Origin of the sequence: Pseudomonas sp. EggHat1 (assembly GCF_014892995.1) — a bacterium.
Lineage (GTDB): Bacteria > Pseudomonadota > Gammaproteobacteria > Pseudomonadales > Pseudomonadaceae > Aquipseudomonas > Aquipseudomonas chaetocerotis.
The window spans coordinates 1-56,836 of record NZ_JACKQK010000008.1 but is presented as its reverse complement, the minus strand read 5'-3'; the positions used below and the strand labels follow the sequence as shown (position 1 = coordinate 56,836).

Below are 56,836 nucleotides of genomic sequence, written 5' to 3'. Positions count from 1 at the left end.
AACCAGCTCCCCCTGGATACTCGCTACCAGGTCGAAACGCCGGAAGGTATCGATCTGCATTTGCGACCGGCCGGGCTGGTGCCGCGCGCCCTGGCATTCGCCATCGACCTGGCCATTCGTGGCCTGATCCTGATGGTGATGTTCATCGTTCTCGGCCTGCTCGGTCAGTTCGGCATGGGCCTGGGTACGATCCTGCTGTTTCTCGTGACCTGGTGGTACATGGTGCTGTTCGAGGTGTTCAACCAGGGCCGCTCTCCCGGTAAGCAGATGCTCGGCCTGCGCGTGGTTCACGATGACGGCACGCCAATCGGCTGGGCCGCTTCACTGACGCGCAACCTGCTGCGTTTCGTCGATATCCTGCCATTTGGCTACACCCTGGGCATCATCAGCTGCCTGAACCACCCGGCATTCAAACGTCTTGGCGATATCGCCGCCGGCACCCTGGTGGTCTATCGCGATGCGCCGTTGAGCAAACCGCTGCTCGCCGACGCCGAACCTCTGCCAGCACCCTTCCCGCTCAGCCTTGACGAGCAACGCGCCATCCTCGGCTTTGCCGAACGTGGCGGCCAGCTCTCCGCAGCACGCCGAGCCGAGCTGGCGGCGCTGCTGGCCGATCCGCTACAAGTGCCTGCCGAACAGGCCGAACCGCGCCTCAACGGCATCGCGCGCGGCCTGCTGGGGAGCGCACCGTGAAACAGAGCCTGTTCGAAAGTCGCCATCAGCCGGACTGGGATGCCTTCAACAGCCAGCTCGAAGCTCTTGAGCGCGGCAAGTCCAAAACGCAGACCTATCAAGGCTTCGCCGCCAGCTACCGACAGCTTTGCCAGCATCTGGCCCTGGCTCAGGCACGCGGCTACAGCAGCCACCTGATCGACCAGCTTCAACAGTTGGCCATGCGTGGCCATCAGCAGTTCTACCGCCATCGCAGCCACCTTGGCGCGCAGATGGTCCGCTTTCTGTTCGGCGGTTTCCCGCGCCTGGTGCGCAGCGAGTGGCGCAGCGTATGCGTGGCCAGCCTGCTGTTCTTCGGCAGTCTGGCAGTGATGGGACTGCTGACCTATCTCTATCCCGAGCTGATTTTCAGCCTGGTCAGCCCCGACCAGGTCAGCGAAATGGAAGGCATGTACGATCCCGACGCGCGCCGTCTCGGCCGTTTCAGTGAACGCGGTTCGGGCGACGACTGGGTGATGTTCGGCTTCTACATCATGAACAACATCGGCATCGCCTTTCAGACCTTCGCCAGTGGCCTGCTGCTCGGCCTCGGCAGCCTGTTCTTCCTGCTGTTCAACGGCCTGATGATCGGCGCCGTGGCGGGCCACCTGACGCGCATCGGTTATGGCGAGCCCTTCTGGTCCTTCGTCATCGGCCATGGTGCCTTCGAGCTGACCGCCATTGCCCTGGCTGGCGCGGCTGGCTTCAAGCTCGGCTGGGCACTGCTCGCCCCCGGCCGCCTGCCCCGTGGCGAGGCCTTGCGCCTGGCCGCAGGCAAGGCGATACAGCTGGTGGCCGGGGTGATCCTGTTCCTGCTGCTGGCCGCCTTCATCGAGGCCTTCTGGTCCTCTACCACCTTCGCCAGCCCGAACATCAAGTACGTCGTCGGTGCCGGGCTCTGGGCGCTGGTGCTGGGTTATCTGCTACTGGCCGGTCGGAGGCAGCATGCGCCTGACTGAAGCCAGCGTTGCCATCCGCCCGCGCAGCGCCTGGGAAGCCATCGATCTCGGCGTGCTGCTCGCCCGTCGTCACGCCGGCCTGCTGATGGCCAGTTGGGCGCTGGTCACACTGCCGCTGTTCGCCTTGCTCTGCGCCTTGCTCTGGCAGTATCCGGGCTGGGCCATCTTCGTCTTCTGGTGGCTCAAACCGGCCTATGAACGCCTGCCGCTGTACATCCTTTCGCAAGCGCTGTTCGGCAACACACCCTCGCTGAAACAGGCCCTGCGCGCCCTGCCGAAACTGCTATGGCCGCAATTGTTGGCCAGCCTGACCTGGCGCCGCCTGAGCCCGACGCGCAGCTTCGATCTGCCCGTGCTGCAACTTGAGGGTCTGGCCGGTCAGGCACGCAGTCAGCGCCTGGTGGTCCTCGGTCAGCGCGACAGCGCCGCTGCCACCTGGCTGACGCTGGTGGGCATGCATCTGGAGGTTGCCCTGTGGATGGGCCTGGTCGCCCTGTTCTATCTGATGCTGCCACAACAGGTGGAGCTGGACTGGACCTGGGAAAGCCTGATCGCCGCCAGCAGTGGCCAGTGGATGTGGCTGGAGCACCTGTCCAATCTGCTTTATGTGCTGCTGCTGATCATCTGGGAGCCGGTCTATGTCGCCTGCGGCTTCACCCTCTATCTCAACCGCCGCACGGCCCTGGAAGCTTGGGATATCGAGCTGACCTTCCGCCGCCTGCGCCAGCGCCTGACCGGCAGCGCCTATGCCTTATTGCTCGGTTGCGCCGTGCTGTTGACGCAGCAGCCAAGCAACGCATGGGCCGACACGCCGCCAATCGTCAGCGAAGAAGTTGAGCAGGCCGACCCGCAAGGCCCGGACGCACCACGCCTGCTCCAGCAGCCGCTGACCAGCCAAGCCGCCCATGCAAGCATCGAAGCGCTGCTCGACGAGCCGCCCTTCCAGCACCGCGAAACCGTCACGCGCTGGCGCCTGGGAGAAGAAAAGCCCGCAGAGGAGCCCAAGCCGGAAGACGTCGAAGCCTTCCTGGACATGCTCAAGAACCTGCTCAAACTCGGCGAATGGTGGAAGAGCCTGGATGTCGTCGCGCAAGTTTTCGAAGTGCTGCTTTGGGCAGCGCTGGCCGCGCTGCTGGTCTTCGTTCTGTGGCGCTACCGCGAGTGGCTGCAGGCCTTTGGCGACCGCATCGGCCTGCCGACACGACGCCGACAGGTCGCGCCGCAACAGCTGTTCGGTCTCGAACTCGCGCCAGAGACGCTGCCCGACGATGTCGCCAGCGAAGCCGAGCGACTCTGGGCCGACCAACCGCGCGCAGCCCTCGGTTTGCTCTACCGCGCACTGCTCAGTCGCCTGCTGCATGAACACCGCCTGCCCCTGAAGCAGTCGCACACCGAAGGCGAGGTGCTGCACCTGGTCGCCGGCCTCGAGCAAGAGAACCTGGAAGACTACAGTCGCCAGCTCACCCTGCATTGGCAGGCCCTGGCCTATGGGCATCGCCTTCCCGCCGAATCGCTGCGTCAGGGCCTGTGTCAGGGCTGGCGCAGCCTGTTCGGCCAGGAGCGTGCAGCATGAGTCGGCGCGCCGGTTTCATCCTGGCCATGGCCCTGTTGCTGGTATTGGGACTGCTCGCCAGCTACCTGATGGGCAAACTCGAACCCTATGAAGAGGTGATCGAGCACGGCCCTGCCCCCGAGGTTGCCAGCAGCTCTTACCTGGCTGCCGAGCACTTCCTGCACAAACAAGGCATCGCCGCACGCCGCGCCGAAGGCCTGGATGTGCTCGATGGCCTGCCCAGCGAAGGTCAGACCCTGATGTTGCTGGCTGACCGCAGCAACATGACGCCGCGCCAAGTCGAGCGCGTGCTGCAGTGGACGGCGAGTGGCGGCCATCTGCTGTTCATCGCCGAACGCCTGTGGGACGAAGAGGAGGGCAAGAGCGGCGACCTGCTGCTCGATCTGCTCGGTGTCCAGCAATACATGACTGACGAGCTGGACGACGAAGAAGCCAGTGAGCCCGAGCCAGACAGCGAAGCGAGCGAGGCCTACCCGCAACTCACCAAGCTCTACCTGGAGAACGAGCAGGCCCCGGCCTACATCGCCTTCGACACCGACTTCCACCTGTACGATGCGCAGAACCGCGCGCACGCCTGGGCCAACAGCGACGCTGCCACGCACCTGCTGCAGCTTTACCACGGCGACGGACTGATCACCGTACTGAGCGATCCGTGGATCTGGCAAAACCGCAACATCGACGACTACGACCACGCCTGGCTGCTCTGGTACCTGGGCCAGGACAGCGCGGTGACCCTGCTCTACCATGCCGACAGCGACGGCCTGGCCCGCCTGCTGCTGCGCCACTTCCCACTGGCACTGCTGGTGCTGGCGCTGCTGATCATCGCCACCCTGTGGCACGTCGGCATGCGTCATGGCCCGCTGCAGGCACCGGCCAGCCGAGCACGGCGCCAGCTCGAGGAACACCTGCGTGGCAGCGCCGACTTCCTGCTCCGCCGCAGCGGCCAGCACAGCCTGCTCAAAGGCCTGCAGCAGGACATCAATCGCCGCGCCCGCCGCCGTCATCCCGGTTTCGAGAAGCTCGCCGTCGCCGAGCAGTGGCAGGTTCTTGGTCGCCTGACCCGCCTGCCCGCCAAGGACATCAGCCAGGCCATGCGCCCATTGCCGCCGCAGCGCCTATCCGCCAGTGACTTCACCCGCCAGGTCGCCCACCTGCAAACCCTCAGGAATGCCCTATGAGCGAGACCCCCGAGAACGACAACCTGCCGGTGCAGGAAATCCCGGCCGCCGCGCCGAGCAACCCGCAAGCGCAGCAGCGCCAGCGTGCCAGCCAGTTGGCCCAGGCCCTGCGCGCCGAGTTGCGCAAGGCGGTGATCGGCCAGAGCGCGGTGATCGACGACGTGCTCACCGCACTGATCGCCGGTGGCCACGTGTTGGTCGAAGGTGTACCGGGGCTGGGCAAGACCCTGCTGGTGCGCGCCCTGGCGCGTTGCTTCGGTGGTGAGTTCGCGCGCATCCAGTTCACCCCGGATCTGATGCCCAGCGATGTCACTGGCCATGCCGTGTACGACATGCAGAGCGAGCAGTTCAAACTGCGCAAGGGCCCGGTGTTCACCAACCTGCTGCTGGCCGATGAAATCAACCGCGCACCGGCCAAGACCCAGGCCGCTCTGCTGGAAGTGATGCAGGAGCGCCAGGTGACCCTGGAAGGCCGTGCACTGCCGGTGCAGCTGCCGTTCATGGTGCTGGCAACCATGAATCCGATCGAGCAGGAAGGCACCTACCCGCTGCCGGAAGCCGAGCTGGACCGCTTCATGCTCAAGCTGCGCATGGATTATCCGCAGCAGGATGAAGAGCTGAACATGGTGCGCCAGGTGACCCGTTCGGCCAAGGCCGACATGCTCGAAGTCAGCCCGCTGCGTACCCTGCTGCAGGCCAAGGACGTACTGGCCTTGCAGAAGATCGCCAGCGATCTGCCACTGGATGAGCAGGTGCTCGATTACGCCGTACGCCTGGCCCGCGCCACGCGCAGTTGGCCAGGGCTGGCCATGGGCGCCGGACCACGTGCGTCGATCGCCCTGGTGCGTGGCGCCCGTGCTCGCGCGCTGCTGCGCGGCGGTGATTTCGTCCTGCCGGATGACATCAAGAGCTGCGCCCTGGCCGTGCTGCGCCATCGCGTACGCCTGGCGCCGGAACTGGATATCGAAGGCCTGTCGGTGGATCAGGTGCTGCAACAGTTGCTCGATCAGGTGCCGGCACCGCGTCTATGAAACCTTCGCGCCTGCTCCTCGGGCTGCTCGGCGGCCTGTTCGCCGCTGCCGTGCTGCTCGGCGCCCTGCCCCTGCTCGGCATGCGCCTGGCAGACAGCCTGATGCCAGTGGCCTGGGGACTGTTGCTGGCGTTGCTGCTGATCGCCACTGTCGATGCCCTGTGGCTGCGGCGCCAGCGCTCGCCGCGCCTGGAACGCGTACTGCCGGGCAACCTGCCGCTCGGGCGCTGGAGCGAGGTACAGCTGATCGCCCATCACGATTTCGCCCAGCCCCTGGAAATCGAGGTCTTCGACCATGTGCCAGAAGGCATGGCCTTCGACTTCCTGCCGCAACGCATCACCCTGCAGCCTGGCCAGCAGACGCGGGTCAGCTATCGTCTGAAGCCGCTGATCCGTGGGCACTTCCACTTCGCCCTGTGCGAGCTGAAACTGCCCAGCCCGCTGCGCCTGTGGCAGGCCAAACGCCTGCTGCCGCTGGAAGGTGAAAGTCGCGTCTACCCCGATTTCGCGCGTCTCTACGGCGCGCAGCTCAAGGCGGTAGACGACTGGCTGAGCCAGCTGGGCGTGCGTCAGCGCCCGCGTCGCGGCCTGGGCCTGGAGTTTCATCAGCTGCGCGAATTTCGTGATGGCGACACCCTGCGCCAGATCGACTGGAAGGCCACTGCGCGCAAGCGCACACCCATCGCCCGCGAGTACCAGGACGAACGCGACCAGCAGATCGTCTTCTTGCTCGACTGCGGCCGCCGTATGCGCAGCCAGGACGACGAGCTGTCGCACTTCGATCACGCCCTCAACGCCTGCCTGCTGCTCAGCTACGTAGCCCTGCGCCAGGGCGATGCCGTCGGCCTTGCGACCTTCGCCGGCAACCAGTCGCGTTACCTGGCGCCGGTCAAGGGGCCTGCGCAGTTGAACGTGCTGCTCAACGCCGTTTACGACCTAGACACCAGCCAGCAACCGGCCGACTTCAGCGCCGCCGCCGATCTGCTGCTGGCGCGCCAGCGGCGTCGCTCGCTGGTGGTGCTGGTGACCAACCTGCGTGACGAAGACGATCAGGACCTGCTCGCCGCCGTGCGTCGCCTGTCGCGCCAGCATCGCGTGCTGATCGCCAGCCTGCGCGAGGAAGCACTGGATCGTCTGCGTCAAACGCCCGTGGAGCAATTCGATCAGGCCCTGGCCTACTGCGGCACGCTGGACTACCTCAATGCCCGCGCCGACCTGCACGAACGTCTGGCTGCCCATGAAGTACCGGTGCTCGACGCCCGCCCGGGCGAACTGGGCCCGGAGCTGGTAAGCAGTTATCTGGCCTGGAAGAAAGCCGGCGCACTTTAAAGCCTGTTGGCGTTTCGGCGCGACCGCGCCGAAAGAGGCAACTGCTGGCGCCTGAGGCTGTCGAACTCAATGCTGCAAAGGCCCTGGCACCGGCTTTCCCACACAGATGTTGCGTGGTTATGGCCGTGGTCGGGTGCTATGATCCCGAGTCTGCGGCGCAAAGAGTACAAACTCGACGCCGCCTGTAGGCCGCCCGTGATCGGCCTTGCGCATACCGCACACGACCTGAGTAGGAGATAGACCATGGCTTTTGAATTGCCGCCGCTGCCTTACGAAAAGAATGCCCTCGAGCCGCACATTTCCGCCGAGACCCTCGAATTCCACCACGACAAGCACCACAACACCTACGTCGTGAACCTGAACAACCTGGTGCCGGGCACCGAGTTCGAAGGCAAGAGCCTGGAAGAAATCGTCAAGACTTCCTCGGGCGGCATCTTCAACAACGCCGCTCAGGTGTGGAACCACACCTTCTACTGGAACTGCCTGTCGCCGAACGGTGGTGGCCAGCCGACTGGCGCTCTGGCTGACGCCATCAACGCTGCCTTCGGTTCCTTCGACAAGTTCAAGGAAGAGTTCAGCAAGGTTTCCATCGGTACCTTCGGTTCCGGCTGGGGCTGGCTGGTAAAGAAAGCTGACGGCTCCCTGGCCCTGGCCAGCACCATCGGCGCCGGCTGCCCGCTGACTTCCGGCGACACGCCGCTGCTGACCTGCGACGTCTGGGAACACGCCTACTACATCGACTACCGCAACCTGCGTCCGAAGTATGTCGAGGCGTTCTGGAACCTGGTGAACTGGGACTTCGTCGCCCAGAACTACGCGGCCTGAATCTCAGCCCCGTAATGCGAAAACCCGGCCTTGATGGCCGGGTTTTTCGTTTCTGACACTGGCTATCTAGAGCAGTCGACGTGGTGAGAACTCCACCCCCTGCTGCTCCACACGATTGACCGCCTGACTCAGTACGCGGTCAGCGCGGACCGGCCCGAGAAACTCGCAGAGCCCGATATAGAGCAGGTTCAGCAGCTTACGCAGTTGCTCCAGTCCCAGGTTGGCGATACCGTCGCCCCCGCCCTGCTCCAACCAGATACGTAAACGCGTCGACAGCTCGGAGCTCACCCCCATACCGGACAGGTTGCCGGCGGCGAAGCGCCTCAGTGCTGCCTGCTGCGCGCTATCGAGTTGCTCCAGCAAGACCTGGTTCAGGGCCAGGAAAGTGGTTTGCGCGGCACTATCCGGGGTCGCCACCTGCCGCACGGCCTCGTTGCGTCCCTGGCGCCAGGCAGCCAGTTGCTCCTCTGGGTCAGGCAGCAGCTGCGAGGGCGGTCCCGTCAGGGCGCCAACCAACTCTCGGTAAAGACGTGCGCGTTCGAGCTTGCGCTCGGTACGCAGCACCACCTCGGCAAGAAATTCATTGAGGGCGAACGGCGGTTGCTCGGCGTATTTGTTCTCCCACAGCGCCAGCAACGGCCAGACCTCTTCATCCGAAAAGTGTCCAGCCAGGCCGGTGTAGATCGCGCGACGACGCAGGCTCAATCTCATCCTCAGCCCCTCCTCGACCATTGCTCGCTGTCGAAGGTCTGCGTCAGGTTGAACTCCGGATAACCGACCTCGGCATGCTCGGCAAAATCCAGCCCGCGCTGCTCATGCTGGGTCGAAACCCGCAGCCCCATGGTCTTGGCCAGCAGGAAGTAGAACACCAGGGCAACCGGAAAGGCCCAGAGAAAAGCTGCCGCAGCACCCAATGCCTGCACCGCGACACGCTCCCAGTTGAACAGGTCGCCCTGATAGAACAGGCCTGCAGCCAAGGTGCCCCAGATACCGGCGAACCCGTGGACCGGTATCGCACCGACGACATCGTCGAGCTGCAGGCGATCGAGCAGACGCATGCCATAGACCACGACGAAACCGGCGACAAGACCACTGAGCAGAGCGAAACCCGGCGCCATGCTGGCGCAACCGGCTGTGATGCCGACCAGCCCGCCAATCGAGCCATTCACCGTCGTGGTCAGTAATACCGGGCTGGCCGTGCTGCGTTGTGCCAGCAGAGCGCCGAGCGCACCAGCGACCGCAGCCAGATGCGTATTCAAGGCGATCAACCCAAGACTGCTGCTGACTTCCAGGTTGCTGCCGGCGTTGAAACCGAACCAACCCACCCAGAGGATGAAGCCGCCCAATGCCACCAGGCCAAGATTGTGCCCCGGGATCAAGCGTGCCTTGCCATCAGGAGCGAAACGCCCGAGACGCGGGCCCAGCACCAGAATCCCTGCCAGCGCGCACCAGGCACCGATGCTGTGCACCACGGTCGAGCCGGCGAAATCGATAAAGCCCAGCTTGGCCAACCAACCCTGACCGCCGTAAAGACCGCCCCACACCCAACTGCCGAATATCGGATAGATCACACCGCTGATCAGTACCGCGCCAATCAGATAGGCGCCATAGCGCGTGCGTTCGGCCATGGCACCACTGGCGATGGTCGCAGCGGTGGCGGCGAACATCATCTGAAACAACAGGAAGGTGTAGTCCCAGGGCTCGCCGTCATTCAGCGCGAAGTGACTCATGCCGAACCAGCCCGTGACATTGGCACCGAACATCAGGCCGAAGCCGAACAACCAGAACACGATGCCGCCCACGCAGCAGTCCATGTAGTTCTTCATCATCACGTTGACGGCGTTCTTGGCCCGTGACATGCCGCTCTCCAGCAAGGCGAAACCCGCCTGCATGAAGAACACCAGCACGCTGGCCAACACCAGCCAGGCTGTATTGGCGGCCTCTTCGCTGGCGGCATGGGCCTGTGGGGCAAAGCTGACAGCGACGAGCAACAGCATGAGCGTTTTCATCACGAGTCCCCTCCTGGTCGATGCCCGGCCTTCGCAACTCTTGTGCCAGCGGCGAAGCAGGCGGCAGTTGGCGCGTCACAGGACGTAACAACAACGGACGGTCAATATGACAAAAGGTGTTCAAGTACGGCGCAATCGCACCGACACAGAGCAGTGAGTCGGCCTCCAGGCGGCGATTCGCACCAGGAGCGTTCCTTGTGGGATAAATAGTGCCACCAGGCATGATGGCCCTTTGACGGCCAGGCCTAGATTGCCAATACTCTCGTCTGACTGACGCTGTAAGCATCGACATAAGGAATTGCCTTTGAAGCTGGAATTGAAGAACAGCTTGTCACTCAAGTTGCTCCGCGTGGTGCTGTTGTCAGCACTCGTAGTAGGGGTGGTATTGAGTTGTGCGCAGATTGTCTTCGACGCCTACAAGACACGTCAGGCGGTGGCCAACGATGCCCATCGCATCCTCGGCATGTTCCGCGATCCTTCGACCCAGGCGGTATACAGCCTGGACCGCGAGATGGGCATGCAAGTGATCGAGGGGTTGTTCCAGCACGAATCGGTGCGTCACGCCTCCATTGGCCACCCCAACGAACCCATGCTGGCCGAACGGACTCGCGATCTGGCGCAGATGCCGACTCGCTGGCTGACAGACCCGATCCTCGGTCAGGAACAGCTGTTCGCCACCAAACTGGTCGGCCGTGGCCCTTACAGCGAGTATTACGGTGACCTCAACATCACCCTCGATACGGCGCCTTACGGCGAAAGCTTCGTCACCAACTCGGTAATCATCTTCATCTCAGGGGTGCTGCGCGCCTTGGCCATGGGCCTGGTGCTCTATCTGGTCTATCACTGGCTGCTGACCAAACCACTGTCGAAGATCATCGAGCACCTCACCAACATCAATCCCGACCGCCCCAGCGAACACAAGCTGCCCATGCTCAAGGGCAACGAGAAGAACGAGCTGGGTTTGTGGATCAACACCGCCAACCAGTTGCTGGCCTCCATCGAGCGCAACMCCCACCTGCGCCGTGAAGCCGAGAACAGCCTGCTGCGCATGGCTCAGTATGACTTCCTCACCGGCCTGCCCAATCGCCAGCAGCTGCAACAGCAGCTCGATCAGATTCTCGAAGATGCCGGCCGCCTGCAGCGTCGCGTCGCCGTGCTCTGCGTCGGCCTGGATGACTTCAAGGGCATCAACGAACAATTCAGTTACCAGAGCGGCGACCAGTTGCTACTCGCACTGTCCGACCGCCTGCGCAGCCACAGCGGTCGTCTCGGGGCGCTGCCCCGCCTGGGCGGTGACCAGTTCGCTCTGGTTCAAGCCGACATCGAACAACCCTACGAAGCAGCCGAACTGGCGCAGAGCGTACTCGACGATCTGGAGCTGCCCTTCATGCTCGATCAGCACGAGGTGCGCCTGCGCGCCACCATCGGCATCACCCTGTTCCCGGAAGATGGCGACAGCACCGAGAAGCTGCTGCAGAAAGCCGAACAGACCATGACCCTGGCCAAGAGTCGTTCGCGCAATCGCTACCAGTTCTACATCGCCAGCGTCGACAGCGAGATGCGTCGCCGTCGTGAGCTGGRAAAGGATCTGCGTGATGCCCTGGCGCAGAACCAGTTGCACCTGGTCTACCAGCCCCAGATCGACTACCGCGACCATCGCGTAGTCGGCGTCGAAGCGCTGCTGCGCTGGCAGCACCCACAGCATGGCTTCGTCGCGCCGGACCTGTTCATTCCGCTGGCCGAGCAGAACGGCACCATCATCCCCATCGGTGAATGGATTCTCGACCAGACCTGCCGCCAGCTGCGCGAATGGCATGACCAGGGCTTCAGCGATCTGCGCATGGCCATCAACCTGTCCACCGTGCAGTTACACCACGCCGAGCTGCCACGCGTGGTCAACAACCTGATGCAGGTCTACCGCCTGCCGCCCAAAAGCCTGGAGCTGGAAGTCACCGAGACCGGCCTGATGGAAGACATCAGCACCGCGGCCCAGCATCTGCTCAGCCTGCGCCGCTCCGGCGCGCTGATCGCCATCGACGACTTCGGTACCGGCTATTCCTCGCTGAGCTATCTGAAAAGCCTGCCGCTGGACAAGATCAAGATCGACAAGAGCTTCGTGCAGGATCTGCTCGAAGACGAAGACGACGCCACCATCGTTCGCGCCATCATCCAGCTGGGCAAGAGCCTGGGCATGCAAGTCATCGCCGAAGGTGTGGAAACCGCCGAGCAGGAGGCCTACATCATCGCCCAGGGCTGCCATGAGGGTCAGGGCTATCTCTACAGCAAACCGCTGCCAGCGCGCGAGTTGACGCTGTTCCTCAAGCAGTCGCGACGCCTGAGCTCAGCCGCAACGCTCTGACACGACCACCAACGAAAACGCCGCGATCAATCGCGGCGTTTTCGTTCGCGCCCGGCAAAACAGCTCACCAGTGCTGCACACCCAGCAGCCAGGCCGTGGCCAGTGCGCCGACCACGCACAGTACAGCGCCACCAGCGGCTCGCCAGTAGAAGCTGCGGGCCAGCTCGTCCTCTCCGCTGTTGGAGAGAATGAACGGCTGGCGCTCATCGGGCTTGGCCATCTGGTGCCGCGCCGGCTCGGACGCCTTTTGCCGGTGCCGGTCTTCGGCCTCCAGTTGCGCCGCCAGACGCACGCGATTCCACTCCTGCTCGTCGAGCTCGCCGTTGCCGTCACTGTCGAAACGCCGCAACAGGCCGACGTAATCGCCCTTCCATTCGCGGATCACTTCGCCCTGAGCGGCATGCCTGTCGAAACCCTGCTGCGCAGCGCCGCGGGTGCGAAAATCACCGATGGCATACAGCGGCTGACCGACATGAAAGCGTTCTTCGCTGTAGCGATAGCGCTGGCCGCTGGTGAGAAAGCCGAACAATCCGGTCTTGGCCGGGCCCAGCGGATGCCGCAGGTTGCCCTCCCAGACTTCACGCACCGCCGCACGAATCTCGGCGCCACGCGGGTCGATCAGGCATTCGCCGGTACCATCGACCAGGCGCAACCAGGCGTCACTGGCGCCACTCTCGATCACCCGCCAACTGCGCTTCTTGCCGCTGGAGCGATACTCCTCGATACGAAAGCGCCACCACAGGCAGGGTTTGCCGGTCAGCGGCCCACGCAACTGCGTGTCCGGCAAGGCTTCGAGCACACCATAGAGTTCGACGTAGCCCTGCGCCGCCGAGCGTATCTTCGAGGTGGGCGTGTCGAGCAGATGACGCGCCTGCGACCAACCCCGCAGGCACCACCAGGCTCCGCCCAGGCAGGCGCCAAGGGTGAAGGTCAGCGTGAAGAAGAAGCCGAAGGGGTCGACCTGCATCATCGGCAGGTTCTCAGTTGAACAGTGATTTCATGTCCACATCGGCTTTCTCCGCCTCGCTGAACACCAGCAGCTCGGCAGCCTGGAAGTTGAACATGCGCGCAATGAGGACATCGGGGAACTGCTCGATGCGCACGTTGTTGAGGTTGACCGCCTCGTTGTACAGCTCGCGGCGGTCGGCGATGCCGTTTTCCAGGCCGCTGATACGCTGCTGCAGGTGCTGGAAACTGTCGTTGGCCTTCAGCTCCGGGTAGTTCTCGGCCAGGGCAAAGAGCTGACCGAGGCCCGCGCGCAGACCACTTTCGGCCTTGCCCAGGGCGCCGACATCATGTTGTTCGCGAGCACTGGCAACGGCGCTACGCGCTGCAATCACCCGCTCCAGCGTCGAGCCTTCGTACTGCATGTACTGCTTGCAGGTTTCCACCAGTTTGGGCAATTCGTCATGCCGTTGCTTGAGCAGCACGTCGATGTTCGACCAGGCCTTGCTCACGCCATGCTTGAGGCGTACCAGTCCGTTGTACAGCGACACCGCGTAGGCGCCGAGCAGGACGAGAACAACGATGATGATCACGGCGGTCAGGCTCATGCAGTTTTCTCCAGGCAGAACTGCGAATCGGGTGCTGGCATTCTAACGGCAACGAGGTGGCTCGGCAGCGATATCCCGCACAGCGACGAATAATGGCCTTTACACATAATGCGAAACATTTGCATTATGTTGCAGTTTTTCAGGTACCTCTGAGTACCGTCCACATTTCGTACATGCAAAGGACCCCGCCATGATTCGTATGCCTCTGGCCTCCGCCAGCCTGCTGGCCATCGCCATTTCCCTCGCTGGCTGTGGCGAAGACAAAGCCCCCGCGACCCAGGCAGCTGCACCTGCTGCCACCACCGAGAGCACGGCGCCAGCCACTGCGGCGAAGGTCGACGAAGCAGCGGCGAAGGCCGTGGTCAACCATTATGCCGATCTGGCCCTGGCCGTGTTCAGCGACGCCGCCAGCACCGGCAAGGCCCTGCAGACTGCCGTCGATGCACTGCTTGCCGATCCCAGCGAAGCGACCCTGAACGCTGCGCGCGAAGCCTGGCTGGCCGCACGCGTGCCGTACATGCAGACCGAAGTGTTCCGTTTCGGTAACCCGGTGGTCGACGAGTGGGAAGGTCAGCTCAACGCCTGGCCGCTGGACGAAGGCCTGATCGACTACGTGGCCGAGGACTACCAGCACGCCCTGGGCAACCCGGGCGCGCAAGCCAATATCATCGCCAACACCGAGATCCAGGTTGGCGAAGACAAGGTTGACGTCAGCGAAATCACTGGCGAGCTGCTGGCCAGCCTGAACGAGCTGGGCGGCTCCGAAGCCAACGTCGCCACCGGCTACCACGCCATCGAATTCCTGCTCTGGGGCCAGGACCTCAACGGCACCGAGCCAGGCGCCGGCGAGCGCCCCTACACCGACTATGTAGTGGGTGAAGGCGCTACCGGTGGCCACAACGAGCGCCGCCGCGCCTTCCTCAAGGCAACTACCGACCTGCTGGTGAGCGACCTGAACGACATGGTCGAGCAGTGGAAAGACGGTGTGGAAGGCAACTACCGCAGCGAACTGGTCGCCGAGTCGGCCGACAACGGTCTGCGCAAGATGCTGTTCGGCATGGGCAGCCTGTCGCTCGGCGAACTGGCGGGCGAGCGCATGAAGGTCGCGCTGGAAGCCAACTCCACCGAAGACGAACACGACTGCTTCAGCGACAACACCCACAACTCGCACTTCTACAACGGCAAAGGCATTCGTAACGTCTACCTGGGCGAGTACAAGAAGGTCGACGGCAGCATCCTGACTGGCCCAAGCCTGTCCGAGCTGGTGGCCAAGGCTGACGCCCAGGCCGACGCCACCCTCAAGGCCGACCTGCAGGAAACCGAAGCCAAGCTGCAGGCGCTGGTCGACAGCGCCGAGAAGAACAACGTGCACTTCGACCAGTTGATCGCGCAAGGCAACACCGAAGGCCAGCAACTGGTACGTGACGCCATCGCTGCCCTGGTCAAGCAGACCGGCGCCATCGAGCAGGCTGCGGGCAAGCTGGGCATCAGCGACCTGAACCCGGACACCGCCGATCACGAATTCTGATCGCCGTAGCGGGCTGAAAAAGCCGGCGCCCCGATAAGGAGCGCCGGTTTTTTTATGGCGGCTGTTACCGTTCGGTAGGGTGCGCCGTGCGCACCGGAGAAAGGTTCGGGCTGCTGGTGCGCACGGCGCACCCTACGAACCCCGTGCCACCGCGCTGCGGTACTCGCCTGGGCTCACGCCATAAACCTGCTTGAACTGTCGCGACAAGTGGCTCTGATCGGCGAAGCCCAACTGCATTGCCACGCTGACCGCCGCACAACCGCCCTTGAGCATCGCCCGCGCCTGCTCGAGGCGCCGCTGCTTGAGCCAGGCATGCGGTGGCAAGCCGGTCGCGCGGCGGAACACTCGAGCGAAATGGAAAGGCGAAAGATTGACCGCAGCCGCCAGCTCTTCCAGTGAGGGCGGCTCGATCAGACGCTCGGCGAGCATCTGCTTGGCGCAAGCCACTGCCCAAGGCTCGCGCCCAGGGGCAGGCGGTTCGGCAAGCTGTGCATGATGCTGAAACAGCAGCAGGATCGCCTCACGCCAGGCCAGTTGCTGCTGCAGCGCCTCGGCACCGCCCTCGAGCAGCTGATGGAGCTGCAGAAAGGCCGCGTGCAAACGCGGATCATGCAGCACGCTGAAGGAAAACGACGGCATGCCGGCCTTGGCCAGGCCCAGCTCCTGCAGCGCCCCCAGTACCTGGGCGTTATCAGGATAGAAACCGCGATAGCGCCAACCGTCTTCGTGCGCCTTGGAACCGGTGTGCACTTCGTCAGGGTTGATCAGCACCATGCTGCCCTGAGGTGCCAGATGATCACAGCCGCGATGATGAAAACGCTGGGCACCATGTTCGATCACGGTGAACACGAAACCTTCATGCACGTGAGGGGCGAAGCGTTGTTCAAGGTAGCGCGCCTGTAACAGCTCGACGCCGCTCAATGCTGAGGCTTGCCAGAAGCGGGTCTGCTCGCGACTGTGCATGAGAGTCAGGCGCTGAAGCCCGCCTCCATGGCCTCACGCAGCGCCGGCCATTCCATATCGGTGATGCTGTACAGCACGGTGTCATCGAGACGGCCATCGGCCAGACGGCGATGGTTGCGCAGCAATCCTTCACGAACGGCACCCAGCTTCTCGATGGCGCGTTGCGAACGCAGGTTGCTGGCGGCAGTTTTCAGTTGCACGCGGACCATGCCCCAGTTTTCGAAAGCGTGCCTGAGCATCAAATACTTGATGCTGGTGTTCAATCCGCGGCCATGCTGGTGTCGGTCGAGCCAGGTCCAGCCGATCTCGCAGGCAGGCAGGCTATTCATGAAGTCGGCGAAGCGGGTGGTGCCCACCAACTCGTCACCCAGGCGAATGACGAACGGCAGTGCCCGCTGCTCGCGCATATCGGCCAGGGCGCTACGGTACCAATCCAGTCGCTGGGTACCGCTCATGTACAGCAGTTCCTCCCGATTGGCTTCGGCCAGCGCCACCAGCGCGGGGATATCGGCGTCGGAAAGCGGTTCCAGGCGCAGAGCACCACGTTGCAAAGTCACCAACTGCGGCTTGAACATAGGGCTTCCTCGGGGTCCTTCCTTGGGCAGAATCGCAAACGGGGCACGCTATCAGGCCCCAGGCTTCGACACAATCGAGTCCCGTCGCAAAGCATGCCTGCCTGGCTGCGACCTTGGTCGCAGCCGACAGCGCCCGGCTTTGTGCAACACTGATCAGCATCGGCCTCGCCTCGGCGGCCAGGCTCATTTCGTTTCACTGCGCGTTTCGGAGTCTGCATGTCGCTGTCCCCCGGTTTGATCGCCGCGGTTGCCCTGATCTACATGGCCATTCTTTTCGCCATCGCCTTCTATGGCGACCGCCGCAGCACCCCCATGCCGCCGAAGATCCGTGCCTGGGTGTACTCGCTGTCGCTGGCCGTTTACTGCACCAGCTGGACCTTCTTCGGCGCCGTCGGCCAGGCCGCCGAGCAGCTGTGGTCGTTCCTGCCGATCTACCTCGGCCCGATCATCCTGCTGCTGACCATGCCCTGGGTGCTGCAGAAGATGGTGATGATCAGCAAGCAGGAGAACATCACCTCCATCGCCGACTTCATCGCTGCGCGCTACGGCAAGTCGCAGTCGCTGGCCATCGTCGTGGCGCTGATCTGCCTGGTCGGCGTACTGCCTTATATCGCACTGCAGCTCAAGGGCATCGTACTAGGGGTCAACCTGCTGATCGGCGAGCATGCTCAGGACACCGGCACCAGCGCACAGGACACGGCACTGATCGTGTCGCTGGCACTGGCGCTGTTCACCATTCTGTTCGGCACACGCAACCTCGACGTCACCGAGCACCATCGCGGCATGGTGCTGGCGATCGCCTTCGAATCGCTGGTCAAGCTGCTGGCCTTCCTCGCCGTGGGCGCCTTCGTCACCTTCGGCCTGTACAACGGTTTCAATGACCTGCTCGAGCAGGCGCACAACACCGCCGAGCTGGACGAGTTCTGGAACGAGGCCGTGAACTGGCCGGCGATGTTGGTGCAGACTGGCATGGCGATGATCGCCATCGTCTGCCTGCCGCGGCAGTTCCATGTCACCGTGGTGGAGAACATCGAGCCCAAGGACCTGCGCCTGGCGCGCTGGGTATTCCCTGCTTACCTGGTGCTGGCCGTTTTGTTCGTCGTGCCCATCGCCCTCGCCGGCCAGATGCTGCTGCCGGCCGGCGTGACGCCGGACTCCTTCGTCATCAGCCTGCCGCTGGCCGAGGCCCATCCAGGTCTGGCGGTACTGGCCTTCATCGGCGGCGCCTCGGCCGCCACCGGCATGGTGATCGTCGCCTCGGTGGCGCTGTCGACCATGATCTCCAACGACATGCTGCTGCCCTGGCTGCTGCGCCGGCAAAGCACCGAACGGCCATTCGAAGCCTTCCGCCACTGGATGCTTACCGCACGCCGGGTCAGCATCGTGCTGATCCTGCTGCTGGCCTACGTCTGCTATCGCCTGCTCGGTGAGGGCGCCAGCCTGGCCACAATCGGTCAGGTCTCGTTCGCTGCCATCGGCCAACTGGCCCCCGCCATGTTCGGCGCGCTGGTGTGGAAACAGGCCAACCGCCGCGGCGTGTTCGCCGGCCTGATCTTTGGCGCCATGCTCTGGTTCTATACCCTGGTGTTGCCGCTGGCAACGCGTGGTATGGGCTGGTCACTGGAAAGCTTCCCCGGCCTGACCACCCTGCTCTACGCCCCCATCGGCCTGCATGTCGACCCGCTGACACGCGGCGTAGTGCTGTCGCTGGCTGGCAATATGCTGCTGTTCGCCTGGGTTTCCTGGTTCTCGCGCACGCGCGTTTCCGAGCATTGGCAGGCCGGGCGCTTCATCGGCCATGACCTGGGCACCAAACCCAGCAGCCGCAGCCTGCTGGCGGTGCAGGTGGCCGACCTGCTGATGCTGTCCAGCCGCTTCGTCGGCGAAGAGCGTGCACAGCAGAGCTTTACCCGCTTCGCCCTGCGCCAGGGCAAAGGCAAGGACTTCGACCCCAACCAGCCGGCCAACAGCGAATGGATCGCCCACACCGAGCGTCTGCTCGCCGGTGTCCTGGGCGCCTCCTCGACCCGAGCGGTGGTCAAGGCTGCCATCGAAGGCCGCGAGATGCAGGTCGAGGATGTGGTGCGCATCGTCGACGAAGCCAGCGAGGTGCTGCAGTTCAACCGCGCCCTGCTGCAGGGTGCGATCGAGAACATTACCCAGGGCATCAGCGTGGTCGACCAGAACCTGCGTCTTGTGGCCTGGAACCACCGCTACCTGGAGTTGTTCGAGTATCCCGAAGGCTTGATCTATGTCGGTCGGCCGATTGCCGAGATCATCCGTTTCAATGCCGAGCGCGGCATGCTCGGTGGCGGCGACCTCGAAGAGAACGTCGCCAAACGCCTGTACTGGATGCGCCAGGGCACTGCGCACAGCTATGAGCGGGTCTTCCCCAACGGCCGGGTGATCGAACTGATCGGCAACCCCATGCCGGGTGGCGGTTTCGTCATGAGCTTCACCGATATCACCGAGTTCCGCGAAGCCGAGCGCGCCCTCAAGGAGGCCAACGAAAGCCTCGAACGAAGGGTCGCCGAACGCACCTTTGAGCTGTCGAAACTGAACCAGGCACTGACCGAAGCCAAGGCCCACGCCGAAGCCGCCAACCAGTCGAAAACGCGCTTCCTCGCTGCGGTCAGTCATGACCTGATGCAACCACTCAATGCAGCCCGGTTGTTCTCAGCGGCGCTGGCCCACCAGGATGACGCACTGCCCAACGAAGCCCAGGAGCTGGTCCGACATCTGGACAGCTCGTTGCGTTCGGCCGAGGACCTGATCACCGACCTGCTGGATATCTCGCGCCTGGAGAACGGGCGAATCACCCCAGATCGTCATGCCTTCGCCCTCTCCAGCCTGTTCGATACCCTCGCCGCCGAGTTCGGCGTGCTGGCTGCCGAACAGGGTATCGACCTGCGCGTGCACGGCAGCCGGCAGTGGATCGACAGCGACATCAAACTGCTGCGCCGGGTACTGCAGAACTTCCTGACCAACGCCTTCCGCTACGCCAAGGGCCGCGTGGTGCTGGGCGTACGCCGTGAAGGCGGGCAATTGCGCCTGGAGGTCTGGGACCGCGGCATGGGTATCCCCGAAGACAAGCGCAAGGTGATATTCGAAGAGTTCAAGCGCCTGGACAGTCACCAGACTCGCGCCGAGAAAGGCCTGGGCCTGGGGCTGGCAATTGCCGACGGTCTCTGCCGGGTGCTCGCTCATCGCCTGGAAGTGCGTTCCTGGCCAGGTAAAGGCAGCGTATTCAGCGTCAGCGTGCCGCTGGCGAGAAAACCGGCGCCGAAGCCGCAAGGCCCAGCCGTACCGGCGGTGGATGGCCACCCTCTGCAGGGCACCCAGGTGATCTGCATCGACAACGAAGACAGCATCCTCACCGGCATGCACAGCCTGCTGTCACGCTGGGGCTGCCAGGTGTGGACGGCGCGCAATCGTCTGGAGTGCGAACACCTGCTCAGCGAAGATGTGCATCCGCAGTTGGCGCTGGTCGACTACCACCTCGACGAGGGCGAAACCGGTACCGAACTGATGGCCTGGCTACGCACGCGCCTGGGCGAACCGGTGCCGGGCGTGGTGATCAGCGCTGACGGTCGCCCGGAGCTGATCGCCGAGGTGCATGCCGCCGGCCTCGACTACCTGCCCAAGCCGGTCAAACCTGCGGCCCTGCGCGCGCTGCTCAGCCGTCATCTGGTGTTGCGCGGTTAGGGCAGTTGACGACGGTGCGCGCGCCCCCTACTCGCCACAATCGCCTATAGCTGCAGCTCACTCGTCCAGTTCGTCCAGCGCAGGCAGATCGGCGGAGCGTTCGAGCAACTCGCCCGGCAGGCTCTTGCTCGCGCGGGCGCCCAGCAGCTTGAGGTTTTCCACACGACCAATGAGGTTGCCGCGACCGTCTACCAGCTTGTTGCGGGCACTGGCGTAAGCCTTGTCCAATTGCTGCAGTCGACTGCCCATCTCGTCCAGATCGGCGACAAAGGCAACGAACTTGTCGTATAGCTGACCAGCACGTTCGGCAATTTCGCGCGCGTTCTGGCCCTGGCGCTCCTGGCGCCAGAGGCTGTCGATCACCCGCAGGGTAGCCAGCAAGGTGGTCGGGCTGACGATCACCACCTGCTGTTCAAAGGCCTCCTGGAACAGGTCCGGCTCGGCCTGCAATGCTGCGGCGAAGGCCGCCTCGATGGGCACGAAGAGCAGGACGAAATCCAGGCTGTGCAAACCCTCCAGACGCTGATAATCCTTGCCGGACAGGCCCTTGAGGTGACTGCGTAGCGAGATCAGATGTTGCTTCAGCGCCTGCTGGCGAATCGGCTCGTCCGCAGCCGCGACATACTGCTGATAGGCGCTGAGACTGACCTTGGCATCAACGATCACCTGTCTGTCGCCCGGCAGGCGGATCAGCACGTCAGGCTGAAAGCGCTCGCCACCAGCGCCCTTGAGGCTGACCTGAGTGTGGTACTCACGCCCCTTCTCCAGACCGGCATGTTCCAATACCCGCTCCAGCACCAACTCACCCCAGTTGCCCTGGGTCTTCTGGCCCTTGAGTGCACGGGTCAGATTGGTCGCCTCGTCGCCCAGGCGCTGATTGAGCTGCTGCAGACGCTCCAGCTCCTTGCTCAGGGAAAATCGCTCGCGCGCCTCTTGCTGGTAACTCTCGTCGACGCGCTTCTCGAACGCCTGGATACGTTCCTTGAGTGGGTCGAGCAACTGGCCGAGGCGCTGCTGACTGGTCTCGGCGAAACGCTGCTCGCGCTCATCGAAGATCTTCGTCGCCAGCTCGGAGAACTGGGCACGCAGCTCGTTGCGCGCGCCCTGCAAATCATCGAGGCGCTGTTGCTGATTGTCGCGGTTCTCCTGCAACTCGGCAGCCAACGCCGCACACTCGGCAGTGAGCCGGCGCAATTCGGCTTCGTTGCGTTCGCGCTGCTGGTTCCAGGACTGCGCGGCCTCACGCGCAATCTGCCGCTCCTGTTGCAGCCACTCATTCTCACGACGCAAACCGGCCAGCTCGGTCTGCTGTTCCACCTTGATCTCGCTGACTTCGGCCAACTCAGTGCGACAGGCATCGAGCTGAGCCAGCAAACCGGCCTGGCCCAGTTGCACATGCTCCAGTCGTTCCTGCAGCAGCGCCTGCTCGCCTTGCTCGCGAGCCAGCCTGCGCTGCAAGGACCAAAGGCCAGCTATTAACGGAACCAGCGCAACGACGGCGCCGACGGCAAGAGACAGGGGATCGATTGGCATAGACGCTCCATGTTTGATCGCCATGCAGTATAACCAGCCGACGTTTTACACGAAGCCAGCACGCAATCAGCGCGACAGACGCTCCAGCTCAAGCTGAGCACTACGGTCGCCCGCGCGAGCAGCCTGGCGCAGCAGTTCATAACCGATGCGGCGATCACGGGTATTACCGCAGTCGCGACAGAGCAGTTGACCCAACCGGCTTTGCGCCTGCACGCAGCCTTTGCGGGCAGGCTGCTTGAGCAGGTTACCGGCGATGCGTTTGACGCTCGGCGTTTGTCCCAGACGCGAGCTATCGAGCAGCCATAGCGCAACGCGCATGGGCAAATGCGAAGAACCGGAACGACTTGCAGAGGATGAAGAAGGCAAAACGCGAGACATAAATAAAGGGGGGTGACTGCCGGGGCGCGCCACTCTACTCCTTTTTTCCCGAAGGTAAAGTCTTGCCTGGCGGAACGATTTCGGCGGCAGAAAAGAGCTCCCTCACAATCCACAGAAGCTGTGGATAACTCCGTGCACAACTTGGGCGAAAGAAGTCACAGGCCTGATGCTGTGGGGCTCTCAGTCAAACTGTCGATTTTTTCACCAACGAAAAAAATTCATATTTTTCATTGACTTAAAAATCAACCACGAAAAATCAAGCGTTTAGCGGCGTTTCTGACAGTGATATGACAGCCTGCTTCAGCATTGTGCACAACTCCCTGCGACAGATCCGCGCAGCGCTCTGTTTCGGGGCATCTGCCGCGCCAATGCAGACATTACGCGGGGCGCGGCAATTGCCCCTGCACCAGGAATTGCTCCCGGTGAAACAAGCGCGGCTGATCCGGCGTCTGCGCATGCTTGAACGCCACATACTCGCCCGTGGTTTCGCACAACCAGGCCGTGAGGTTGCGCGGGCGCTTTTCCGCGAACGCAGCCGGCACGTACAGCGCGACATTGCTGCCAGCGTCAGGACAGCGCGCCGAACGGTACTCGAACGCCTCGATACCGACCGCACGCATTACCGCCCCCAGGCGCTGAGATACGCGGTAATCGCTGGGGTGGGCCAACAGTGCGCCATGTCGATCGAAAGGTGGCTGTTGCAACTGGATACCGCGCTCGACGCGGTAACGCGCCTCGAACGTGGAGTGCTCGGAGAGAATACGGCCACTGGGCGGCGCGGTGACCATGCCGCTCCACAGCACGAAGCGGTAGTAAGCAGCCTCGGCCATCGCCGTTTCCAGACGCATGGCCGCGTAGAACAGGCTGGGTTCGTGCACGTTGCCGAAACGCGAGCCCCAACGTAGCGGTGGATAACGAAACGGCGTCTTGAGCAGATAGTGCAGCGGCTCTGCAGCCTCTGGCAGCGGCGGTTTGCTGCTCTCGAGCAGTTCCTCTAGCAGGGCCTGTTCGGCCAGGTTATCCACCAGTTGCAGTGTCGCGACCTGCGCCTGGCTCTCCACCATGCGCAGCAGCTTGCCGCGTAACGGTCGAACCTGCCGTTCGCCGTCGCATAGTTGCCAGATATCCATGGTGATCCCTCCTTAAAGCGTAGAGCCTGCTCAAAGAATCGCGAGCTAGAGCCGTGCAAGGCAAAAATAGGCGAGGAAGCGGAGTGTACTTTTGTACATGAGCATTCCGAGCCTATTTTTAACGCAGCAGGGCCGACGCGCAGCAGGCTTTGAGCAGGCTCTCAGACCTTGCCGCGAATGGCGTCCAGATACTCGACGACGCGCACCAGCCCCTGCACCTGACTCATCTGCTGCAGCGGCACGCCAGCCAGGTGGTGATTCTCGGTGCGCAGGAAATGGCGCATGTCCTGCTGATTGCCGCCAAACAGGGCAAACAGCGCGCGATAGGCGCGAATCAGCAACAGCGCCAACTCGCCGGTCTTGCTCTGCGGACGCAAACCGCCCTGCTCGCTCCAGCGGCTGACGGCACTGCGATGGACGCCGACGATATCGGCCAGCTCCTGCTGCGTCAGTCCCAAATGCTCACGGGTATTGAGCAGGGCTTTGGCCAGTACCGCATCGGCATCGGGCTGAGAGCGAGTCACGGCACTCATCACATCCTCCTTCGCTCGTTTACGACAAAATAAATATCTAAAGCTGTTAACACACAATAGCACGGAAAGCCGCTTGGCACTCACTCGAGCATGGGGTACCGTCCAGTGGACCGCACCAAGCAAGGAACACTCATGAGTCGCCGGCGTTTCTGGCTGAGCACCTGCGTAGCGATACTGGCGCTGCTGTCGCTACTGGCCTGCTATGTCGGCTACCGCGTGCAGCACCTGCTCGAGGAACAGCACATCGAGCTGGACTGGCAGCGACTGGGGCTGTCCTGGCGCGGCCTGCAGCTCCAGGGTGCAAGCTTGGTGCAGCGCCGTGACGGCGAGCTGCAGGTGCAAAGCGGTCAGTTGCGACTCTACTGGCTGGCCCGTGAAGCACCTCGCTACCGCCTGGTTGCCCAGGATTTGCGCCTGTCATGGCAACCCATCCTGGGAGAGTCCGAGAGCCCGAGCGACAGCGATCTGACCAGCCTCCTGCAAACCCTGAGCAATGCCCTGCCATGGCTTCCACGGCACATCGAACTGCGCAACGCCCATGCGCAACTGCCCTGCAGCAGCGGCCGCTGTGCACTGCAGGGCGACATCGATCTGCGTTTTCTGGACGATACCTTGCAGTTGCAGACGCTGCTGCTGCGCGGAGCACACAGGGCGCAGTTGCAAGCCCAACTGCGGGGGCTGGGCAGCGAACTGAACAGCCAGCGACAGCTGCAGATGAACCTGCACCTCGACGATCAGCCGCAGATCGCTCTGCATAGCGACTTGCAGGCTCAGGCCGACGCCCTGCAATGGAGCGGCGAGCTTGAGATTACCGCGCTGCAGGACATGGCCTGGCTCGCCGAGTGGCTGGGCGAGTGGACGCTGCTCGACGCTGCCGCTCTACCGGCAACGCCCCGCCAGGCCGGCATGAACGCTCAGTGGCAACTGCAGGTGCCGCAGAGCACCGCTACGCTCAGCAAACTGCTGGCCACCTCCGGATGGCTGCGGGTCGACACGCACATACCGCACCCCTGGCCGCTTCCCGGTGTCGGCCTGGTCAGCGGTGAACTGGCGCTCGATCTACGCAACACCTTGGGCAGATGGCAGGCCCGTCGCTTGAACGGCCAACTGCAGCTCGACACGCAGGACGCGCCCTGGCTGGCGTCACTGCCGAACGGGCTGCGGCCGCGGCAATTGCAGTTGCACCTCACACCACTGGACAGCGATGTCGATGAGGCGCTGGCCCTGCAGTTGAAGGTCAGCGGCCAAGGCCCGCTGGAACTGCAGGCGGATGCCGAGCTTGCCCTGCACCAATCCCCCGACTGGGCACTCGAAGTCCGACACCTGCAGCTCGAGGCTCGCAGCAAACGCCTGGACCTGGATGACAGCCGTCTCGATGACCTGCACCTGAACCTTGGCCTTCAGGGTCGCGTCACGGCGCAGCAATTGCAGCTCACCCTGGCCGACAGGTCCCGTCTCGACGTCCAGCGCCTGCGCAGCGCCGAGCTGGACCTGCAACAAACCCAGGCGACGCTGGCCGGCATCACCTTGAACGGCTCCCCAAGCGCACCCACTCTGTCCGGCCCGCTGGGCCTGCGCATCCAACGCCTGCACCACCCCCAATTGCAGGCACAAGGCTGGCAATGGCAGGGACGCGTGCAGGCCGACAACGGCAGCCAGACCCTCGACGGTGCATTACTGGCCGATTCGGGCCTGAACATGGCGCTGCGCCTGACCAACACGGCCAATGCGCTGAACGTCAACGCCACTCTGGACGAGTTGTTCCTGCGCGCCGGCAATCCACTGGCACAAACCCTGGCCGACTGGCCGCCGCTGCTGGCGCTGGACAACGGCCGCGTTCAGGCCGAGGCCGACCTGCAACTACCCAGCGGCAAGCCCTTGCAACTCAAGGCCAGCCTGACAGGCAAGGGCTTGGCCGGCATCTATGACCGCACCACGTTGAGCGGTCTCGATGCCGAGCTGCGGCTGCAGCTGAGCGGTGACCGACTTCGCCTCGACCTGCCTCGGTTGAGTGCCAGGCAGCTCGACCCCGGCATCGAGCTCGGCCCTTTGCAGCTGCAGGCCAGCTACCAGGCCAGCCTGCAACAGCCGCTGGCGGGCAGCCTGACCCACCAGCGCGCCGAACTGGGCATTCTGGGCGGTAGCCTGAGCCTGGCGCCCGCGACCTGGGCGCTGGAGCAACCCAGCCAGTTGCTGCCCCTGCAGCTCAGTGGCCTGGATCTGCAGGAACTGTTTCGCGCCTATCCGGCCGAAGGGCTGGCCGGTAGCGGGCTGATCGACGGGACCCTGCCACTGCGCCTGGATGGAGCCATCAGCATCGAAAAGGGCCTGATCGAAGCCCGGTCACCGGGTGGGCGACTGAGTTTTCATTCACCACGCATTCGCGCCATGGGTCAGGCCAACCCCGGCATGAAGCTGGTCACTGACGCGCTGGAAGACTTTCACTACGATCAGCTAAGCAGTAGCGTCGACTATGATCCGTCCGGCAAACTGCTGCTGGGCATGCGCCTGCACGGACAGAACCCGACCATCGAGAAAGGCCGGCCCATCCACTTCAACATCAATCTGGAAGAAGACATTCCGGCCTTGCTGGCCAGCCTGCAGTTGACCGACAAGGTAAGCGGCATCATCCAGCAACGGATTCAGCAATGGATGCGCCAGCGTGTCCCCCAAGAACCAAAGGAGTAGCGCCATGCGCACGTACCGCCTCCTCGCAGTCCTGAGCCTGGGGCTGCTATGCCAGGCCTGTACCCCGACGGTACAACTGGCGATGCCGAACGAACCGATCAACATCAACCTGAACGTCAAGGTCGAGCACGAAATCTACATCAAGGTGGACAAGGCTCTGGACAATGTATTCAACGAAGACAGTGGTCTGTTCTGAGACCGCCATGTCGGTATGAACTGGTTCTACGGAGAGAGACGATGATTCGATACATTTCGACCCTGCTGCTGGCGCTGACCCTCAGCCTGCCGGCCTACGCACTGAACCTCAACCAGGCCATGAGCGCCCTCGGCGATGCCAAGGCCAGCGGCCAGTTGGGCGAGCAACCCAACGGCTACCTGGGCGTGGTCAAACCCGGCGGCCAGGCCGACGAAATCGCCCGTCTGATAAACCAGGCACGGCGCGCCGAGTATCAGAAGGTGGCGCAGGACAATGGCATCAGCCTCAACGACGTGGAAGCCATCGCCGGCAAGAAGGCCATCGAGCGTACGCCCAAGGGGCAATTCATCCAGCTCAACGGCCAGTGGCTGCAGAAGTAGCAGCCATGCTCGAGCACCGGGAGCGCGCAGCGCCCTGTAGAAACGAAAGAACCCGCCTAGGCGGGTTCTTTTTTGCGCGAACAGTAATCAGGCGCCAGCTTTGCTCACGGCATCCTTGATCAGGGTCTGCAGCTCGCCCTTCTCGTACATCTCGGAGAGGATGTCGCTACCGCCGACCAGCTCACCGCCGACCCACAGCTGCGGGAAGGTCGGCCAGTTGGCGTACTTCGGCAGGTTGGCGCGGATTTCCGGGTTCTGCAGGATGTCGACGTAGGCGAACTTCTCGCCGCAGCCCATCACCACCTGGGCAGCACGGGCAGAGAAGCCACACTGCGGCGCGTTGGGCGAGCCTTTCATGTACAGCAGAACGGTGTTGTTGGCGATCTGCTCTTTGATGGTTTCGATGATATCCATGGGGGCACCTCAGCATAGACTTCGCGACCCGACGGTCGCCACGGTGGCGCGATTGTAGCGAAAAGCCGAGCATAATGCTCGGCCTTGCCACCGACCCGTAGCCCGGATGCAATCCGGGGATTCGATTAGAGAGTGCCCCGGATTGCATCCGGGCTACGCGGCTACCACCTCCACCGGCACACCATTGAGCACCGCATTGCCGGACAGCACATCGAGCTGGCGCTCGTCGGTCAGGTCATTGGCGCTGGCACCCGGCTGCGCGCGGGCGATATCCATCTGCACGCCCGGGCGGGCATGGCCCCAGCCGTGAGGCAGACTGACCACACCAGCCATCACCTCATCGCTGGCTGCCACTTCCACCTCGATGCTACCGACCCGCGAGCGCACCCTTACGCGCTGGCCATCGGCCAAGCCACGGCTGGCCAGATCCGCCGGGTTCATCAACAACTGATGACGCGGCTTGCCCTTCACCAGACGGTGATAGTTGTGCATCCAGGAGTTGTTGCTGCGCACGTGACGACGGCCGATCAGCATCAACTCATGGGCAGCCGGCTGCTGTTGCTCGGAAAAGCGCGCCAGATCGGCCAGCAGCAGTTCAGGCGCGGCCTGCACCGCCTTGCTCGGCGTTTTCAGGCGCACAGCAAGATTCGGCTGCAGCGGCCCCAGGTCGACGCCGTGCGGATGCTCGCGCAAGGCAGCCAGGCTGAGTTTGCGCTCGCTACCATCACCGTAGGGGCCGAAACGCAGGCCCATGTCGATCATCTGCTCAGGCGCCATGGTCGGTTTCAGCTCGAGGCCATTGCGCGCGGCGAAGGCCTTGGCCAGACCGACGAAGATTTCCCAGTCGTGCAGTGCGCCCTCCGGCTTGGCCAGGATCGCCTCGTTGAAACGGGTGACGTTACGCACCGCGAACACATTGAAGGTGGTGTCGTAGTGATCGTGCTCCAGCGGCGCGGTGGGCGGCAGGATCAGGTCGGCATAACGGGTGGTCTCGTTGATGTAGAAATCCACCGAAAGCATGAACTCCAGGCCGTCCAGCGCCTGTTCCAGCTGACGCCCATTGGGCGTGGACAGCACCGGGTTGCCGGCCACCGTGACCAGGGCGCGGACCTGCCCATCGCCGGGGCTGAGCATCTCTTCGGCCAACGCCGAGACCGGCAACTCGCCGCCGTATTCCGGCAGGCCGGAAACCCGGCTCTGCCAGCGCTTGAAATGCCCGCCGGAGGAGCTCGCCACCAGGTCCACCGCCGGCGTCGTACAGAGCACGCCGCCACTGCGATCGAGATTGCCGGTCACCAGGTTGATCACCTGCACCAGCCACTGACACAGCGTACCGAACGCCTGCGTGGAAACCCCCATGCGGCCGTAGCACACCGCCTTGTCCGCTGCGGCGAAATCCCGCGCCAGTTGCCGAATGGTTTCGGCCGGCACCCCACAGCGCGCGCTCATGGTTTCGGCATCGAAGCCGGCTATCGCCTCGCGTACCTGCTCCAGCCCCTCCACCGGCAGATGGCTGTCACGCGTCAGGCCTTCCTCGAACAGGGTGTTGAGCAGAGCCAGCAGCAGCGCCGCATCGCTGCCGGGACGCACGAACAGATGCTGATCGGCGATGGCCGCGGTCTCGCTGCGCCGTGGGTCGACCACCACCAACTTGCCGCCACGTGCCTGGATAGCCTTCAGGCGCTTCTCCACATCCGGCACAGTCATGATGCTGCCGTTGGATGCCAGCGGGTTGCCGCCCAGGATCAGCATGAAATCGGTGTGATCGATATCGGGAATCGGAATCAGCAGGCCGTGGCCATACATCAGGTGGCTGGTCAGGTGGTGCGGCAACTGGTCAACCGACGTGGCGGAAAACCGATTGCGGGTTTTCAGCAGGCCGAGAAAGTAGTTGCTGTGGGTCATCAGCCCGTAGTTGTGCACACTGGGATTGCCCTGATAGACCGCCACAGCGTTCTGCCCATGTGCCGCCTGGATCGTGCTCAGGCGCTCTGCCACCAGAGCAAAAGCTTCGTCCCAGCCGATGGCCTGCCACTGCTCACCAACGCGGCGCATGGGCTGGCGAATGCGATCCGGGTCATTCTGGATATCCTGCAGCGCCACAGCCTTGGGGCAGATATGGCCGCGGCTGAAACTGTCCTGGGCATCGCCCTTGATCGAGCGAATCTGCGTTGCGCCGTCTGCCTGGGTTTCGGTTTCGATGGCGAGTCCACAGATGGCTTCGCACAAATGACACGCACGGTAATGGAGGGACTTGGTCATGGCCTGGCCTCTTGTTCTGATCCGAGACGACCGGTCAGGTCGCGGGTCTTGAACTATGGGCCGAGCGCGGGAGCGACGCCAGCAGCGTTCGTCTCATGAATCGGCAGGCATCAAGCCTGCCGATTCAGGCAATTACCGATCCGATCAACGGATGGAGGTAACGGTGCCTTTCTTGCCGGTAACGCTGACGTTAACGGTTTTGTATACGAAGTAATCCTGAACGTTCACTTCGTAACGCGGGGCGACGATCAGGTCGGCGCCCGAAGCCTTGACAGCCTTGTAAGCAGCTGCGGACTTGGCAGAAGCAACCGGGTCGAGACCCAGCGCGAAACCACCTTCACCACCACCGTAAGTCACGCCGTCGGCGAACTGAGTATCACCACCCAGCTTGAACACACCGAACAGGATGTTCACCGAAGATTGGCCAGAGATGGATTCGCCTACTTTCACGTCGGCTTTCAGGTTGGTTTTAACGGCACCATTCAGTGGTGCGGTCGGCTGGCTGACGTTCTGGCTGGCACAGCCAGTCAGCAGGACCAGGGCGGACAAGGTAGCAGCATAGGCTACGTGTTTCATGCAAAACTCCTTTGCACAGATATTCCATGGATTTCCCCATTGCGGGGGCAATGCATTGCCTTGTTGAAGGCGGCGGCATCGTAGAGGCCCGTTCTAGAGCGGCGCAATCTATTATTTCAGTTTTATGACATCTCTTACGCCGAATTGGGAAAAGGCTTACAAAACAGGATCAAGCAAGCCTGCGGGCGGCAATTTGCGCCTTCTCGTCATTTCCTTATAAGATCGCGCCTTCCCCTGTTTCGTCGCACCCTGCGGCCTCCTGCCGCAAGCTCTGCTGTTTTTGTCGGTTTTATCCCCGGCTGCGGGCTTGCGAACTGTAGTGATAAAGGTAGTTAACGATGAGCGTCAGACACTTTCTCTCGATGATGGATTACACACCGGACGAACTGGTGGGACTGATCCGCCGAGGCATCGAGCTGAAGAATCTGCGCAACCGTGGCGTACTCTTCGAGCCGCTGAAGAATCGCGTACTGGGCATGATCTTCGAGAAGGCCTCGACTCGCACCCGCCTGTCCTTCGAAGCCGGCATGATCCAGCTCGGCGGCCAGGCCATCTTCCTCTCGCCGCGCGACACCCAACTGGGTCGTGGCGAGCCGATCGGCGATGCTGCCATCGTCATGTCGAGCATGCTCGACGCGGTGATGATCCGCACCTTCGCCCACAGTAACCTTACCGAGTTCGCCGCCAAGTCGAGGGTGCCAGTCATCAACGGCCTGTCCGACGATCTGCACCCCTGCCAGTTGCTGGCCGACATGCAGACCTTCCTCGAACACCGCGGCAGCATCGCCGGCAAGACGGTGGCCTGGATCGGCGATGGCAACAACATGTGCAACTCCTATATCGAAGCGGCGATGCAGTTCGACTTCCAGCTGAAGGTCGCCTGCCCTGCTGGCTACGAACCGGACGCGCGCTTCCTCGCCTTGGCCGGCGAGCGTGTGCAGGTCGTGCGCGACCCGCGCCAAGCGGTGGCCGGCGCCCATCTGGTCAGCACCGACGTGTGGGCCTCCATGGGTCAGGAAGACGAAGCAGAGCAGCGCATGGCGTTGTTCCGCCCCTACCAGGTCACCCGCGAGCTGCTCGACGCCGCCACCGAAGACGTGCTGTTCATGCACTGCCTGCCGGCACACCGTGGCGAAGAAATCAGCTTCGACCTGCTCGACGACCCGCGCTCAGTGGCATGGGATCAAGCCGAGAACCGCCTGCACGCCCAGAAGGCGCTGCTGGAGATGCTGGTCGAGCCGGCGTACCACCACGCATGAGCCAGCCCCTGCTGCAGCTACGCGGACTGAATTGCGGCTACCACGCGCACAAGGTGGTGCAGGATCTCGACCTGCACCTCAACGCTGGCGATATCGGTTGCCTGCTCGGTCCATCGGGTTGCGGCAAGACCACCACACTGCGCGCCATCGCCGGTTTCGAGCCGATCCTGGAAGGCGAAATCGAACTGGCAGGTGAAGTGATTTCCCGCGCCGGTTTTACCCTGGCGCCGGAGAAACGCCATATCGGCATGGTGTTTCAGGATTACGCCCTGTTCCCCCACCTGAGCGTGGCGGAGAACGTCGCCTTCGGTATCCGCAAGCAGCCCAACGCCGAGCGCGCCACTCAAGACCTGCTGGAACTGGTCAAACTCGGCAACCTGGCCAAGCGTTACCCGCACGAGCTGTCCGGTGGTCAGCAGCAGCGGGTCGCCCTGGCGCGCGCTCTGGCGCCGGAACCGAAATTGCTGCTGCTCGATGAGCCCTTCTCCAATCTCGATGGCGAACTGCGCAGGCGCCTGAGCCATGAAGTACGAGAAATTCTCAAGGCACGTGGCACCAGCGCCATCCTGGTCACTCACGATCAGGAAGAAGCCTTCGCAGTCAGCGATCACGTCGGCGTGTTCAACGCGGGTCGTCTGGAGCAGTGGGACACACCGTTCAACCTCTATCACGAGCCGCTGACGCCTTTCGTCGCCAGCTTCATCGGGCAGGGTTACTTCATTCGCGGCCAGTTGCTCGGCCCGGAAACGGTGCAGACCGAACTCGGCATGATCCGCGGCAACCGTGCCTATACCTGGGCTCAGGGTAGTGCGGTGGACGTATTGCTGCGCCCGGACGACATTGTCCCGGACGAGCACAGCGAACTGAAGGCGCGCATCGTCGGCAAGACCTTCCTCGGCGCCGCCACGCTCTATCGCCTGCAGCTGCCCACCGGCAGCCAGCTGGAATCGATCTTCCCCAGCCATGCCGATCATCAGCCAGGCGACGAAGTGGGCATCCGCGTCGCCGCCGATCATCTGGTGGCCTTCCCGGCACTCGGCAGCGTAGCCGCGCAACTGCAACTGAGCGAATCAGGTGGCGTGCGCCGGGTCAACAGCAACTGAATCAGAGCATCAGCTGGCCAGAAGCGATATGCCGCGCGTGGCCGGCAATCTTCACCCGCTCACCGTCCAGACGACAGAGCAGCTCACCACCGCGCGCCGAACACTGGAAGGCACTCAACGTGGTACGTCCCAGACGCTCGGCCCAGTACGGCACCAGCATGCAGTGGGTAGAGCCGGTCACCGGGTCTTCATTGATACCAATGCTCGGCGCGAAGTAGCGCGAGACGAAGTCGTGCTTTTGCCCGCCGGCAGTCACCAACACACCAAGCCCAGGCAGGGTGGCCAGCGCCGGCAGATTGGGCTTCAGCTCGCGAAGCTCGGCCTCGGAGCCCAGCACCACCATCAGCTCCTGCACGCTGCCATCGCCGTTGCGCAGTGCCAGCACCTGCTCGACCTGGCGCTCCAGCGCACGTTCGGCCTGCTCATGTAGAGGCTGCGCCACCGATTCCACGCGCCGCACCGGGAAATCCAGCTGCAGACGCTCGCCCTGCCGGGTGACCTGCAGCGCTCCGGACAAGCAGTTGAAATCCAGCACCTCGGCCGGTTCCCGATAGATGTCGAACAGCACCTTGGCCGCAGCCAGGGTGGCATGTCCGCAAAGCGGTACCTCGCTGACCGGGGTAAACCAGCGGATATGCCAGGCACTGCCCTCCTTCACCACGAATGCCGTCTCCGCCAGATTGTGCTCGGCGGCGATGCGCTGCATCAGCGCCTCATCGAGCCAGCGGTCAAGGCGATAGACGATGGCAGGGTTACCGGCGAAGGGCTGATCGGTGAAGGCGTCGATCTGGTGAAATTCGAGGGACATGGGGCGTTCCTGGCCGTAGTTGTGAAATCAGAGCATGCCCAGTTAATCGAAGCCGAACCACGTACAGACGATCTGTATTTTCCCCGAACAGTAAGGCTCAACGGAGGCCGTAACGCTGTAACAGTTCGTCCATGCGCCCGTCCTCGCGAAAGCGCAGCAGCCCCTGCTCGAACAGCCGTGCATAACGCGCGCTATCAGCCAGCCCTGGGGCGAATGCCAGGTAAATGGGTATATCTGGCTGGCGGCAACCCACTTCGACGATATCGCCGTGCAGATAGTTTTCACTGAGCAGCGCCTGCATCACCCAGGCATTTTCTACCAACACATCGATGCGATCGTGACGCAGCTTGCGCAGATTGCTCTGCAGCGCGCGGTCGCCAGTCATCAGTTGCACCTGAGCCAGGCCATGGTGCTCGCGCAGATACAGATCGAGTTCGGCGCCATAGCTGTAGCCGTTGATCGCGCCAAGACGCACGGCCTGCAACGACTTCAGTCCCTGGTAACGCCAGGTTCCGCCGCGCAGAGCGTAGAAGCACATGCGCGACACACCGGGAGCCGTGGGCGTGAAGATGAAGTCTGGCGCATCCTGCACCCCGGCGCCGATCAACGCCCCCAGCTTGCCGCGCCGGGTGTCGTGCACCGCACGCGCCCAGTTGATGACGCGGTACTCTACCTCGATGCCGGACTCGGCAAAGATCTGCTCGGCCAGCTCGACGAAAATGCCGCGTTGCTCGGCATCGGCGGCACAGTTGATCGGGCACCACAGATCACCGGCGATCACCAGTTTCTCGGCCCGCGCCAACCCACTGCCGAGCAGCAGCGACAGCAGCACACAAGCGCCGCTGCGTCGCCACAGAGCGAGCCGCTTCACGCTTCGCTGCGCACCCGTTTCACCGCATCCAGCCAACCGGCGTAGAGGCGCTCGCGATGCGCCTCGTTCATCCTCGGCTCGAAACGCTGCTGCCGATGCCAGTGGCTGGCGATGGCATTGAGGTCCTGGTACAGGCCGAGCTTCAGCCCCGCCAGGTAGGCGACGCCGAGCGCCGTAGTCTCGGTGACCTCGGGGCGCTCGACGCTGACACCGAGGATGTCGGCGAGAAACTGCATGACCCAGTTGTTCTCCACCATGCCACCGTCGACACGCAACGCGCTGGGCGCCGCAGCACCATCCTGGCGCATGGCTTCGAGCAGGTCGCGGGTCTGGTAGCACACCGATTGCAGACCGGCGGTGACGATCTCCTTGATCCCGGTGTCGCGGGTCAGGCCGAAGATGGCACCACGTGCTTTGGGGTCCCAATACGGCGCGCCCAGGCCGGTGAAAGCCGGTACCAGATAGACGCCGCAGGCTTCGCCGGTCGCTTCGGCCAACGCCTCGCTCTCACGCGCATGGCTGATCAGCTTGATACCGTCACGCAGCCACTGCACCGCCGCGCCAGCGACGAAGATGCTGCCCTCCACCGCATAGGTGACCTTGCCATCGAGGCGGTAGCCGACCGTGGTCAGCAGGCGATTCTTCGAGCTCACCGGCTGATCGCCAGTGTTCTGGATCATGAAGCAGCCGGTGCCGTAGGTGCTCTTGACCATACCCGGCTCGAAGCAGGCCTGGCCGATCAAGGCTGCCTGCTGGTCGCCCGCCATACCCAACACCGGGATGCTGGCGCCGAGCAGTTCGCTGTCGGTGTGACCAAACTCGGCGGCGCAATCGAGCACTTCGGGCAGCAGGCTGGCGGGGATTTCGAACAGCTTTAGCAGCTCCTCGTCCCACTGTTGGGTATGGATATTGAACATCAGCGTGCGCGAGGCATTGCTGGCGTCGGTGCGATGCACCTTGCCATCGGTCAGGCGCCACAACAGGAAGCTGTCGACGGTGCCGAAACGCAGCTCGCCGCGCTCGGCCCGCTCACGGGCGCCGGGTACGCTCTCCAGGATCCAGCGCAGCTTGGTGGCAGAGAAATAGGGGTCGATCAGCAGGCCGGTCTTGGCCGAGACCATCGCCTCGTGGCCTTGATCCTTGAGCCCGGCGCAGTAGTCCGCCGTACGGCGATCCTGCCAGACGATGGCGGGATGGATCGGCGTGCCGCTGACGGCATCCCATACCAGGGTAGTTTCGCGCTGGTTGGTGATGCCGATGGCCGCGATCGCCTCGGGCTGCAGACCACTGCTGGCAATCGCATCGCGGCAAACCTTGAGTGTGGACAGCCAGATTTCCTGCCCATCGTGCTCGACCCAGCCGTCCTGCGGGAAATACTGCTTGAACTCCTGCTGGGCCCGCGCAACCGGCAATCCCTGGGCACTGAAGATGATGGCGCGGGAGCTGGTGGTGCCCTGGTCGATGGCTAGCAGGTATTGGGTCATGCAAGATTCCTTGTTTTTATCGGTAACGTTCGCTGCTGTTGACCGCAGAGTGGCTTATTCACTGGCAGCATACTGCGCGGTTCAGGCTTTGCCGATAGCGGCAAACTGTCCTTGGGTATGCTGCGCCAGGGTCTCGGCCGAGAGTTCCAGTTCCAGCCCGCGCCGGCCGCCGCTGACGTGAATGGTTGGATGCCGACGTGCCGATTCGTCAATAAAGGTGCGCAAGCGTTTCTTCTGCCCCAGCGGGCTGATGCCGCCGACCAGATAACCCGTGGCGCGCTGCGCGGCATTCGGGTCGGCCATATCGGCCTTCTTCACGCCAGCCGCTGCGGCCAGCGCCTTGAGATCGAGACTGCCGACCACCGGCACCACCGCCACCAGGAGTTCGCCTTTCTCGGTCGCCGCGAGCAGGGTCTTGAACACGCATTCGGGCGCCAGACCGAGCTTTTCCGCCGCTTCCAGCCCATAAGACGGCGCCTTGGGGTCATGCTGATAGCTATGCACACGGTGTTCGGCCTTGGCCTTCTTCAACAGATCGATTGCTGGAGTCATGTTCGAATGTGAAAACGCTGTGAAAGATACCCTACATTAACAGGCCGAAATCCTCCGTATCTACAGCCTATAATGGGTGACCATCACAGGAAGCGCTCATGAATCTCGCTCCCCGCCAGCACGACATCCTCAACCTCGCCCGCGAGCGCGGCTACGTCAGCATCGACGAACTGGCTCAAGCCTTCGCCGTTACCCCACAGACCATTCGCCGCGATATCAACCAGTTGGCCGAGCACGGTCTGTTGCGCCGCACCCATGGTGGCGCGGCGTGCGAATCGTCGAGCATTCAGAACACCGCCTACGGCATGCGCGCCGGGCAGATGCGCGAGGAAAAACAGCGCATCGCTGAAGCCGTGGCGGCACAGATACCCGATCACGCCTCGCTGTTCATCAACATCGGCACGACCACCGAGGCCATCGCCCGCGAACTGCAGAACCACAAGGGCCTGAAGGTCATCACCAACAACCTGCACGTCGCCGCTCAACTCAGCGCCAAGGCCGACTTCGAAGTGTTGGTGGCCGGCGGTACGGTGCGCAGCGACGGCGGCATCGTCGGCCAGGCCGCGGTGGATTTCATCCAGCAGTTCAAGGTCGATTACGCCATCGTCGGCATCAGCGGTATCGACGACGATGGCAGCCTGCTCGATTTCGACTATCAGGAAGTGCGGGTTTCCCAGGCCATCATCGACAACGCGCGGCAGGTTCTGCTTGCGGCCGACTCCAGCAAGTTCGGCCGCAACGCGGTGGTGCGCCTGGGCTCCATCGCGCTGGTCGACCGAGTCTTCACCGATAGCGCGCCCTCTGCCGCCATCATCCGTCTGCTGCACAGCCACAAGGTTCAGCTCGATCTGGTCTGATCAGCGAGGTTGGCAGGTATTCACGCAGGGCGGGTGAAACCCGCCAGCATACCGATGGCGGGTTACACCCGCCCTACGACTGATCCCCTTTGTGCAAGACCACCCAGCGCGCCGGGGTAGCGAAACTGCGCATCTTCGTCTAGCATATTTTCGAAAGTGAACATCAACACATTCGAATCCAATAGCCGAGCGTGCCACATGCCCCATGACCAGTTCGCCAGCCCTGTTGCGGAAGTCTATGACCTCGCCGTCGTTGGCGGTGGTATCAATGGTGTGGGTATCGCCGCCGATGCAGCCGGTCGCGGCTTGTCCGTGTTCCTTTGCGAAAAGGACGACCTGGCCAGCCACACCTCCTCTGCCAGCAGCAAGCTGATCCACGGCGGTCTGCGCTATCTGGAGCACCACGAATTTCGCCTGGTACGTGAGGCGCTGGCCGAGCGTGAAGTGCTGCTGGCCAAGGCGCCGCATATCGTCAAACCGATGCGCTTCGTTCTGCCGCACCGTCCGCACTTGCGCCCAGCCTGGATGATCCGCGCCGGCCTGTTCCTCTATGACCACCTGGGCAAGCGCGAGCGCCTGCCGGCTTCGCGCGGCCTGCGCTTCGGCGCCGGTAGCCCGTTGAAAGCGGAAATCAGCCGCGGTTTCGAGTATTCCGACTGCTGGGTAGACGATGCTCGCCTGGTGGTGCTCAACGCCATGGCCGCACGGGAAAAAGGCGCGCACATTCACCCGCGCACGCGCTGCGTCAGCGCCCGACGCAGCAAGGGCCTATGGCATATCCACCTGGAGCGCAGCGACGGCAGCCTGCTGTCCATTCGCGCCCGCGCCCTGGTCAACGCCGCTGGCCCCTGGGTCGCGCGCTTCATCCGTGAAGACCTCAAGCAGCAATCGCCGTACGGCATTCGCCTGATCCAGGGCAGCCATATCGTCGTGCCGCGCCTGTATGACGGTGAGCAGGCCTACATCCTGCAGAACGAAGACCGCCGCATCGTCTTCGCCATTCCGTATCTGGAGCGCTTCACCCTGATCGGCACCACTGACCGCGAATATCAGGGCGACCCCGCACAGGTGACGATCACCGCCGAGGAAACCGACTATCTGCTCAAGGTGGTCAACGATCACTTCAAGCAACAGCTCAGCCGCGACGATGTGCTGCACAGCTTCGCTGGCGTGCGACCGCTGTGCGATGACGAATCCGATGAGCCATCGGCCATTACCCGTGACTACACCCTGTCGCTCTCCGGTGCGCCGGGCGAAGCGCCACTGCTTTCGGTGTTCGGCGGCAAGCTGACCACTTATCGCAAGCTGGCCGAGTCCGCCATGCAGGAACTGGCCGCGCATTTCACCAACATGGGCCCGAGCTGGACGGCCAGCGCGCCGCTCCCCGGTGGCGAGGATCTGCAAAGCCAGAGCGCCCTGGTCGAAGCGCTCTGCGAACGCTATGGCTGGTTACCCACCAGCCTGGCCAGACGCTGGGCCACCAGCTATGGCAGCCGCAGCTGGCGCCTGCTCGATGACGTACACAACCTTACCGACCTCGGCGAACACCTCGGCGCCGGGCTCTACACCCGCGAAGTGGAATACCTGCGTCGTGAAGAATGGGCGCGCAGCAGTGCCGACATTCTCTGGCGGCGCAGCAAACTGGGCCTGTTCATGACTCCGGTGCAGCAGGCCCGCCTGCAGGACTACCTGAACAGCCGCGACCCGCATTCGGCTCACGCCGCCTGAATTCTGCGTGCCCCATGCCCCGCCTTGCGGGGCTTTTTTATGGGCACGAAAAAATAAAATATCGACGTCACTTATCCGTTTCAGTCAGCGCAGAACTTTCAGTAACTTTTTTATTGCATTGATTCAATAACTTGGCGTCGTGATGCGGAATAAAAACATTCTTATTCAGTTTTATTTTTACTTATGTTTCAACTACTTAAGTTTGACATAAGGGAAAACCAGGCCGAAAATTCGAGATCATCACGGTCATTGAAGCAGCAGGAGCGGTCATGAAAGGCGACAAGAAGGTCATTCAACACCTGAACAAGATTCTTGGTAACGAACTGGTCGCCATCAACCAGTACTTCCTGCATGCGCGCATGTACGAAGATTGGGGCCTGAAGAAACTCGGCGAGCACGAGTACCACGAGTCCATCGACGAGATGAAGCATGCCGACAAACTGATCAAGCGCATTCTCTTCCTCGAAGGTATTCCCAACCTGCAGGACCTGGGCAAGATCCTGATCGGCGAAAACACCAAGGAAATGCTCGAGTGCGACCTGAAGATCGAGCACAAGGCACACGGTGACCTGAAGGCCGCCATCGCCTACTGCGAAAGCATCGGTGACTACGCCAGCCGCGAACTGCTCGAAGAAATCCTCTGCTCCGAAGAGGATCACATCGACTGGCTGGAAACCCAGCTCAGCCTGATCGAAGCCGTCGGCCTGCAGAACTACCTGCAATCGCAGATGGACGAATAAGTCCGATCCGCTCGACGAAAAACGGGAGCCACTGGCTCCCGTTTTTTATGGCTATCCCGAATCTCGTGGAAGGGGCGCAAGCCGCGATAGCAAGTCGCCACTGAAGCGCCTCCCACGACTCAACGCGCCTCGCTCTCCCTGACCCGGAACCACGCTGCATACAGTGCCGGCAGGAACAGCAGGGTCAGCGCCGTCGCGACCACCAGACCGCCCATGATGGCCACCGCCATCGGCCCGAAGAACACGCTGCGCGACAGGGGAATCATCGCCAGCACCGCTGCCAGTGCAGTGAGCACGATGGGTCGGAAGCGCCGCACCGTGGCCTCGATGACGGCGTGCCAGCGATCCAGCCCGCTGCTGATGTCCTGTTCGATCTGATCGACCAGAATCACCGAGTTACGCATGATCATCCCGGCCAGGGCGATGGTGCCGAGCATGGCGACGAAGCCGAACGGCTGGCGGAAGATCAACAAGAACAGGGTGACGCCGATCAGGCCCAGCGGTGCGGTGAGAAATACCATCGCCGAGCGCGAGAAGCTCTTCAGTTGCAGCATCAAAAGCGTCAGCACCACCACGATGAACAGCGGCACACCTGCATTCACCGACTTCTGCCCACGGGTTGAGTCTTCTACCGTACCGCCCACCTCCAGCAGATAACCATCGGGCAGCTCGGCGCGGATCGGCTCGAGCGTCGGCAGTATCTGCTGGGTCAGACTGGCCGGCTGCTGCTTGCCATACACATCCGCACGCACGGTGACGTTGGGCAGGCGATTGCGGTGCCAGATGATGCCTTCCTCGAAGCCGTATTCCAGCGTTGCCACCTGCGACAGCGCCACGCTGCGGCCGCTGTCGGTCGGCACCGCCAGGCTCGGCAGCAGGCTTAGCGCCTTGCGTTCCTGCGGCGTACCGCGCTGAAGAATCTCGATCAGCTCATTGCCCTCTCGGTACTGGCTGACGCTGGTACCGGAAAGCGAGCCCTGCAAAAAGCGCGACAGCTCGGCGGTGTTGACCCCCAGGGCACGGGCACGATCCTGATCGATATTGAGGATCACCACCTTGCTCGGTTCTTCCCAGTCCAGGTGCACGTTCACCACATGCGGGTTTTCGCGCACCTTGTCCGCCACCTGACGGGCCAGGGCGCGCACCTCGTCGATATGCTCGCCGCTGACGCGGAACTGGATCGGGTAGCCCACGGGCGGCCCGTTCTCCAGGCGGCTGACGCGGCTGCGCAGGGACGGAAACTCATCGTTCATGATCTGGATCAGCCAGCTGCGCAGGCGCTCACGCTCCTCGATGCTCGAAGCCAGCACCACGAACTGAGCGAAACTCGCTGCCGGCAATTGTTGATCCAGCGGCAGGTAGAAACGCGGCGAGCCGGTGCCGACATAGGCCACGTAGTTGTCGATGCCGGACTGCTCCTTGAGCAGCTTCTCCAGGCGATGCACTTCGGCCTCGGTGGCGCTCAGCGAGGCGCCCTCCTCCAGCTTGATGTCGACCATCAGCTCCAGGCGCCCGGAAGCCGGGAAGAATTGTTGCGGCACAAAGCGGAACAGCAGCACCGAGGCGACGAACAGCGCAATGGTCAGCAGGATCACGACGCCACGACGGCGCACGCACCACTCCACCGTGGCGCGAACACGGCGGTAGAAGGGAGTCGAATAAGGGTCATGACCGCCTGCGCTGCCTCCGTGTTTTGCCGCGTGCAGCTTGGCCAGATCGGGCAGTAGCTTGTCGCCCAGGTAGGGCACGAACATGACCGCCGCAATCCATGAGGCGATCAGCGAAATGGCCACCACCTGGAAGATCGACCGGGTGTATTCGCCCGTACCGGACTGCGCGGTGGCGATGGGCAGAAAGCCCGCAGCGGTGATCAAGGTGCCGGTGAGCATGGGAAACGCCGTGCTGGTCCAGGCGAAGCTGGCGGCCTTGAAACGGTCGTAGCCCTGCTCCATCTTGATCGCCATCATCTCCACCGCGATGATCGCGTCGTCCACCAGCAGCCCGAGGCCGAGCACCAGCGCGCCGAGAGAAATCTTGTGCAGGCCGATGCCCAAGTAGTACATGGCGGCAAACGTCATCGCCAGCACCAGCGGAATCACCAGCGCCACCACCAGGCCAGTGCGCACGCCCAGGGAGAAGAAGCTGACCGCGAGCACGATCACCAGCGCCTCCACCAGCACCTTGACGAACTCGCCCACGCCGGTTTTCACCGCCGCCGGTTGATCCGACACCTTGCGCAGCTCCATGCCCAACGGCAGCGTCTGTTGCAGGCGGGCGAACTCACCCTCCAACGCCTTGCCCAGCACCAGGATATCGCCGCCGTCCTTCATCGCCACGGCAATGCCGATGGCGTCCTCGCCCATGAAGCGCATGCGCGGCGCGGGTGGATCGTTGAAGCCGCGCTTGACCTCGGCCACGTCGGCGATGCGGAAGGTACGATCGGCGACGCGAATGGGAAAATCGCGAATTTCCTCCACCGACTCGAAGCGCCCGGTCACACGCAGTTGAATACGCTCGCTGGCGGTTTCGAAGAAACCGGCAGCCGCGACCGCATTCTGCGCCTCCAGCGCCTGCTGTACGGCCGACAACGGCAGGCCGAGGGTCGCCAGCTTGGTGTTGGACAGTTCGATCCAGATCTTCTCGTCCTGTAGCCCCACCAGCTCGACCTTGCCCACATCCTTGACCCGCTGCAGTTGCAGCTGCAGGCGGTCGGCGTAGTCCTTGAGCACCGCGTAGTCAAAACCGTTGCCAGTCAGCGCATAGATATTGCCGAAGGTGGTGCCGAACTCGTCGTTGAAGAACGGCCCCTGAATACCGGGCGGCAAAGTGTGGCGAATGTCGCTGATCTTCTTGCGCACCTGATACCACAGCTCGGGAATCTCGGCGCTGCGCATGGAATCGCGTGCCATGAAGGTGACCTGCGATTCGCCCGGGCGGGAGAAGCTGGTGATACGGTCATACTCGCCGGTCTCCATCAACTTCTTCTCGATGCGCTCGGTGACCTGGCGTGATACCTCTTCAGCGCTGGCGCCCGGCCAGTTGGTGCGAATCACCATGGCCTTGAAGGTGAACGGCGGGTCTTCGCTCTGACCCAGCTTGGTGTAGGACAGTGCACCGACCACGGCGAACAGCAGCATGATGTAGAGGACGATCTGGCGATGGCGCAGCGCCCAGGCAGACAAGTTGAAGCTCATGCAGGCTTACTCCTTGGCTGCCAGTTCGACATTGCGATTATCCCGATCGACCGGGCGTACCTGCTGGCCCTCGCGCAGAATCTGCACCCCGGCGGCGACCACCCAATCGGAAGCGGCCAGCCCCTCCAGCACCGGCACACGATCATCACCATAGGCGCCGACACGGACCGGACGGCGTTGCACGATGTGCTCCCTGGGATCGACTACCCAGACGAACGCTTGCCCCTGCTCGGCGCTGAGTGCCGACAGCGGCACCGCCAGCGGTACCTCGCCATTACTGGCGATGAATACCCGCGCGCTCTGCCCCAGTTCGGCCGGCACCTTGCCTTCGGTGAACGCGACACGGGCGGCGAAGGTGCGCGATTGTGGATCGGCCGCCGGCGCCATCTCGCGGATGCGCCCAGGGAAACGCTGATCAGGCTGCGACCACAGTTCGACCTCGACCACCTGACCCATCTCGAAACGACCGAAGCCCTGCTCCGGCAGGCTGATCGACACCTCGCGCTCACCATCGGCAGCCAGGGTGAACACCGTCTGCCCCGCCGCCACCACCTGCCCCACCTCGACCGCACGGCGGGCGATCACGCCGTCCTGCGAGGCCCGCAGCACGGCATAGTCGGTCTGAYTGCGGGCCACGTCGTACTCGGCCTTGACCTGTTTCAGACGCGCTGCGCCAGCACGGTACTGGTTCTCGACGTTGTCGAACTGCGAGCGGCTGACCAGGTTGCGCCCAAGCAACGCCTTGTAGCGCTCACGCTCGGCGCGCACGGTCTGCAGGTTGGCATCGGCTGCCGCCATCTGCGCGCGGATGGCTTCCAGTTGCAGGCGCACGTCCTGGGGGTCCAGTTCGGCCAGTGGCTGATCTTTCTTCACCCGGTCGCCGACATCCACCATGCGCTTGCTCACCTTGCCGGCGATACGGAAGGCCAGCTCAGGCTCGTAGCGTGCACGCACCTCGCCCGGATAGCTGTCGACCAGCGCGGTAGCCGGCTGCGGCTGCACCACCATGGCAGGACGGATCGGTTGCTCCACCTGCTCACCGTTACCGCAGGCAGACAGCATAAATACGAGACCCAAAGACGCAACAAGCGGGAGAACGTGGCGGGACATGTGTAAGACCTTTCGGAGAAGGTTTGGAATATTTGTACTGGCGGGTATAGTAAAAATAGCAAACTCGCCAGTCCAGTATTAAAATCCGCCAATGCCTGACAAGTTGTTACAACCTTCCGGCCCCGGCCGCCCGAAGGATCCCGCCAAACGTCGTGCCATCCTCGAGGCAGCCAAGAGTCTGTTCCTGCGCAACGGTTACGACGGCAGCAGCATGGACGCCATCGCCGCTGAAGCAGGCGTTTCCAAGCTCACGGTGTACAGCCACTTCACCGACAAGGAGACCCTGTTCTCTGCGGCGATCAAGGCCAAGTGCGAGGAGCAGCTTCCCGAACTGCTGTTCGAACTGCCGGATAACGTGCCGCTGGAAAGCCAGCTCCTGGAAATCGCGCGTGGTTTCCTGGCGCTGGTCAACAGTCGCGAATCGGTAGAAATGCACCGCATGATGGTGAACCTGGCCAGCCAGGGCTCGAAGCTGTCGCAGCTGTTCTACGAAGCCGGCCCGAAGCGGGTGCAGGAAGAGATGGAAGTGCTACTGCACAAGGCTGCCGAGCGCGGCCTGCTGAGCCTGGATAATCCGCATCTGGCCGCCGATCACTTCTTCAGCCTGCTCAAGGGCGGCGCGCATTTCCGCCTGCTGATCGGTTGTGGCGACCCCCTGGAGGGTGAAGCCGCCGAGCACCATGTGCAGGATGCGGTGCAGCTGTTTCTGCGCGCTTACCGGCCCTGAACCGGCGGCGCCTATGCGCCGGCTTCCAGCTTCTTCTTCGGGTAAATGTCATAACGGCTGGACTTGCCTTCCAGCACGTAGCCCGGCTTGCTACCTTCGATCGCCGGGGCCTTGCGCGGGCGCTTGACCACCACGCGATGAGTGGCCAGCGCCAGCGCCGCCTCGAGCAACGCCGGCGCATCCAGGTCATCGCCGACGAACGGGCGGAACAGGCGCATTTCCTTCTTAACCAGCGCACTCTTGTCGCGATGCGGGAACATCGGATCGAGGTAGATCACCTGCGGCGCCTCCCCCTGCCAGCGGCGCATCAGCTCGATGGCGTTACCGACAAGCAGATGCATGCGCGCCACGATGGGCGCCACGTCGAGGTTCAGCGCCGCACGCTGCAGACCGTCCTCCAGCAACGCCGCCACCAGCGGCTGACGCTCGATCAGGGTCATCTCGCAGCCCAGGCTGGCCAGCACAAACGAGTCGCGCCCCAGCCCCGCCGTCGCGTCGAGAATACGCGGACGAATACCCGACTGTACGCCCACCGCCTTGGCGATCATCTGCCCGCTGCCACCACCGAACTGGCGTCGATGCGCCGCTGCGCCCTCGACGAAATCCACCCGCACCGGGCCAGGCGCCTTGTCGCCCAGCTCCACCAGTTGCAGCCCGTCGTCTCCCAGCTGCAGAGCGAACTCGGTTTCCCCCTCTTGCGCCAAGCCCAGGCGCGACGCCCACCGGGCGGCTGCTTCAGCGTACTGGGGGTGCAGGGCTTGGATACGGATGCTGGCGTTGTGCCGCTCGTCGGTCATTGGCTCGTTCGCTCAAAAATCACTCAAAGCATCGACCACGCGGCCGATATCGAAGAAGCGGCATTCTGCCAGACCCGGCCGCCGACAGCCGCATCGAGAGTGAACATGTTCGACGCCCTCTCCGCACCACGCCCAAGCAGCAGCTCCGCCAGCCATCGTCGTCTCGATGAAGATCTCGACAGTGTGGCGCACGAATCCATCAACTATCAGATTCTGCGCCGCACCCTTGGGATAGACGAAGAGCAGAAACCTGGAGAAATTGCCCGCGAGCTGCAGCAGGCAACCGAGCCACCTGCCGTCTCCAGCAGTGCAGCCGCCGTCAGTCAGGCAGTGATCGATCAACGCGGTCTGGAGCTGAATGTCAGCGTGGGCCAGGCGCCCCAGCAGGTCGATCCGCTGGTACTGGATATGGCTGGCAATGGTTTTTCCACCAGCGGCCTGAGCCGCCCGGTGAGCTTCGACCTGGACGCCGATGGACGCATGGACTCGATCAGCGTACCCACCAATGACGATGCGCTGCTGGCGCTGGATCGCAATGGCAACGGGCGTATCGACGATGGCCGCGAACTGTTTGGCGATCAGCATGGCGCTGCTAATGGCTTCGCCGAACTGGCGCGCTTCGACGACAACGGCGACGGCCGTATCGATGCGGCCGACGCGGTATTCGAGCAGCTGCGCCTGCTGCGTTTCGATGCCCAGGGCCGCCAGCAGTTGCAGACACTCGGCGAAGCCGGCGTCAGCGCCATCGACCTGCGCGCCCGCGACGTCAGCATAGCCCTGGGCGCCTACGACCGGATCGCCCAGCTAGGCCGGTTCGAGTTCGCCGATGGTCGCAGCGGGCAGGCGGCCGATCTGCTGTTGGCCAAGCGCTAGGGATGGCGAAGCTTTTTCGTTGCCGTAGGGCGCCTCAGCGACACATCCGCCACATACCCATATCCACGTGAAAGTGATCGCGGTGGGCGGTGTTGTAGTCCGGCCCCAGCGTCAGGTTGAAACTGTCGCAGGCCGCTTCCTGCACCAGACGCAGAAAGCGCGCCTTGTCGCCCTGCCCCGGCCAGTCACGCAGCACGCTGATGTGCTGGCCGTCGCGCAGACGGAAGCCGACCATATCCAGCGCGTTGGCATAGGAATGCTGGCTGGGCCGCTGACTGCCGGCAATGCTGCGACAGGCGAAGCTGCCGACATGCTCGACGCGGGTCACCGGCTGGCCGAACACCGCCTGCGCAACCGGCTGCAGCCCATGTCGCTCGAACAGGGCGAAGCTCACCGCCAGCGGACAGGTGGCCATGAAGCTACTGCTCAGGCCAACGCTGGCACCCTGGATGCGCACGGCGTTCTCCACCGGGCAGCCCGGGTGTGGCGTGCTGTCGGCCAGACGGATGAAACGCAGCCCGGACGTCGCCAGCGCCAGGTCGCACAACTCGCGGTCCTCGCTCAAACGCCAGAGCTTGAAAGGGGTCAGCAGATTCGGCGCCTCTCGCACATCCAGCGGCGCCCAAGGGTTGAAACGCGGCGCTACATCCAGCCATCCACGCCACAGCGCCACCAGTAGCGCTGCGCCCAGCAGCAGGGAGAGCAACAGCAAGCGGCCGATTATCCGTATCAGCATATTCATCCTCCATCAGAGCAAGCCGAGCTGCTCCAGTTCCGGTTCCGTGTGCAATACCGGCAGTTCGGGCAAACCTGGCAGCCGCAACATCAGTTGTTCATGAAACCGCCGCGCCAGTTCCGGCGCCAGGCGGTTATCCGAGGTGTGCGCGAATACGTAGGGAGACAGCCCCTGCTCGATCCAACCGGCGACCTTGTCCAGCCAGGGCAACATGAAGGGGTCGTTGGCCAGTAACTCGGGATGGCCGATGAAGCGCAACTGCGGGCCCTGACTGAACGCAGTGGGCCGAGTCGGCAGGCGCGGCTTCTTCCCCTGCGCATGCAACACGGCGGGCTCCTGCGAATCGCAGCTGAACAGCGCACGCGAATCCAGACAGATACGTTCGATACCACGCTCGTGCAGCAGGCGATTGAGCACGCGCTCGGCATCGCCCTTGGCGAAGAATTCCGGGTGGCGCACTTCTATCGCCAGAGACCAGTCACCCCAATGCTCGATGAACGCCGCCAGCTCCGCCAACCGCGACGGTCCGAAGCTGGCCGGCAGCTGCAGCCAGTATGGCGCTACCCGTTCGCCGAGCGGCGCCAGCAACTGGCGAAACTGCATGACCCCATCCAGTTGCTGGCAGAGATCCTCGCTATGACTGATGTCTCGCGGCAACTTGGCGCAGAAGCGAAAGTGCGTCGGCATCGCCTGCACCCAGCGCGCCACCGTTTGCTCGCTGGGCCTGGCGTAGAAAGTGGTATTGCCTTCAACCGCGTTGAACACCTCGGTGTAGCGGCTGAGAAACTCGGCTGGCCGGGTATCCTGCGGATACAGCGTGGCTCGCCAGGCAGCTTCGCTCCAGGACGGACAACCAAGGTAATAGGGAAGCGCAGCGCTCATCGATCTGTTTAGCGGACCTGGCTGAGAGGGCGTGAAACGGGGTTACGCGTAGAGATCGAGCCCGAGCACTTCCTGCGCATCGTACTCACTGGCGTAAGCGGCGGTGGTGCTGTAGCTGGCCAGCGCCTGAGCAGCACGGTTGCTCAGCGCAGGCTGTTGATAACCGAGGTCCTGCGCACGGATGGGCAGGCTATCGGTGTTACTGCTGCTGGCCTGCACACGGCGAATCTGCGGCGTCTGCTCCAGACCCTGGCTGCTGGCCGGGGCAGCCGGCTGTTCGCGCTGAGCCTCGACCTCCCGCTGCGCCTCACGATAGGGCGTGACCGCGGTGCCCGAACGGGGGCCGCGATCTGGCGAGTAGGAAGGTAGGTAACCGTCGATCCGCATCTAGGACTGCTCGGTGGGCTCGGCTGAACAAGGGACAGTGCTGGCAATGTAGCGGCGGGCATCGTCCTTGGCAAATGCCAAGGGGATTCTGACGCCAGGCATCCGACCAGTTGTCATACCGGCGGCGCTTTCGGCGTGGCGACCTGGTCACGCAGGTACACCGGCTGCGCCTGATCAGCGGGCACCGCCTCGCCACGCGCCCAGGCAAAGCGGGCCAGGCTCAGCAGGTCTTCGGCATGTGGCAGCATGCTGCCATCCATGCTCGTTGGCGTGAGGGCAATACGCGCGGCGAAGGTGCCCCAACCGGTGCCGGCGCCGAACCACTCGCCCTCGCTGCCACGCGGCGCCTCGGCTTGCTCCGGCGGCAACACTGCCTCCTGACCGAGCAGACGCATCTCGCCAGCCTCGGCGCGGTAGCAGCCCCAATAGACTTCGTCCATGCGTGCATCGATGGCGGCTGCGACCTGGGTCGCGCCCTGCTCACGCAGCGCACGCTGAGCCAACACGGCGAGATTGGAGACCGGCAGCACCGGTCGATCCAGGGCAAAGGCCAACCCCTGCACCACGCCGATGGCGATGCGCACACCGGTGAATGCACCCGGGCCACGGCCGAAGGCGATGCCATCCAGCGCCGATGCGGCGATACCCGCCTCCCCCAGCAGTTGCTGAATCATCGGCAACAGGCGCTGCGCGTGCATGCGCGGGGCGACTTCGTAGTGGCTGAGCACGCGACCATCGTGCAGCAGCGCGACGGAGCAGGCTTCGGTAGCGGTATCGAGGGCCAGGAGAGTGGTCATTGCATTCGGACAGCTGAAGAAAAAGAGCCGGCATTAGACCGGCTCGACAACATTTTTTCCAGCGCCATGACGGCGCCTGACTTGCGCAGAGCGACCGACGGAGATCAGCGCCGCCTTACCAGGGCTCGACCACCGGCTCGGCATCCCAGCCTTTGAGCGGCGCCTTGGACCAGGTGCCGTAGCCGGCATTGGGGAACACGATCCACTCGACGCCCCACTTGTCCGACTCTTCGGCAACGGTGTTGCGCTGTGCGTCGAGCGGTGTCTTGCGGAAGCGTGCGTCGAAATCATGCAGCGTGTCACCCAGCAGCAGGATGATCTGATGATCGGCGCTGACGATGGCGCGGCGCTCGACCTTGGGCGGCCCGAGCAGCAGCACGCTCTTCTCCGACACCTGCGGCAGGCCCAGCTTGTTCAGGGTGGCCAGGGTGTATTTCTTCTGCTCGTCGGCGCGATCGGAGATGTAGCGAATGGTCACGCCGAGCTTGTCGGCATGCTCGAGGAATTTCTTCGCACCTGGGATCAGCACGGGTGTGCCGTCACGCTCCCACGGCAGCCAGGTGTCCCAGGCGTCGTACTGGTGACAGTTGGCCAGATCGCGCGCCAGCAGCGCGCTGTTGTCGATCACGGTTTCATCGAGGTCGCTGACGATGGCCAGCTTCGATGGATCTTTCGCCGCCGCCACGGCCTTGTCGAGTTTCTCCGTGGCGATGTTATAGGCCTGCAACTGCAGCGCCTGGATTTCCGCAGACTGCTGCTGAAAGCGCAAGCCCATGGTGAATTCGGCGACGGAACAATTCGTCGCGGTGTCGGCAAATGCCGGCTCAGTGGCCAGCAGCGATACCGCAAGGCCCAGCCAGATGCGTTTCTCGGTCATTGAATGCCCTCTTCCTTATAGGTTATCGACACGCCCCGACGCAGGCCGGAGGCTTGCATCCTCGATACTAGTCGGCACGCATTGCGCAGCCATGCTTGAGAACGACCAGAACGTATCCAGGTTCCATAAACGAGCAAGGCCCCTTGCGGGGCCTTGTCATGATGACAGCTGACGATCTGAACTCAGTTCAGAGCCGCCAAGGTCTTCGCGGTGATCTCTTCAACGCTGCCGACACCCGGAATATGGCTGTATTTCGGGGTACCGGATGCAGCGGAGAGCTTCTGATAGAAGTCCACCAGCGGCTTGGTCTGCGAGTGGTAGACGGACAGGCGATGACGCACGGTTTCTTCCTTGTCGTCTTCGCGCTGAACCAGCTCTTCACCGCTGATGTCGTCCTTGCCGGCAACCTTCGGCGGGTTGTACTCGGTATGGTAGACGCGGCCGGAAGCAGGGTGAACACGGCGGCCGGACAGACGCTTGACGATCTCCTCGTCCTCCACGGCGATTTCAACCACGTGATCCAGAGCGACGCCAGCATCACGCAGCGCTTCGGCTTGCGGAATGGTGCGCGGGAAGCCGTCGAACAGGAAGCCATTGGCACAATCGGCCTGAGCGATACGCTCCTTGACCAGATTGATGATCAGGTCGTCGGAGACCAGACCACCGGAGTCCATCACGCTCTTGGCCTTCAGACCAAGCTCGGTGCCGGCCTTGACCGCAGCACGCAGCATGTCGCCAGTGGAGATTTGCGGAATGCCGAATTTCTCGGTGATGTAGCGAGCCTGGGTACCTTTGCCGGCACCGGGCGCCCCCAGCAGAATCACGCGCATCGATGTGCTCCTCAAGAGTTATGTAGTAATCGGTCGGACTCGCCTCGTGGGGCCAATCTCTTGAATGTAGTGCGGCAGCCGTAGCGGCCAAAAGGCTGCTCAAGATACACAGCGCACCCCAGGCGCACAAGCCGCCAAAAGTCGGATAAAAACCCTCCTCCCGGCGGCCTGGACCTGCTTCGCGGCGCAGGTCAGGCAGTTGTCCACCAGTGCCCGCTGCCCTTCACCCCGTGTTGCGCAAGCCCGCTGCAATACCGGCAACGCTGACCAGCAAGGCCTGTTCGAGAGGGCTCTCCGGCGCCTGTTCACGTTGCCGGCAGCGCGCCAGCAGCTCGGCCTGCAACAGGTGCAGCGGGTCTAGGTAGGTGTTGCGCACGCTGATCGATTCCAGGGTTTCCGGGTTGTGCGCGAGCAAACGCGACTGACCGGTCAGTTCCAGCACGGCAGCACACGCCTGCGACAATAGGTCGCGTAACTGCGCCCCCAGCGCCTGCAGCGCCGGTTCGACCAGACGCTCGTCATAGAGGGCGGCAATACTGGCGTCTGCCTTGGTCAGAACCATCTCCAGCATGTCGATGCGCGTACGGAAGAACGGCCATTGCTCGCGCATGCTTTTCAGTAGCTCAGCATCACCGCCTTTCAGGGCTTGCCCCAATGCCTGCTCCCAGCCGAGCCAAGCCGGCAGCATCAGACGCGTCTGTGTCCAGGCGAAGATCCACGGGATCGCCCGCAAGCTCTCAACGCCGCCTTCGCGCCGCTTGGCCGGACGACTGCCCAGCGGCAAGCGCCCGAGCTCCTGCTCCGGCGTGGCCTGGCGGAAATATTCGACGAACTGTGGATGCTCACGCACCACACCGCGATAGGCCTTCACCCCGACATCGGCAAGGCAATCCATCATCGCCCGCCAGCTCGGTTCCGGCGCCGGTGGCGGCAGCAACGTGGCCTCCAGCACTGCTGCGAGATAGAGATTGAGGTTCTGCTCGGCGATATCCGGGAGACCGAACTTGAAGCGGATCATTTCCCCCTGCTCGGTGGTGCGGAAACGCCCCGCCACCGAGCCGGGCGGTTGCGACAGGATGGCCGCGTGAGCAGGGCCACCACCACGGCCAACGGTGCCACCGCGACCGTGGAACAGCAGCAGTTCGACCTGATGCTCGCGACATAGACGCACCAATTCCTCCTGGGCACGGTACTGCGCCCAGGCTGCGGCGGTTGTACCGGCGTCCTTGGCCGAATCGGAATAACCGATCATCACTTCCTGCGGGCCATGCAGGCGCGCGCGATAGCCGGGCAACCCCAGCAGGCGGTCGATCACCGGCCCGGCATGATCCAGATCGGTCAGGGTTTCGAAAAGTGGCACCACCCGTATCGGTCGGCGCAACCCGGCCTCTTTCAGCAGCAGTTGCACGGCCAGCACGTCGGAGGCGGCACCGGCCATGGAAATCACGTAGGAGCCCAGCGATGCGGCAGGAGCTGCGGCCACCTCACGGCAAGTCGCCAGCACTTCGGCAGTATCGGCCGAAGGGCGATAGTCGCTTGGCAGCAGTGGCCGGCGGTTTTCCAGCTCGCGCTGGAGGAAGCTCAGGCGCGTCTCCTCGTCCCATTCGGCGTAGCGACCGAGACCCAGGTAATCGGTGATTTCCGACATCGCCGCAGCGTGCCTGGCGGAATCCTGGCGAACATCGAGGCGGACTAGGAACAGGCCGAAAGTGGCTGCTCGACGCAGGCAATCGAGCAGCGGGCCATCGGCGATAACGCCCATACCGCAGGCATGCAGCGACTGGTAGCAGAGCTGCAGCGGCGCCAGCAGATCATGGTTATCACGTAACACTGCAGCACTGGGAGCCACCTCGGCAGTGAGCGCCTGCTGCGCCCAGCTGCGCGTTTCGCGCAGACGCTCACGAAGCTGCTTGAGCAATGCGCGGTAGGGTTCGGCACTGTCGCCTACCTGCGCGCGCAGTTCGTCACTGGCCTGCTGCATGGACAGCTCCGCAGCCAGATTGTCGACGTCGCGCAGGTAGAGATCGGCGGCCATCCAGCGCGCCAGCAACAACACCTCACGGGTCACGCGCGCCGTGACATTGGGGTTGCCGTCACGGTCGCCGCCCATCCACGAGGCGAAACGAATCGGCGCAGCCTCCAGCGGCAGACGCAGGCCGGTAGCGGCCTGCAGGCTCTGATCAGCGCGGCGCAGGAACTGCGGCACCGCCTGCCATAACGAATGTTCGATGACGGCGAAGCCCCACTTGGCTTCGTCCACCGGGCTGGGCCGGCTACGACGGATTTCTTCGGTGTGCCAGGCCTCGGCGATCAGCCGCTGCAGGCGCTGGGCAATACGTTCACGTTCTGTTGGCAACAGATCGCTGTGATCCAGTGCCGTCAGTTGCGCGGCGATGGCATCGTATTTCTGGATCAGCGTACGCCGCGCCACTTCGGTGGGGTGCGCTGTCAGTACCAGTTCGATGTCCAGGCGACCCAGCTGACGCGCCAGCTCATCGCTGCCCTGCCCGGCGGCGAGCAGGCGTTCGAGCAGTTCGTCGAGCACGCGCAATTCGAACGGCTCCGGCTCACCCGCACGGCGGCGACGCACGCGATGCTGCTGCTCGGCAATGTTGGCCAGGTTGAGAAACTGATTGAAGGCCCGTGCCACTGGTAACAGTTCGTCGTCACCCAGATCGCCCAGAGTGCTGGTCAACTGCTCGGCACCCGCCGCAGAGCCACGACGACCGGCTTTGGCCGACTTGCGTATGCGTTCGATCTTGTCGAGAAACTCGTCGCCTAGCTGAGTGCTGATGGTGTGCCCGAGCAGCTCGCCGAGCAGGTGCACCTCTTCACGCAGGCGCGCATCGATTTCCGCCATGTCGCACTCCTTATCCTGTTCAGTGTCAACAGAGTGCACAGCACGCCAACTTCTTACAAGGGTGCGACGCGTACCCAGGCAGGCACGCGTGCTGGGACTAGGCTTACTGACAGGCGTAGTGGATGCGCTAGCCGGCATCAGCCGCGCCACCCGTGAGGAGAGACGACATGAGAATTCGCGAACTGGCAAAACACTGGGAACAGAATGCCAAGGGGCACCTGACCCCGACCCGTTATCACATTCATCTGGATGTCGAGTCAGCCGCTCGCCTGGCGGCGCTCACCGAGATGTACCCCAAGCATCACAGCGAGGAACTGCTCGGCGAACTGATCGGCGCAGCGCTCGAGGAACTCGAGGCCAGCCTGCCCTACGTGCGCGGCAACAAGGTGGTGGCACTGGACGAACAAGGTGACCCGCTGTACGAGGACATAGGGCCCACACCGCGCTTTCTGGCGCTGTCGCGCAAATACCTGCGTGAGCTCAGTGAAACGGGCAAAGGTACGAGCCACTGATGCTAGGAAGGCGCTCATTCGTTCGATATATCGTTCAACACCGCTTGTTTAGAGTCTGAACGCCGAATGCCCGAGTTGTTTTACGCAACAGCGGCAGCGACCCTGGACGTTTCAGGGGCGCCTTTGTAATGCCCCCCAGCAACCTGCCAAAAACTCAAAACCCAGTATCCACAAGGGCTTGAGGTTTATCGACGAATCTCACCGCCCGCTTCAAGGACTGCCAGAGCAGTATTACCTGACTGACCAGTCATCCAGAAAATCATGAGCTAACTGTCTTTTTTTCTGAACCATTCGAAAAACGTGTGGGTCCCAAGTGCAGGCCATCGTGGCATGCCAATGTCGCCAACACCCTTGGTAGACGAGCTACACGATGGGCCAATTGCCACGGATATCGTCGTTCATAGGAGTGTTTCAAATGGAGTTAGCCGCCATGAAGACCCATACCGAGAAAGCCCCGCGCAGCCGCCTGCACGGGATCAAACTGGCTGCCCTGGCACTGGGTAGCAGCCTGGTACTGGCTGGCTGTGCGGGTAACCCGCCCAGCGAGCAATACGCCGTGACGCAGTCTGCCGTGAACTCGGCGATCAGCGCCGGCGGTACCGAGTTTGCCGCCGTGGAAATGAAGTCCGCGCAGGACAAGCTCAAAGAGGCAGAGCTGGCCATGCACGAAAAAGAGTATGAGAAGGCCCGTCGCCTGGCTGAGCAGGCCGAGTGGGATGCCCGACTCGCCGAGCGCAAGGCCCAGGCCGCCAAAGCCGAGCAGGCACTGCAAGACGCCCGTCAGGGTGTTCAGGAACTGCGTGAGGAAGGCATGCGTAACGCTCAGTGAGCGCCATGCACCCCACCCATTCGCTGACAGATCAAAGGATGAACGCCATGCGTAAACACGTGATGATCCCCGCCCTTCTGGCTCTGAGCGTCGGCCTGGCCGCCTGCTCGCACCAGCCCAATGCCAACCTGGAGTCGGCGCGTAGCAACTTCTCCTCCCTGCAGAGTGATCCGCAGGCGAGCAAGGTCGCAGCGCTGGAAACCAAGGAAGCCCAGGAATGGCTGAACAAGGCCGACAAGGCCTACATGGAAAAGGAAGACGAGAAGAAGGTCGACCAACTGGCCTACCTGACCAATAAGCGCGTCGAGGTGGCCAAGCAGACTATCGTGCTGCGCAATGCCGAAGCCGAGCTGAAGAATTCCTCGGCGCAGCGCGCCCAGGCCCTGCTCGATGCTCGCGATGCGCAGATCCGCAAGCTGCAGAACAGCCTCAACGCCAAGCAGACCGAACGCGGCACGCTGGTGACCTTCGGTGACGTCCTGTTCGACTTCAACAAGGCCGAACTCAAGAGCAGCGCACTGCCCAACGTCACCCAACTGGCGCGCTTTCTCCAGGAAAACCCGGAGCGTCAGGTGATCGTCGAGGGTTATACCGACAGTGTCGGCTCGGCCAGCTACAACCAGGGCCTGTCCGAGCGCCGCGCCGAGTCCGTACGCCGCGCCCTGGTACGCGCTGGCGTGGCGCCGACGCGCATCGTCGCCCAGGGGTATGGCAAGGAGTATCCGGTCGCGGACAACTCCAGCGACTCCGGTCGCGCGCAGAACCGTCGCGTGGAGGTGACCATCTCCAACGACAACCAGCCGGTCGCTCCGCGTTCGGCTACCGGCGCCTGATAGCCAGCCGGAACGAAGAAACCCGCCTGATGGCGGGTTTCTTTTTGGTACATCGCATTTTCGCGGGGAGAATACGCTTGACACCGAACTGGCAATTACGTGTGGGCTTTCGATGACTTGGCACTCTCCATTCACACGCCGCCTGGCCTGATGGGTTTCGCCCCTCACGGGCGAGCAACCGTGTTCAGCGTCAAGCCACTTGAGGCCTGAAATGAGCCTGATCACGGAGCATCGCATTGAGGATGGTAAGCAATTTCCGCATGCAGGCGACGACCGCTACTTTGCCTGGTTTCCCCTGCTCCTTAAGTCGCCGGTAGAAGCTGTACACGACCTCGTTGTGGCTGCGAATGGCCGACAGCGTAGCCATGTAGAGCACCTTCCTGACTTCGGATCGTCCACCCCAGACTCGCCGGGTACCTCGGTAGTAGCCGCTGTCCTCTGGCAGTAGAGCTAGTAACGTGATTCGACAAACGGGCCCGATACCTTTCACTTCAGCCAGCAAGTCATCCTTGGCCCGCCAGATCTCTGACTTTTGAATGGCGTCATTTAGCCCTGCATCGTTGGCTCTGAGGCGCTTCTCCAGCCACTGGATGTGCAGCTTGATGTCGCGTCGCAGGGCCTTGCCCACCGCCTGCTGCAAGCGCAGCTTTTCGGCGACCATCATGTCGACCAGTTGTCGCCGACGCCCAACCAGATCCGCCAGTTCGAGCGCCTGCTCATCGGGTAACGGGCGGATGGCGGGACGGATGGCAATGCCGAATGCGGCGAGAACCCGAGCATCCAACGCGTCGGTCTTGGCCAGT

General features: G+C 63.0%; 51 protein-coding genes (1 of these 51 cut by a window edge). 23 read left to right on the top strand and 28 right to left on the bottom strand.

Annotated elements, in window-relative coordinates:
• The 7 genes from INS93_RS14225 to INS93_RS14195 all read left to right on the top strand — a co-directional run.
• A protein-coding gene (locus tag INS93_RS14225) for an RDD family protein (protein ID WP_192983059.1) crosses the window boundary here: on the top strand, positions 1 to 693 show its 3' portion. It extends 33 nt beyond the left edge of the window; 693 of the gene's 726 nt are visible here — the last part of the coding sequence; the start codon falls outside the window, past its left edge; its stop codon occupies positions 691 to 693.
• Positions 690 to 1,670, top strand: coding sequence for a stage II sporulation protein M (locus tag INS93_RS14220; RefSeq protein WP_160019758.1), 981 nt, complete (start codon positions 690 to 692; stop codon positions 1,668 to 1,670). Before INS93_RS14225 ends, INS93_RS14220 begins: the two co-directional genes overlap by 4 nt.
• Positions 1,657 to 3,243 (top strand): DUF4129 domain-containing protein, encoded by a 1,587-nt coding sequence (locus INS93_RS14215; RefSeq protein ID WP_192983056.1) that lies wholly within the window; start codon positions 1,657 to 1,659, stop codon positions 3,241 to 3,243. Before INS93_RS14220 ends, INS93_RS14215 begins: the two co-directional genes overlap by 14 nt.
• Positions 3,240 to 4,421 (top strand): DUF4350 domain-containing protein, encoded by a 1,182-nt coding sequence (locus tag INS93_RS14210; RefSeq protein WP_192983053.1) that lies wholly within the window; start codon positions 3,240 to 3,242, stop codon positions 4,419 to 4,421. Before INS93_RS14215 ends, INS93_RS14210 begins: the two co-directional genes overlap by 4 nt.
• Complete coding sequence (locus INS93_RS14205) at positions 4,418 to 5,452, top strand: AAA family ATPase (RefSeq protein ID WP_192983050.1); 1,035 nt, start codon at positions 4,418 to 4,420, stop codon at positions 5,450 to 5,452. Before INS93_RS14210 ends, INS93_RS14205 begins: the two co-directional genes overlap by 4 nt.
• Entirely contained in the window at positions 5,449 to 6,780 is a 1,332-nt protein-coding gene (locus INS93_RS14200) for a DUF58 domain-containing protein (protein WP_192983047.1), read from the top strand. The genes INS93_RS14205 and INS93_RS14200 overlap by 4 nt, the downstream gene beginning before the upstream one ends.
• 243 nt (positions 6,781 to 7,023) lie before the next feature.
• Positions 7,024 to 7,605 (top strand): superoxide dismutase, encoded by a 582-nt coding sequence (locus INS93_RS14195; protein WP_003462535.1) that lies wholly within the window; start codon positions 7,024 to 7,026, stop codon positions 7,603 to 7,605.
• A gap of 66 nt (positions 7,606 to 7,671) precedes the next feature.
• Here INS93_RS14195 and INS93_RS14190 read toward each other — a convergent pair whose 3' ends face one another.
• Both INS93_RS14190 and INS93_RS14185 read right to left on the bottom strand, forming a co-directional pair.
• Positions 7,672 to 8,316, bottom strand: coding sequence for a hypothetical protein (locus tag INS93_RS14190; RefSeq protein WP_192983044.1), 645 nt, complete (start codon positions 8,314 to 8,316; stop codon positions 7,672 to 7,674).
• Positions 8,317 to 8,318: 2 nt separating this feature from the next.
• Positions 8,319 to 9,614 carry an ammonium transporter gene (locus INS93_RS14185; protein WP_160019764.1) on the bottom strand — a complete coding sequence of 432 codons (1,296 nt, stop codon included), beginning with the start codon at positions 9,612 to 9,614 and terminating at the stop codon, positions 8,319 to 8,321.
• 304 nt (positions 9,615 to 9,918) lie between these two features.
• Here INS93_RS14185 and INS93_RS14180 point away from each other — a divergent pair, with 304 nt between their 5' ends.
• Positions 9,919 to 11,973 (top strand): putative bifunctional diguanylate cyclase/phosphodiesterase, encoded by a 2,055-nt coding sequence (locus INS93_RS14180; RefSeq protein WP_192983042.1) that lies wholly within the window; start codon positions 9,919 to 9,921, stop codon positions 11,971 to 11,973.
• A 64-nt stretch (positions 11,974 to 12,037) separates the two neighbouring features.
• Here INS93_RS14180 and INS93_RS14175 read toward each other — a convergent pair whose 3' ends face one another.
• Both INS93_RS14175 and INS93_RS14170 read right to left on the bottom strand, forming a co-directional pair.
• The gene (locus tag INS93_RS14175) at positions 12,038 to 12,943 is read right to left on the bottom strand and encodes a GIDE domain-containing protein (RefSeq protein WP_192983040.1); all 906 of its coding nucleotides are present in this window, start codon (positions 12,941 to 12,943) and stop codon (positions 12,038 to 12,040) included.
• Between the two features lie 10 nt (positions 12,944 to 12,953).
• On the bottom strand, positions 12,954 to 13,526 hold the full coding sequence (locus INS93_RS14170) for a LemA family protein (protein WP_074917075.1): 573 nt from the start codon (positions 13,524 to 13,526) through the stop codon (positions 12,954 to 12,956).
• Between the two features lie 190 nt (positions 13,527 to 13,716).
• On the opposite strand from INS93_RS14170, the gene INS93_RS14165 reads away from it, so the two are divergent.
• The gene (locus INS93_RS14165; protein WP_192983038.1) at positions 13,717 to 15,054 is read left to right on the top strand and encodes an imelysin family protein; all 1,338 of its coding nucleotides are present in this window, start codon (positions 13,717 to 13,719) and stop codon (positions 15,052 to 15,054) included.
• A 132-nt stretch (positions 15,055 to 15,186) separates the two neighbouring features.
• Here INS93_RS14165 and INS93_RS14160 read toward each other — a convergent pair whose 3' ends face one another.
• Positions 15,187 to 16,017 carry an AraC family transcriptional regulator gene (locus tag INS93_RS14160; protein WP_192983036.1) on the bottom strand — a complete coding sequence of 277 codons (831 nt, stop codon included), beginning with the start codon at positions 16,015 to 16,017 and terminating at the stop codon, positions 15,187 to 15,189.
• 5 nt (positions 16,018 to 16,022) lie between these two features.
• On the bottom strand, positions 16,023 to 16,592 hold the full coding sequence (locus tag INS93_RS14155; RefSeq protein ID WP_160019768.1) for a GNAT family N-acetyltransferase: 570 nt from the start codon (positions 16,590 to 16,592) through the stop codon (positions 16,023 to 16,025).
• 216 nt (positions 16,593 to 16,808) lie between these two features.
• Between INS93_RS14155 and INS93_RS14150 the strand changes: the two genes are divergently transcribed.
• The gene (locus INS93_RS14150; RefSeq protein WP_192983034.1) at positions 16,809 to 20,297 is read left to right on the top strand and encodes a PAS domain-containing hybrid sensor histidine kinase/response regulator; all 3,489 of its coding nucleotides are present in this window, start codon (positions 16,809 to 16,811) and stop codon (positions 20,295 to 20,297) included.
• Between the two features lie 57 nt (positions 20,298 to 20,354).
• Here INS93_RS14150 and rmuC read toward each other — a convergent pair whose 3' ends face one another.
• The 4 genes from rmuC to INS93_RS14130 form a co-directional block, all read right to left on the bottom strand.
• Positions 20,355 to 21,716, bottom strand: a complete 1,362-nt coding sequence (gene rmuC / locus INS93_RS14145) for a DNA recombination protein RmuC (RefSeq protein WP_192983427.1) — start codon at positions 21,714 to 21,716, stop codon at positions 20,355 to 20,357.
• Between the two features lie 180 nt (positions 21,717 to 21,896).
• Positions 21,897 to 22,148 (bottom strand): sel1 repeat family protein, encoded by a 252-nt coding sequence (locus INS93_RS14140; protein WP_192983031.1) that lies wholly within the window; start codon positions 22,146 to 22,148, stop codon positions 21,897 to 21,899.
• A 437-nt stretch (positions 22,149 to 22,585) separates the two neighbouring features.
• On the bottom strand, positions 22,586 to 23,338 hold the full coding sequence (locus tag INS93_RS14135; RefSeq protein ID WP_192983028.1) for an RES family NAD+ phosphorylase: 753 nt from the start codon (positions 23,336 to 23,338) through the stop codon (positions 22,586 to 22,588).
• Positions 23,339 to 23,499: 161 nt separating this feature from the next.
• Complete coding sequence (locus tag INS93_RS14130; RefSeq protein WP_160019772.1) at positions 23,500 to 23,871, bottom strand: antitoxin Xre/MbcA/ParS toxin-binding domain-containing protein; 372 nt, start codon at positions 23,869 to 23,871, stop codon at positions 23,500 to 23,502.
• Between the two features lie 132 nt (positions 23,872 to 24,003).
• Between INS93_RS14130 and INS93_RS14125 the strand changes: the two genes are divergently transcribed.
• From INS93_RS14125 to INS93_RS14115, 3 genes are read left to right on the top strand one after another with little or no spacing between them, the layout of a single operon-like run.
• Positions 24,004 to 26,559, top strand: a complete 2,556-nt coding sequence (locus tag INS93_RS14125; RefSeq protein ID WP_192983025.1) for a YdbH domain-containing protein — start codon at positions 24,004 to 24,006, stop codon at positions 26,557 to 26,559.
• 4 nt (positions 26,560 to 26,563) lie between these two features.
• Positions 26,564 to 26,755 (top strand): YnbE family lipoprotein, encoded by a 192-nt coding sequence (locus INS93_RS14120; RefSeq protein WP_192983022.1) that lies wholly within the window; start codon positions 26,564 to 26,566, stop codon positions 26,753 to 26,755.
• A 41-nt stretch (positions 26,756 to 26,796) separates the two neighbouring features.
• Positions 26,797 to 27,135: a YdbL family protein gene (locus INS93_RS14115; RefSeq protein ID WP_160019775.1), complete on the top strand. Its 339-nt coding sequence runs from the start codon at positions 26,797 to 26,799 to the stop codon at positions 27,133 to 27,135.
• Positions 27,136 to 27,222: 87 nt separating this feature from the next.
• On the opposite strand, the gene grxD is transcribed toward INS93_RS14115, so the two are convergent.
• The 3 genes from grxD to INS93_RS14100 all read right to left on the bottom strand — a co-directional run bounded on the left by grxD (position 27,223) and on the right by INS93_RS14100 (position 30,387).
• Positions 27,223 to 27,549 (bottom strand): Grx4 family monothiol glutaredoxin, encoded by a 327-nt coding sequence (gene grxD, locus INS93_RS14110; RefSeq protein WP_160019776.1) that lies wholly within the window; start codon positions 27,547 to 27,549, stop codon positions 27,223 to 27,225.
• Positions 27,550 to 27,702: 153 nt separating this feature from the next.
• Positions 27,703 to 29,811 (bottom strand): molybdopterin oxidoreductase family protein, encoded by a 2,109-nt coding sequence (locus INS93_RS14105; protein ID WP_192983019.1) that lies wholly within the window; start codon positions 29,809 to 29,811, stop codon positions 27,703 to 27,705.
• 144 nt (positions 29,812 to 29,955) lie between these two features.
• Positions 29,956 to 30,387, bottom strand: coding sequence for a hypothetical protein (locus INS93_RS14100; RefSeq protein WP_160019778.1), 432 nt, complete (start codon positions 30,385 to 30,387; stop codon positions 29,956 to 29,958).
• Positions 30,388 to 30,725: 338 nt separating this feature from the next.
• On the opposite strand from INS93_RS14100, the gene argF reads away from it, so the two are divergent.
• Positions 30,726 to 31,646 carry an ornithine carbamoyltransferase gene (argF, locus tag INS93_RS14095; RefSeq protein WP_160019779.1) on the top strand — a complete coding sequence of 307 codons (921 nt, stop codon included), beginning with the start codon at positions 30,726 to 30,728 and terminating at the stop codon, positions 31,644 to 31,646.
• A complete protein-coding gene (locus tag INS93_RS14090) occupies positions 31,643 to 32,749 on the top strand; it encodes an ABC transporter ATP-binding protein (protein ID WP_192983016.1) in 1,107 nt (368 codons plus the stop codon). The genes argF and INS93_RS14090 overlap by 4 nt, the downstream gene beginning before the upstream one ends.
• Position 32,750: 1 nt before the next feature.
• On the opposite strand, the gene INS93_RS14085 is transcribed toward INS93_RS14090, so the two are convergent.
• The 4 genes from INS93_RS14085 to ybaK form a co-directional block, all read right to left on the bottom strand.
• On the bottom strand, positions 32,751 to 33,557 hold the full coding sequence (locus INS93_RS14085) for a PhzF family phenazine biosynthesis protein (protein ID WP_192983013.1): 807 nt from the start codon (positions 33,555 to 33,557) through the stop codon (positions 32,751 to 32,753).
• Positions 33,558 to 33,654: 97 nt separating this feature from the next.
• Entirely contained in the window at positions 33,655 to 34,428 is a 774-nt protein-coding gene (locus INS93_RS14080; RefSeq protein ID WP_192983010.1) for a substrate-binding periplasmic protein, read from the bottom strand.
• On the bottom strand, positions 34,425 to 35,912 hold the full coding sequence (gene glpK, locus INS93_RS14075) for a glycerol kinase GlpK (RefSeq protein ID WP_192983007.1): 1,488 nt from the start codon (positions 35,910 to 35,912) through the stop codon (positions 34,425 to 34,427). Before glpK ends, INS93_RS14080 begins: the two co-directional genes overlap by 4 nt.
• Positions 35,913 to 35,993: 81 nt before the next feature.
• Complete coding sequence (gene ybaK / locus INS93_RS14070; protein WP_192983004.1) at positions 35,994 to 36,464, bottom strand: Cys-tRNA(Pro) deacylase; 471 nt, start codon at positions 36,462 to 36,464, stop codon at positions 35,994 to 35,996.
• Between the two features lie 98 nt (positions 36,465 to 36,562).
• Between ybaK and INS93_RS14065 the strand changes: the two genes are divergently transcribed.
• From INS93_RS14065 to bfr, 3 genes are all read left to right on the top strand, one after another.
• Complete coding sequence (locus tag INS93_RS14065) at positions 36,563 to 37,321, top strand: DeoR/GlpR family DNA-binding transcription regulator (protein WP_160019785.1); 759 nt, start codon at positions 36,563 to 36,565, stop codon at positions 37,319 to 37,321.
• A 198-nt stretch (positions 37,322 to 37,519) separates the two neighbouring features.
• The gene (gene glpD, locus INS93_RS14060; RefSeq protein WP_192983001.1) at positions 37,520 to 39,049 is read left to right on the top strand and encodes a glycerol-3-phosphate dehydrogenase; all 1,530 of its coding nucleotides are present in this window, start codon (positions 37,520 to 37,522) and stop codon (positions 39,047 to 39,049) included.
• 269 nt (positions 39,050 to 39,318) lie between these two features.
• On the top strand, positions 39,319 to 39,789 hold the full coding sequence (gene bfr, locus INS93_RS14055) for a bacterioferritin (RefSeq protein ID WP_003462607.1): 471 nt from the start codon (positions 39,319 to 39,321) through the stop codon (positions 39,787 to 39,789).
• 119 nt (positions 39,790 to 39,908) lie between these two features.
• Here bfr and INS93_RS14050 read toward each other — a convergent pair whose 3' ends face one another.
• Both INS93_RS14050 and INS93_RS14045 read right to left on the bottom strand, forming a co-directional pair.
• The gene (locus tag INS93_RS14050) at positions 39,909 to 42,983 is read right to left on the bottom strand and encodes an efflux RND transporter permease subunit (protein WP_192982998.1); all 3,075 of its coding nucleotides are present in this window, start codon (positions 42,981 to 42,983) and stop codon (positions 39,909 to 39,911) included.
• Positions 42,984 to 42,989: 6 nt separating this feature from the next.
• Positions 42,990 to 44,093, bottom strand: coding sequence for an efflux RND transporter periplasmic adaptor subunit (locus INS93_RS14045; RefSeq protein ID WP_192982996.1), 1,104 nt, complete (start codon positions 44,091 to 44,093; stop codon positions 42,990 to 42,992).
• Positions 44,094 to 44,184: 91 nt separating this feature from the next.
• Here INS93_RS14045 and INS93_RS14040 point away from each other — a divergent pair, with 91 nt between their 5' ends.
• Positions 44,185 to 44,820 carry a TetR/AcrR family transcriptional regulator gene (locus INS93_RS14040; RefSeq protein WP_192982993.1) on the top strand — a complete coding sequence of 212 codons (636 nt, stop codon included), beginning with the start codon at positions 44,185 to 44,187 and terminating at the stop codon, positions 44,818 to 44,820.
• Between the two features lie 11 nt (positions 44,821 to 44,831).
• Here INS93_RS14040 and INS93_RS14035 read toward each other — a convergent pair whose 3' ends face one another.
• Positions 44,832 to 45,617, bottom strand: coding sequence for a class I SAM-dependent methyltransferase (locus INS93_RS14035; protein ID WP_192982990.1), 786 nt, complete (start codon positions 45,615 to 45,617; stop codon positions 44,832 to 44,834).
• A 105-nt stretch (positions 45,618 to 45,722) separates the two neighbouring features.
• On the opposite strand from INS93_RS14035, the gene INS93_RS14030 reads away from it, so the two are divergent.
• Positions 45,723 to 46,490: a hypothetical protein gene (locus INS93_RS14030; protein WP_226945531.1), complete on the top strand. Its 768-nt coding sequence runs from the start codon at positions 45,723 to 45,725 to the stop codon at positions 46,488 to 46,490.
• Between the two features lie 34 nt (positions 46,491 to 46,524).
• On the opposite strand, the gene INS93_RS14025 is transcribed toward INS93_RS14030, so the two are convergent.
• The 7 genes from INS93_RS14025 to ppc all read right to left on the bottom strand — a co-directional run bounded on the left by INS93_RS14025 (position 46,525) and on the right by ppc (position 53,859).
• Positions 46,525 to 47,226 carry an extensin family protein gene (locus INS93_RS14025; protein WP_192982988.1) on the bottom strand — a complete coding sequence of 234 codons (702 nt, stop codon included), beginning with the start codon at positions 47,224 to 47,226 and terminating at the stop codon, positions 46,525 to 46,527.
• A gap of 12 nt (positions 47,227 to 47,238) precedes the next feature.
• On the bottom strand, positions 47,239 to 48,108 hold the full coding sequence (locus tag INS93_RS14020) for a DUF72 domain-containing protein (RefSeq protein WP_192982985.1): 870 nt from the start codon (positions 48,106 to 48,108) through the stop codon (positions 47,239 to 47,241).
• A 42-nt stretch (positions 48,109 to 48,150) separates the two neighbouring features.
• Positions 48,151 to 48,495, bottom strand: a complete 345-nt coding sequence (locus INS93_RS14015; protein WP_192982982.1) for a hypothetical protein — start codon at positions 48,493 to 48,495, stop codon at positions 48,151 to 48,153.
• 113 nt (positions 48,496 to 48,608) lie between these two features.
• Complete coding sequence (gene tsaB, locus INS93_RS14010; protein WP_192982980.1) at positions 48,609 to 49,292, bottom strand: tRNA (adenosine(37)-N6)-threonylcarbamoyltransferase complex dimerization subunit type 1 TsaB; 684 nt, start codon at positions 49,290 to 49,292, stop codon at positions 48,609 to 48,611.
• 115 nt (positions 49,293 to 49,407) lie between these two features.
• Positions 49,408 to 50,169: a 5'-nucleotidase, lipoprotein e(P4) family gene (locus INS93_RS14005; protein WP_192982977.1), complete on the bottom strand. Its 762-nt coding sequence runs from the start codon at positions 50,167 to 50,169 to the stop codon at positions 49,408 to 49,410.
• Positions 50,170 to 50,351: 182 nt separating this feature from the next.
• A complete protein-coding gene (adk, locus tag INS93_RS14000) occupies positions 50,352 to 50,999 on the bottom strand; it encodes an adenylate kinase (RefSeq protein ID WP_192982975.1) in 648 nt (215 codons plus the stop codon).
• Positions 51,000 to 51,222: 223 nt separating this feature from the next.
• Positions 51,223 to 53,859, bottom strand: coding sequence for a phosphoenolpyruvate carboxylase (gene ppc / locus INS93_RS13995; protein WP_192982971.1), 2,637 nt, complete (start codon positions 53,857 to 53,859; stop codon positions 51,223 to 51,225).
• Between the two features lie 167 nt (positions 53,860 to 54,026).
• Between ppc and INS93_RS13990 the strand changes: the two genes are divergently transcribed.
• From INS93_RS13990 to INS93_RS13980, 3 genes are all read left to right on the top strand, one after another.
• Positions 54,027 to 54,371 (top strand): pilin assembly protein, encoded by a 345-nt coding sequence (locus tag INS93_RS13990; RefSeq protein WP_192982968.1) that lies wholly within the window; start codon positions 54,027 to 54,029, stop codon positions 54,369 to 54,371.
• Positions 54,372 to 54,786: 415 nt separating this feature from the next.
• Positions 54,787 to 55,200 carry a DUF4398 domain-containing protein gene (locus INS93_RS13985; protein WP_031306771.1) on the top strand — a complete coding sequence of 138 codons (414 nt, stop codon included), beginning with the start codon at positions 54,787 to 54,789 and terminating at the stop codon, positions 55,198 to 55,200.
• Between the two features lie 47 nt (positions 55,201 to 55,247).
• Positions 55,248 to 56,033, top strand: coding sequence for an OmpA family protein (locus tag INS93_RS13980; RefSeq protein WP_192982966.1), 786 nt, complete (start codon positions 55,248 to 55,250; stop codon positions 56,031 to 56,033).
• A gap of 190 nt (positions 56,034 to 56,223) precedes the next feature.
• On the opposite strand, the gene INS93_RS13975 is transcribed toward INS93_RS13980, so the two are convergent.
• A partial coding sequence (locus tag INS93_RS13975) for an IS110 family transposase (RefSeq protein WP_192982964.1) occupies positions 56,224 to 56,836 on the bottom strand: 613 nt, incomplete at its 5' end.

Bases quoted from the DNA above. Each gene is read 5' to 3' on its own strand.
- INS93_RS14215 (WP_192983056.1), top strand. From the start codon at position 1,657: ATGCGCCTGACTGAAGCCAGCGTTGCCATCCGCCCGCGCAGCGCCTGG.
- INS93_RS14210 (WP_192983053.1), top strand. From the start codon at position 3,240: ATGAGTCGGCGCGCCGGTTTCATCCTGGCCATGGCCCTGTTGCTGGTA.
- INS93_RS14205 (WP_192983050.1), top strand. From the start codon at position 4,418: ATGAGCGAGACCCCCGAGAACGACAACCTGCCGGTGCAGGAAATCCCG.
- INS93_RS14200 (WP_192983047.1), top strand. From the start codon at position 5,449: ATGAAACCTTCGCGCCTGCTCCTCGGGCTGCTCGGCGGCCTGTTCGCC.
- INS93_RS14195 (WP_003462535.1), top strand. From the start codon at position 7,024: ATGGCTTTTGAATTGCCGCCGCTGCCTTACGAAAAGAATGCCCTCGAG.
- INS93_RS14190 (WP_192983044.1), bottom strand. From the start codon at position 8,316: ATGAGATTGAGCCTGCGTCGTCGCGCGATCTACACCGGCCTGGCTGGA.
- INS93_RS14185 (WP_160019764.1), bottom strand. From the start codon at position 9,614: ATGAAAACGCTCATGCTGTTGCTCGTCGCTGTCAGCTTTGCCCCACAG.
- INS93_RS14175 (WP_192983040.1), bottom strand. From the start codon at position 12,943: ATGATGCAGGTCGACCCCTTCGGCTTCTTCTTCACGCTGACCTTCACC.
- INS93_RS14170 (WP_074917075.1), bottom strand. From the start codon at position 13,526: ATGAGCCTGACCGCCGTGATCATCATCGTTGTTCTCGTCCTGCTCGGC.
- INS93_RS14165 (WP_192983038.1), top strand. From the start codon at position 13,717: ATGATTCGTATGCCTCTGGCCTCCGCCAGCCTGCTGGCCATCGCCATT.
- INS93_RS14160 (WP_192983036.1), bottom strand. From the start codon at position 16,017: ATGCACAGTCGCGAGCAGACCCGCTTCTGGCAAGCCTCAGCATTGAGC.
- INS93_RS14155 (WP_160019768.1), bottom strand. From the start codon at position 16,592: ATGTTCAAGCCGCAGTTGGTGACTTTGCAACGTGGTGCTCTGCGCCTG.
- INS93_RS14150 (WP_192983034.1), top strand. From the start codon at position 16,809: ATGTCGCTGTCCCCCGGTTTGATCGCCGCGGTTGCCCTGATCTACATG.
- INS93_RS14140 (WP_192983031.1), bottom strand. From the start codon at position 22,148: ATGCGCGTTGCGCTATGGCTGCTCGATAGCTCGCGTCTGGGACAAACG.
- INS93_RS14135 (WP_192983028.1), bottom strand. From the start codon at position 23,338: ATGGATATCTGGCAACTATGCGACGGCGAACGGCAGGTTCGACCGTTA.
- INS93_RS14130 (WP_160019772.1), bottom strand. From the start codon at position 23,871: ATGAGTGCCGTGACTCGCTCTCAGCCCGATGCCGATGCGGTACTGGCC.
- INS93_RS14125 (WP_192983025.1), top strand. From the start codon at position 24,004: ATGAGTCGCCGGCGTTTCTGGCTGAGCACCTGCGTAGCGATACTGGCG.
- INS93_RS14120 (WP_192983022.1), top strand. From the start codon at position 26,564: ATGCGCACGTACCGCCTCCTCGCAGTCCTGAGCCTGGGGCTGCTATGC.
- INS93_RS14115 (WP_160019775.1), top strand. From the start codon at position 26,797: ATGATTCGATACATTTCGACCCTGCTGCTGGCGCTGACCCTCAGCCTG.
- grxD (WP_160019776.1), bottom strand. From the start codon at position 27,549: ATGGATATCATCGAAACCATCAAAGAGCAGATCGCCAACAACACCGTT.
- INS93_RS14105 (WP_192983019.1), bottom strand. From the start codon at position 29,811: ATGACCAAGTCCCTCCATTACCGTGCGTGTCATTTGTGCGAAGCCATC.
- INS93_RS14100 (WP_160019778.1), bottom strand. From the start codon at position 30,387: ATGAAACACGTAGCCTATGCTGCTACCTTGTCCGCCCTGGTCCTGCTG.
- argF (WP_160019779.1), top strand. From the start codon at position 30,726: ATGAGCGTCAGACACTTTCTCTCGATGATGGATTACACACCGGACGAA.
- INS93_RS14090 (WP_192983016.1), top strand. From the start codon at position 31,643: ATGAGCCAGCCCCTGCTGCAGCTACGCGGACTGAATTGCGGCTACCAC.
- INS93_RS14085 (WP_192983013.1), bottom strand. From the start codon at position 33,557: ATGTCCCTCGAATTTCACCAGATCGACGCCTTCACCGATCAGCCCTTC.
- glpK (WP_192983007.1), bottom strand. From the start codon at position 35,912: ATGACCCAATACCTGCTAGCCATCGACCAGGGCACCACCAGCTCCCGC.
- ybaK (WP_192983004.1), bottom strand. From the start codon at position 36,464: ATGACTCCAGCAATCGATCTGTTGAAGAAGGCCAAGGCCGAACACCGT.
- INS93_RS14065 (WP_160019785.1), top strand. From the start codon at position 36,563: ATGAATCTCGCTCCCCGCCAGCACGACATCCTCAACCTCGCCCGCGAG.
- glpD (WP_192983001.1), top strand. From the start codon at position 37,520: ATGCCCCATGACCAGTTCGCCAGCCCTGTTGCGGAAGTCTATGACCTC.
- bfr (WP_003462607.1), top strand. From the start codon at position 39,319: ATGAAAGGCGACAAGAAGGTCATTCAACACCTGAACAAGATTCTTGGT.
- INS93_RS14050 (WP_192982998.1), bottom strand. From the start codon at position 42,983: ATGAGCTTCAACTTGTCTGCCTGGGCGCTGCGCCATCGCCAGATCGTC.
- INS93_RS14040 (WP_192982993.1), top strand. From the start codon at position 44,185: ATGCCTGACAAGTTGTTACAACCTTCCGGCCCCGGCCGCCCGAAGGAT.
- INS93_RS14035 (WP_192982990.1), bottom strand. From the start codon at position 45,617: ATGACCGACGAGCGGCACAACGCCAGCATCCGTATCCAAGCCCTGCAC.
- INS93_RS14030 (WP_226945531.1), top strand. From the start codon at position 45,723: ATGTTCGACGCCCTCTCCGCACCACGCCCAAGCAGCAGCTCCGCCAGC.
- INS93_RS14025 (WP_192982988.1), bottom strand. From the start codon at position 47,226: ATGCTGATACGGATAATCGGCCGCTTGCTGTTGCTCTCCCTGCTGCTG.
- INS93_RS14020 (WP_192982985.1), bottom strand. From the start codon at position 48,108: ATGAGCGCTGCGCTTCCCTATTACCTTGGTTGTCCGTCCTGGAGCGAA.
- INS93_RS14015 (WP_192982982.1), bottom strand. From the start codon at position 48,495: ATGCGGATCGACGGTTACCTACCTTCCTACTCGCCAGATCGCGGCCCC.
- tsaB (WP_192982980.1), bottom strand. From the start codon at position 49,292: ATGACCACTCTCCTGGCCCTCGATACCGCTACCGAAGCCTGCTCCGTC.
- INS93_RS14005 (WP_192982977.1), bottom strand. From the start codon at position 50,169: ATGACCGAGAAACGCATCTGGCTGGGCCTTGCGGTATCGCTGCTGGCC.
- adk (WP_192982975.1), bottom strand. From the start codon at position 50,999: ATGCGCGTGATTCTGCTGGGGGCGCCCGGTGCCGGCAAAGGTACCCAG.
- ppc (WP_192982971.1), bottom strand. From the start codon at position 53,859: ATGGCGGAAATCGATGCGCGCCTGCGTGAAGAGGTGCACCTGCTCGGC.
- INS93_RS13990 (WP_192982968.1), top strand. From the start codon at position 54,027: ATGAGAATTCGCGAACTGGCAAAACACTGGGAACAGAATGCCAAGGGG.
- INS93_RS13985 (WP_031306771.1), top strand. From the start codon at position 54,787: ATGGAGTTAGCCGCCATGAAGACCCATACCGAGAAAGCCCCGCGCAGC.
- INS93_RS13980 (WP_192982966.1), top strand. From the start codon at position 55,248: ATGCGTAAACACGTGATGATCCCCGCCCTTCTGGCTCTGAGCGTCGGC.